Origin of the sequence: Streptomyces sp. NPDC008125 (assembly GCF_042957125.1) — a bacterium.
Lineage (GTDB): Bacteria > Actinomycetota > Actinomycetes > Streptomycetales > Streptomycetaceae > Streptomyces.
Window position 1 is genome coordinate 311,938 of sequence record NZ_JBIBHR010000007.1, and the last position, 55,725, is coordinate 367,662.

51 protein-coding genes (2 of these 51 cut by a window edge) are annotated in these 55,725 nt (G+C 72.4%); 27 read left to right on the forward strand and 24 right to left on the reverse strand.

Going from position 1 to position 55,725, the window contains the following annotated elements; genetic code table 11:
- A protein-coding gene (locus ACFZAX_RS14985; protein WP_390961936.1) for a DUF6204 family protein crosses the window boundary here: on the forward strand, positions 1–166 show its 3' end. 188 nt of this gene lie to the left of the window's left edge; only the last 166 of its 354 coding nucleotides appear in the window; the start codon falls outside the window, past its left edge; it ends in the stop codon at positions 164–166.
- Here ACFZAX_RS14985 and ACFZAX_RS14990 read toward each other — a convergent pair.
- Both ACFZAX_RS14990 and ACFZAX_RS14995 read right to left on the reverse strand, forming a co-directional pair.
- Positions 129–755: a hypothetical protein gene (locus tag ACFZAX_RS14990; RefSeq protein WP_390961827.1), complete on the reverse strand. Its 627-nt coding sequence runs from the start codon at positions 753–755 to the stop codon at positions 129–131. The two genes, ACFZAX_RS14985 and ACFZAX_RS14990, sit on opposite strands and share 38 nt — an antisense overlap.
- A gap of 45 nt (positions 756–800) precedes the next feature.
- Positions 801–1,373: an MFS transporter gene (locus ACFZAX_RS14995; RefSeq protein WP_390961829.1), complete on the reverse strand. Its 573-nt coding sequence runs from the start codon at positions 1,371–1,373 to the stop codon at positions 801–803.
- A 521-nt stretch (positions 1,374–1,894) separates the two neighbouring features.
- Between ACFZAX_RS14995 and ACFZAX_RS15000 the strand changes: the two genes are divergently transcribed.
- The 4 genes from ACFZAX_RS15000 (at position 1,895) to ACFZAX_RS15015 (ending at position 6,459) form a co-directional block, all read left to right on the forward strand.
- On the forward strand, positions 1,895–2,986 hold the full coding sequence (locus tag ACFZAX_RS15000) for a substrate-binding domain-containing protein (protein ID WP_390961830.1): 1,092 nt from the start codon (positions 1,895–1,897) through the stop codon (positions 2,984–2,986).
- 135 nt (positions 2,987–3,121) lie between these two features.
- The gene (locus ACFZAX_RS15005; RefSeq protein WP_390961831.1) at positions 3,122–3,916 is read left to right on the forward strand and encodes an ATP-binding cassette domain-containing protein; all 795 of its coding nucleotides are present in this window, start codon (positions 3,122–3,124) and stop codon (positions 3,914–3,916) included.
- A complete protein-coding gene (locus tag ACFZAX_RS15010; RefSeq protein ID WP_390961833.1) occupies positions 3,913–5,199 on the forward strand; it encodes a sugar ABC transporter permease in 1,287 nt (428 codons plus the stop codon). The genes ACFZAX_RS15005 and ACFZAX_RS15010 overlap by 4 nt, the downstream gene beginning before the upstream one ends.
- Positions 5,200–5,232: 33 nt before the next feature.
- Positions 5,233–6,459 (forward strand): ROK family protein, encoded by a 1,227-nt coding sequence (locus ACFZAX_RS15015; RefSeq protein WP_390961834.1) that lies wholly within the window; start codon positions 5,233–5,235, stop codon positions 6,457–6,459.
- Between the two features lie 6 nt (positions 6,460–6,465).
- Here ACFZAX_RS15015 and ACFZAX_RS15020 read toward each other — a convergent pair whose 3' ends face one another.
- Complete coding sequence (locus ACFZAX_RS15020) at positions 6,466–8,214, reverse strand: hypothetical protein (RefSeq protein WP_390961836.1); 1,749 nt, start codon at positions 8,212–8,214, stop codon at positions 6,466–6,468.
- Between the two features lie 237 nt (positions 8,215–8,451).
- On the opposite strand from ACFZAX_RS15020, the gene ACFZAX_RS15025 reads away from it, so the two are divergent.
- Both ACFZAX_RS15025 and ACFZAX_RS15030 read left to right on the forward strand, forming a co-directional pair.
- The gene (locus tag ACFZAX_RS15025; protein ID WP_390961838.1) at positions 8,452–9,021 is read left to right on the forward strand and encodes a DJ-1/PfpI/YhbO family deglycase/protease; all 570 of its coding nucleotides are present in this window, start codon (positions 8,452–8,454) and stop codon (positions 9,019–9,021) included.
- A gap of 23 nt (positions 9,022–9,044) precedes the next feature.
- Positions 9,045–9,716 (forward strand): HAD-IA family hydrolase, encoded by a 672-nt coding sequence (locus ACFZAX_RS15030; protein WP_390961839.1) that lies wholly within the window; start codon positions 9,045–9,047, stop codon positions 9,714–9,716.
- 46 nt (positions 9,717–9,762) lie between these two features.
- On the opposite strand, the gene ACFZAX_RS15035 is transcribed toward ACFZAX_RS15030, so the two are convergent.
- The 3 genes from ACFZAX_RS15035 to ACFZAX_RS15045 form a co-directional block, all read right to left on the reverse strand.
- Entirely contained in the window at positions 9,763–10,416 is a 654-nt protein-coding gene (locus ACFZAX_RS15035) for a GNAT family N-acetyltransferase (RefSeq protein ID WP_390961840.1), read from the reverse strand.
- A 91-nt stretch (positions 10,417–10,507) separates the two neighbouring features.
- Entirely contained in the window at positions 10,508–10,750 is a 243-nt protein-coding gene (locus tag ACFZAX_RS15040) for a LapA family protein (RefSeq protein WP_390961842.1), read from the reverse strand.
- Between the two features lie 134 nt (positions 10,751–10,884).
- Positions 10,885–12,735 (reverse strand): CocE/NonD family hydrolase, encoded by a 1,851-nt coding sequence (locus tag ACFZAX_RS15045; RefSeq protein ID WP_390961843.1) that lies wholly within the window; start codon positions 12,733–12,735, stop codon positions 10,885–10,887.
- A gap of 244 nt (positions 12,736–12,979) precedes the next feature.
- Here ACFZAX_RS15045 and ACFZAX_RS15050 point away from each other — a divergent pair, with 244 nt between their 5' ends.
- Positions 12,980–13,648, forward strand: a complete 669-nt coding sequence (locus tag ACFZAX_RS15050; RefSeq protein WP_390961844.1) for a Type 1 glutamine amidotransferase-like domain-containing protein — start codon at positions 12,980–12,982, stop codon at positions 13,646–13,648.
- Between the two features lie 73 nt (positions 13,649–13,721).
- On the opposite strand, the gene ACFZAX_RS15055 is transcribed toward ACFZAX_RS15050, so the two are convergent.
- The 5 genes from ACFZAX_RS15055 to ACFZAX_RS15075 all read right to left on the reverse strand — a co-directional run bounded on the left by ACFZAX_RS15055 (position 13,722) and on the right by ACFZAX_RS15075 (position 20,042).
- A complete protein-coding gene (locus tag ACFZAX_RS15055) occupies positions 13,722–14,699 on the reverse strand; it encodes an LD-carboxypeptidase (protein ID WP_390961845.1) in 978 nt (325 codons plus the stop codon).
- On the reverse strand, positions 14,696–16,738 hold the full coding sequence (locus ACFZAX_RS15060) for a prolyl oligopeptidase family serine peptidase (protein WP_390961847.1): 2,043 nt from the start codon (positions 16,736–16,738) through the stop codon (positions 14,696–14,698). The genes ACFZAX_RS15055 and ACFZAX_RS15060 overlap by 4 nt, the downstream gene beginning before the upstream one ends.
- A gap of 20 nt (positions 16,739–16,758) precedes the next feature.
- Positions 16,759–18,099 (reverse strand): M20/M25/M40 family metallo-hydrolase, encoded by a 1,341-nt coding sequence (locus tag ACFZAX_RS15065; RefSeq protein ID WP_390961848.1) that lies wholly within the window; start codon positions 18,097–18,099, stop codon positions 16,759–16,761.
- The gene (locus ACFZAX_RS15070) at positions 18,092–18,925 is read right to left on the reverse strand and encodes a M55 family metallopeptidase (protein WP_390961849.1); all 834 of its coding nucleotides are present in this window, start codon (positions 18,923–18,925) and stop codon (positions 18,092–18,094) included. The genes ACFZAX_RS15065 and ACFZAX_RS15070 overlap by 8 nt, the downstream gene beginning before the upstream one ends.
- A 253-nt stretch (positions 18,926–19,178) precedes the next feature.
- A complete protein-coding gene (locus ACFZAX_RS15075; protein ID WP_390961850.1) occupies positions 19,179–20,042 on the reverse strand; it encodes a metallophosphoesterase in 864 nt (287 codons plus the stop codon).
- A gap of 165 nt (positions 20,043–20,207) precedes the next feature.
- Between ACFZAX_RS15075 and ACFZAX_RS15080 the strand changes: the two genes are divergently transcribed.
- From ACFZAX_RS15080 to ACFZAX_RS15095, 4 genes are all read left to right on the forward strand, one after another.
- Entirely contained in the window at positions 20,208–21,209 is a 1,002-nt protein-coding gene (locus ACFZAX_RS15080) for a M64 family metallopeptidase (RefSeq protein WP_390961852.1), read from the forward strand.
- A 93-nt stretch (positions 21,210–21,302) separates the two neighbouring features.
- A complete protein-coding gene (locus tag ACFZAX_RS15085; protein WP_390961854.1) occupies positions 21,303–21,755 on the forward strand; it encodes a VOC family protein in 453 nt (150 codons plus the stop codon).
- 189 nt (positions 21,756–21,944) lie between these two features.
- Positions 21,945–23,027 (forward strand): CorA family divalent cation transporter, encoded by a 1,083-nt coding sequence (locus ACFZAX_RS15090; protein WP_390961856.1) that lies wholly within the window; start codon positions 21,945–21,947, stop codon positions 23,025–23,027.
- A gap of 140 nt (positions 23,028–23,167) precedes the next feature.
- Entirely contained in the window at positions 23,168–23,626 is a 459-nt protein-coding gene (locus tag ACFZAX_RS15095) for a hypothetical protein (RefSeq protein ID WP_390961857.1), read from the forward strand.
- A gap of 128 nt (positions 23,627–23,754) precedes the next feature.
- Here ACFZAX_RS15095 and ACFZAX_RS15100 read toward each other — a convergent pair whose 3' ends face one another.
- Positions 23,755–24,756, reverse strand: coding sequence for an aldo/keto reductase (locus ACFZAX_RS15100; protein ID WP_390961858.1), 1,002 nt, complete (start codon positions 24,754–24,756; stop codon positions 23,755–23,757).
- Positions 24,757–24,928: 172 nt separating this feature from the next.
- Here ACFZAX_RS15100 and ACFZAX_RS15105 point away from each other — a divergent pair, with 172 nt between their 5' ends.
- Complete coding sequence (locus ACFZAX_RS15105) at positions 24,929–25,855, forward strand: LysR substrate-binding domain-containing protein (RefSeq protein WP_390961859.1); 927 nt, start codon at positions 24,929–24,931, stop codon at positions 25,853–25,855.
- Between the two features lie 105 nt (positions 25,856–25,960).
- Here the strand turns inward: ACFZAX_RS15105 and ACFZAX_RS15110 are convergent, their stop codons facing one another.
- Both ACFZAX_RS15110 and ACFZAX_RS15115 read right to left on the reverse strand, forming a co-directional pair.
- Positions 25,961–28,516, reverse strand: coding sequence for a DHA2 family efflux MFS transporter permease subunit (locus tag ACFZAX_RS15110; protein WP_390961861.1), 2,556 nt, complete (start codon positions 28,514–28,516; stop codon positions 25,961–25,963).
- Positions 28,517–28,933: 417 nt separating this feature from the next.
- Positions 28,934–29,386, reverse strand: a complete 453-nt coding sequence (locus ACFZAX_RS15115; protein ID WP_390961863.1) for an SRPBCC family protein — start codon at positions 29,384–29,386, stop codon at positions 28,934–28,936.
- A gap of 221 nt (positions 29,387–29,607) precedes the next feature.
- On the opposite strand from ACFZAX_RS15115, the gene ACFZAX_RS15120 reads away from it, so the two are divergent.
- A complete protein-coding gene (locus ACFZAX_RS15120; protein ID WP_390961865.1) occupies positions 29,608–30,711 on the forward strand; it encodes an Rv2578c family radical SAM protein in 1,104 nt (367 codons plus the stop codon).
- 365 nt (positions 30,712–31,076) lie between these two features.
- Complete coding sequence (locus ACFZAX_RS15125) at positions 31,077–32,666, forward strand: alpha/beta fold hydrolase (RefSeq protein WP_390961866.1); 1,590 nt, start codon at positions 31,077–31,079, stop codon at positions 32,664–32,666.
- Between the two features lie 103 nt (positions 32,667–32,769).
- Here the strand turns inward: ACFZAX_RS15125 and ACFZAX_RS15130 are convergent, their stop codons facing one another.
- On the reverse strand, positions 32,770–33,381 hold the full coding sequence (locus tag ACFZAX_RS15130; RefSeq protein WP_390961937.1) for a HEAT repeat domain-containing protein: 612 nt from the start codon (positions 33,379–33,381) through the stop codon (positions 32,770–32,772).
- Between the two features lie 485 nt (positions 33,382–33,866).
- Here ACFZAX_RS15130 and ACFZAX_RS15135 point away from each other — a divergent pair, with 485 nt between their 5' ends.
- On the forward strand, positions 33,867–35,648 hold the full coding sequence (locus ACFZAX_RS15135; protein ID WP_390961868.1) for a 3-hydroxybutyryl-CoA dehydrogenase: 1,782 nt from the start codon (positions 33,867–33,869) through the stop codon (positions 35,646–35,648).
- 101 nt (positions 35,649–35,749) lie between these two features.
- A complete protein-coding gene (locus ACFZAX_RS15140) occupies positions 35,750–36,580 on the forward strand; it encodes a TetR family transcriptional regulator (protein ID WP_390961869.1) in 831 nt (276 codons plus the stop codon).
- 177 nt (positions 36,581–36,757) lie between these two features.
- Here the strand turns inward: ACFZAX_RS15140 and ACFZAX_RS15145 are convergent, their stop codons facing one another.
- Positions 36,758–37,558 (reverse strand): restriction endonuclease, encoded by an 801-nt coding sequence (locus ACFZAX_RS15145; RefSeq protein WP_390961871.1) that lies wholly within the window; start codon positions 37,556–37,558, stop codon positions 36,758–36,760.
- 166 nt (positions 37,559–37,724) lie between these two features.
- On the opposite strand from ACFZAX_RS15145, the gene ACFZAX_RS15150 reads away from it, so the two are divergent.
- The 8 genes from ACFZAX_RS15150 to pssA all read left to right on the forward strand — a co-directional run bounded on the left by ACFZAX_RS15150 (position 37,725) and on the right by pssA (position 46,690).
- Positions 37,725–38,519 (forward strand): GNAT family N-acetyltransferase, encoded by a 795-nt coding sequence (locus ACFZAX_RS15150; protein ID WP_390961873.1) that lies wholly within the window; start codon positions 37,725–37,727, stop codon positions 38,517–38,519.
- Between the two features lie 390 nt (positions 38,520–38,909).
- A complete protein-coding gene (ccrA, locus tag ACFZAX_RS15155) occupies positions 38,910–40,286 on the forward strand; it encodes a crotonyl-CoA carboxylase/reductase (RefSeq protein ID WP_390961874.1) in 1,377 nt (458 codons plus the stop codon).
- 9 nt (positions 40,287–40,295) lie between these two features.
- Positions 40,296–42,308: a methylmalonyl-CoA mutase family protein gene (locus ACFZAX_RS15160; RefSeq protein ID WP_390961875.1), complete on the forward strand. Its 2,013-nt coding sequence runs from the start codon at positions 40,296–40,298 to the stop codon at positions 42,306–42,308.
- Positions 42,305–43,276 carry an aldolase/citrate lyase family protein gene (locus ACFZAX_RS15165; RefSeq protein ID WP_390961876.1) on the forward strand — a complete coding sequence of 324 codons (972 nt, stop codon included), beginning with the start codon at positions 42,305–42,307 and terminating at the stop codon, positions 43,274–43,276. The genes ACFZAX_RS15160 and ACFZAX_RS15165 overlap by 4 nt, the downstream gene beginning before the upstream one ends.
- Before the next feature lie 2 nt (positions 43,277–43,278).
- A complete protein-coding gene (locus tag ACFZAX_RS15170) occupies positions 43,279–43,782 on the forward strand; it encodes a MaoC/PaaZ C-terminal domain-containing protein (protein WP_390961878.1) in 504 nt (167 codons plus the stop codon).
- Positions 43,783–43,806: 24 nt separating this feature from the next.
- Positions 43,807–45,012 carry an acyl-CoA dehydrogenase family protein gene (locus ACFZAX_RS15175; protein WP_390961879.1) on the forward strand — a complete coding sequence of 402 codons (1,206 nt, stop codon included), beginning with the start codon at positions 43,807–43,809 and terminating at the stop codon, positions 45,010–45,012.
- A 180-nt stretch (positions 45,013–45,192) separates the two neighbouring features.
- Complete coding sequence (locus tag ACFZAX_RS15180; protein WP_327179000.1) at positions 45,193–45,840, forward strand: phosphatidylserine decarboxylase; 648 nt, start codon at positions 45,193–45,195, stop codon at positions 45,838–45,840.
- Positions 45,827–46,690, forward strand: coding sequence for a CDP-diacylglycerol--serine O-phosphatidyltransferase (pssA, locus tag ACFZAX_RS15185; RefSeq protein WP_390961881.1), 864 nt, complete (start codon positions 45,827–45,829; stop codon positions 46,688–46,690). The genes ACFZAX_RS15180 and pssA overlap by 14 nt, the downstream gene beginning before the upstream one ends.
- 114 nt (positions 46,691–46,804) lie before the next feature.
- On the opposite strand, the gene ACFZAX_RS15190 is transcribed toward pssA, so the two are convergent.
- Both ACFZAX_RS15190 and ACFZAX_RS15195 read right to left on the reverse strand, forming a co-directional pair.
- The gene (locus tag ACFZAX_RS15190) at positions 46,805–47,263 is read right to left on the reverse strand and encodes an SRPBCC family protein (RefSeq protein ID WP_390961882.1); all 459 of its coding nucleotides are present in this window, start codon (positions 47,261–47,263) and stop codon (positions 46,805–46,807) included.
- A gap of 84 nt (positions 47,264–47,347) precedes the next feature.
- The gene (locus ACFZAX_RS15195) at positions 47,348–47,614 is read right to left on the reverse strand and encodes a UBP-type zinc finger domain-containing protein (RefSeq protein ID WP_390961883.1); all 267 of its coding nucleotides are present in this window, start codon (positions 47,612–47,614) and stop codon (positions 47,348–47,350) included.
- A 319-nt stretch (positions 47,615–47,933) separates the two neighbouring features.
- Between ACFZAX_RS15195 and ACFZAX_RS15200 the strand changes: the two genes are divergently transcribed.
- On the forward strand, positions 47,934–49,190 hold the full coding sequence (locus ACFZAX_RS15200; protein ID WP_390961884.1) for an MFS transporter: 1,257 nt from the start codon (positions 47,934–47,936) through the stop codon (positions 49,188–49,190).
- A gap of 108 nt (positions 49,191–49,298) precedes the next feature.
- On the opposite strand, the gene ACFZAX_RS15205 is transcribed toward ACFZAX_RS15200, so the two are convergent.
- The 5 genes from ACFZAX_RS15205 to ACFZAX_RS15225 are packed head-to-tail and all read right to left on the reverse strand — an operon-like array spanning position 49,299 to position 54,186.
- On the reverse strand, positions 49,299–50,549 hold the full coding sequence (locus tag ACFZAX_RS15205) for an ABC transporter substrate-binding protein (RefSeq protein WP_390961885.1): 1,251 nt from the start codon (positions 50,547–50,549) through the stop codon (positions 49,299–49,301).
- A complete protein-coding gene (locus tag ACFZAX_RS15210; RefSeq protein WP_390961887.1) occupies positions 50,546–51,697 on the reverse strand; it encodes a branched-chain amino acid ABC transporter permease in 1,152 nt (383 codons plus the stop codon). Before ACFZAX_RS15210 ends, ACFZAX_RS15205 begins: the two co-directional genes overlap by 4 nt.
- Positions 51,690–52,580, reverse strand: coding sequence for a branched-chain amino acid ABC transporter permease (locus ACFZAX_RS15215; protein WP_390961889.1), 891 nt, complete (start codon positions 52,578–52,580; stop codon positions 51,690–51,692). The genes ACFZAX_RS15210 and ACFZAX_RS15215 overlap by 8 nt, the downstream gene beginning before the upstream one ends.
- Entirely contained in the window at positions 52,577–53,392 is an 816-nt protein-coding gene (locus tag ACFZAX_RS15220; RefSeq protein ID WP_390961890.1) for an ATP-binding cassette domain-containing protein, read from the reverse strand. Before ACFZAX_RS15220 ends, ACFZAX_RS15215 begins: the two co-directional genes overlap by 4 nt.
- A complete protein-coding gene (locus tag ACFZAX_RS15225; protein WP_390961891.1) occupies positions 53,389–54,186 on the reverse strand; it encodes an ATP-binding cassette domain-containing protein in 798 nt (265 codons plus the stop codon). Before ACFZAX_RS15225 ends, ACFZAX_RS15220 begins: the two co-directional genes overlap by 4 nt.
- 348 nt (positions 54,187–54,534) lie before the next feature.
- Here ACFZAX_RS15225 and ACFZAX_RS15230 point away from each other — a divergent pair, with 348 nt between their 5' ends.
- Positions 54,535–55,314, forward strand: coding sequence for a helix-turn-helix domain-containing protein (locus tag ACFZAX_RS15230; protein WP_390961892.1), 780 nt, complete (start codon positions 54,535–54,537; stop codon positions 55,312–55,314).
- Between the two features lie 11 nt (positions 55,315–55,325).
- Here ACFZAX_RS15230 and ACFZAX_RS15235 read toward each other — a convergent pair whose 3' ends face one another.
- Positions 55,326–55,725, reverse strand: the end of a protein-coding gene (locus tag ACFZAX_RS15235) for a glycerate kinase (protein WP_390961938.1). 716 nt of this gene lie beyond the right edge of the window; the window shows 400 of its 1,116 coding nt (coding positions 717–1,116); its start codon lies off the right edge, out of view; it ends in the stop codon at positions 55,326–55,328.

Here is a 55,725-nt window from a genome sequence, read left to right on the forward strand (position 1 = left end):
GGACGCCGAGGACGGCGAGGAGATGGCGTCCGCGCTTGCCGAGGAGCGCGCGGAGACCGCGCTCGCGGCCCAGGGCTTCGGTTACGGACCGCTGCGCTCCACCGCGACGGACATGGACACCATGAAGGTCAACTACAAGGGCCGCCGGAGTCCCGGGGCCGCCTGACACAGGCGAGACGGCTGAGGGGCTCCTCGGCGAGGAGCAGCACGAGCCCGGCGGCGGCGACGCACAGGCCGAGGACGGCGACGCCGTGCGGGCCGTGGGCGCCCAGGACGCTCCCGCCGAAGAAGGATCCGGCGGCGATGCCCGCCTGGAACGCGGCGGAACCGGTCGCGGAGGCGACGTCCACGTTGCCCGGTGCGATGTGCAGGATCCGGCTGGCGAGCGCGGTGAGCATGGCGGACAGGGCCGGCAGGAGCAGCGTCACCGCCGCGACCGAGGCGGCGGGACGGGTTCCGGCCACCACGAGGAGCGCCAGGGCGGCGGTCACCACGGCCACTGATCCGGTCATGGTGGCGCGGGTGCTGCGGGCGGACAGCATCCCGGACAGGCTGGTGCCGATCACCCCTCCCACCGCGAACACCCCGCCGACGGAGTGCGGGGAGATCCCCGCGACGTCGGTGAGGAAGACGGTGACGTACGTGTAGAAGGTGAAGAACCCGCCGATGACCACGGCGGTCACCACCACGAGGAGCAGGAACCGGAAGCGGTCGGGCGCCGGGGCGGTCGCGGCCGGGTTCCTCTCGACCGGCATCGAGGGCAGCATGCCCGCCACGACGATCCCGGCGATCAGCCCCGGTCAGCTCATCAGCACGAACGGCACGCGCCAGTCGGTCTGCTGTCCGAGCCAGGTTCCGGCGGGCGCGCCCAGCACCTGGGCGAGCGACGACCCGCCGAAGAGCGTGGCCACCACCTCGGCCCGCACCCGCACGGGGAACATGCCGGCGGCGGCCGAGGCGACCACCGACCACATCACCGCGTGGGTCAGCGCGATCAGCACGCGCGCCCCCAGCAGGACGCCGTATCCGGGCGCCGTACCGCAGAGCAGCGTCGCTCCCGTGAAGAGGGCCAGCAGGCGCCGGCGGGGAATCCGCCGGGTCATCGCGGTCAACGGGACGGCGGTCGCCATCACGACGAGGCCGTATCCGGTCACCAGGAAGCCCACGGACGACAGCGACACCCCGAGGCCCTGCGCGATCTGCGGCAGCAGCCCCACCGGCAGGGCCTCGACCGTGGCGAAGGCGAAGAGTGCGAGCGACAGCCCGGCCACCGCGACGAGCGCCCGCCCTCGGGACACCTGCGCCGGCCCCTCCGCTTCCGCCTGCACCGGAGCCTCCGTTTCCGCCTGCGGCGAGCCCGTGTCCGTGGTCACGACCGGGCGCTCCTTCACCCGGCTCCGCCTCCCCCTCCGGGCCACCCGCGCCACGGTCCCCGGGGCGAGCGGGTACGCGAACGGATGAGGGCCTCTCGTCCGGAACATGCTGGGCTCGCAGCAGAAGACCACCCGAAAGTCGCCATGTCAACGTCGAAACTTTCGAATGCCGTACGCCCCCATGGCAGTTCCGCACGGAGACCGCCGACTCACGCGACACACCCGTCCGGCATCAGGGCACTCTCGCCGACGCCCGGTCAGCTCGAAGCCGACACGCTTGCGCGGGGCGGGAGTTGAGAGTGGGCATGGTGTTACCGACCGATCGCCGGGGCGTGATGCGATCGTAACCGGGCCGTGCGGGCGAGGGGCTGGTGGCGGGTCGACCGGTCCGCGTATGTTGCCGCCCACAACATTCAACGCCCGCGTACGCAGCACGTGTTCGCAGCGTTGCCGGTAATCCGTCACTGCCGACCCGTGCGACCGGCGCCGGACGGCCGTACCCCCAGAAAGGGGCCCTTCCGATGCGCAAGGGACTTGTCCTCGTCGGCACCTCCATGGTGCTCATGACATCGCTCGCCGCCTGTGGCAGCTCCTCCGGTGACGACGGAGCCGGCGACGGTACCAAGAAGCCGAAGATCGGTGTGATCCTTCCGGACAGCAAGTCGTCGGCCCGCTGGGAGGACGCGGACCGCCCGTTGCTGACCGCGGCCTTCAAGGCCGCGGGCGTGGACTACGACATCCAGAACGCTGAGGGCGACAAGCAGGCCTTCCAGACCATCGCCGACCAGATGATCACCAAGGGTGTCAACGTCCTGGTGATCGTGAACCTGGACAGCGGCACCGGCAAGGCCGTCCTCGCCAAGGCCAAGTCGCAGGGCGTGGCCACGATCGACTACGACCGGCTGACCCTCGGCGGCTCCGCCCAGTACTACGTGAGCTTCGACAACACGGCCGTCGGCAAGCTCCAGGGCGAGGGCCTCGGCAAGTGCCTGACCGATCTGAAGGCCGAGAAGCCGGTCGTCGCCGAGCTGAACGGCTCCCCCACCGACAACAACGCCACGCTGTTCGCCCAGGGTTACAACAGCGTCCTCGACCCGAAGTACGCCTCCGGCGAGTACGGCAAGGGACCCAACCAGTCGGTTCCGGACTGGGACAACGCCCAGGCCGGCACGGTCTTCGAGCAGATGCTGACCAGCGAGCCCAAGATCGGTGGAGTGCTGGCCGCCAACGACGGCCTCGGCAACGCCGCCATCGCGGTCCTGCGCAAGAACCACCGCAACGGCCAGGTACCCGTCACCGGCCAGGACGCCACCGTCCAGGGCCTGCAGAACATCCTGGCCGGGGACCAGTGCATGACGGTCTACAAGGCCGTGAAGAAGGAGGCGGACGCCACCGCCCGGCTCGCGGTGAGCCTGGCCAAGGGCGAGAAGGGCAAGACCAACGCCACCGTCAACGACCCGGAGGGCAAGCGCGACGTCGCCGCGGTCCTGGAGACCCCGACGGCCATCTACCGGGACAACGTCAAGGACGTCGTGGCCGACGGATACGTGACCAAGGCCGATCTGTGCACCGGCAAGTACGCCGCTCTGTGCGCCAAGTACGGCATCCAGTAGACCATCCCGGCCCGGCAGCCCCGGCCGGGCGTTCCGGCAGACCGTGCCGGGGCGTCCCGGCGTGACCGCGCGGCCCCGGACCGGACTCTCCGGCCGGGGCCCGCGGCGCAACGACCCGTAAGGAGCCGTCCACCCATGACAGCGACCCCGATCCTCGAACTGCGGGGGATCGACAAGAGCTTCGGCGCGGTGCAGGTACTGCACGAGGTGCACTTCGCCGCCTACCCGGGGGAGGTGACCGCCCTGGTCGGCGACAACGGCGCAGGCAAGTCCACCCTGGTGAAGTGCGTCGGCGGGATCCATCCGATCGACTCGGGCGAGTACCTCTTCGACGGCGAGCCGGTCCACGTGCACAGCCCGCGCGACGCCGCCCTGCTCGGCGTGGAGATCGTGTACCAGGACCTCGCGCTCTGCGACAACCTCGACATCGTCCAGAACATGTTCCTCGGCCGTGAGAAGCACCGGGGCATCGTGCTCGACGGCTGGACGATGGAGGAGATGGCCGCCAGGACGCTGAAGAGTCTCTCCGTCCGTACCGTGAAGTCGGTCCGCCAGAAGGTCTCCAGTCTCTCCGGCGGCCAGCGGCAGACCGTGGCCATCGCCAAGGCGGTGCTGTGGAACAGCAAGGTCGTCGTCCTCGACGAGCCGACCGCCGCGCTCGGCGTCGCGCAGACCGCGCAGGTCCTGGAGCTCGTCCGCAGGCTCGCCGACAACGGACTCGGCGTCGTGCTGATCTCGCACAACATGAACGACGTCTTCGCGGTGTCCGACCGGATCGCCGCCCTCCACCTGGGCCGGATGGCCGCCCAGGTCAAGACCTCGGACGTGACGCACGCCCAGGTCGTGGAACTGATCACCGCGGGCCGCAGCGGGGACCTGGGCCTCGCCGACACCAACGGAGCCACCGACACCACCGGAGCCACCACATGACCGCCCTCGCGCCCGAGAAGCCGGAAGAGCACGGAGAGCCCGGAGCGCCCGGAGCGCCCGAAGCCGACGGCCGCCCCGGGGCGGCCGGTGTCGGCGCTCTCGCCCGCGCCTACGCCGAGCGGGTGCGCGGCGGCGAACTGGGCGTACTCCCCGCCGTCCTCGGCCTCGTCGTCCTCTGCGCGTTCTTCGCGATCCTGCGCCCGGTCTTCCTGACCGAGCTCAACTTCGCCAACCTGCTGACCCAGGGCGCGGGCAGCATCGCCATCGCCATGGGCCTGGTCTTCCTCCTTCTCCTCGGCGAGATCGACCTCTCCGCCGGGTACGCCAGCGGCGTCTGCGCCGCCGTGCTGGCGATCCTCCTCACCGACCACGGCTGGCCCTGGTACGGAGCGGTGGCCGCCGCGATGCTGACCGGGGTGGCGATCGGCCTGCTTCTCGGCACCCTGGTGGCGAAGATCGGGATTCCGTCCTTCGTCGTCACCCTGGCCGCGTTCCTGGGCTTCCAGGGCATCGTGCTGATCCTCCTGAAGGAGGGCACCAACATCTCGATCGAGGACAGGACGATCCTCGCCATAGCCAACAACAACCTGAGCCCCGCGCTCGGCTGGGTTCTGCTCGCGGTCTGCGTCGCCGCCTACGCCGCCGTCCAGTTCCGTGCGAACAGCAACCGCAGAGCGCGCGGACTGGCCGGCGCACCGCCCGCCCTGCTCGCCCTGCGCCTCTCCACGGCCACCGTGCTCGGCGGCCTGGCGGTGTACCTGCTCAACCAGGAACGGAGCCGCAACGTCATCGTCGACTCGCTCAAGGGCGTGCCCATCGTGGTGCCGGTCATCGGCGCCCTGCTGGTCATCGGCACCTTCGTCCTCCAGCGCACCTCCTTCGGCCTGCACATCTACGCGGTGGGCGGCAGCGCCGAGGGTGCCCGCAGGGCAGGCATCAACGTGGCCTTCATCCGCGTCGCCGCATTCGTCATCTGCTCGGCCATGGCGGCCGTCGGTGGCATCATCGCCGCCTCGCGCGGCAACTCGGTGGACCCGAACACCGGCGGCAGCAACGTGCTGCTGCTCGCCGTGGGCAGCGCGGTCATCGGCGGCACCAGTCTCTTCGGCGGTCGCGGACGCGTCATCGACGCCGTGCTGGGCGGCATGGTGGTCGCCGTGATCCAGAACGGAATGGGCCTCATGGGGTACAGCTCGGGCGTCAAGTACGCTGTCACGGGTTCGGTACTGCTGGTCGCCGCGGGTGTGGACGCTCTGTCCCGCCGCCGGGCCGCGCAACGATGAGGCTCACCGCCGCACAACGATGAGGTTCACCCTATGAAAGCCGGTCCTTCCCAGGAGGAAATACGCCGGCACAACCTCAGCACGGTGCTGCGCCACGTGCACATCGGCGGCCCCGCCTCCCGGACCGTCCTCGCCGAACGCATGGGAGTCAACCGCAGCACCGTGCTGGGCCTGGTCAGTGAGCTCACCGCCGCGGGCCTCGTACGCGAGGAACTCCCCCGCGACACCGGCCGGGCGGGACGGCCCTCGCTGGTCGTACGGCCCGAGCCCGCCCGCGCGTACGTCCTGGCCTTCGACATCGGTGTCGCCCGTCTGACGGCCGCCCGCATCGGCCTGGGCGGCTTCTTCCTCGACCGGCGTGAGATTCCCTGGCCCGGGGCGGGCCCCCGGCGCCCCGGCGAGGTCGCGGACGCGCTCACGGCGTCGGCCCGGCAGATGCTGAACGCGACTCCGCCCGGCAGCCACTGCGTCGGCGTGGGGGTGGCGGTGCGCGGCATCGTCCGCCACCCCGACGGACTGGTCCGTTTCGCTCCCAACCTCGGCTGGACGGAAGAGGACTTCGGCGCCCAGCTCGCCGACCGCCTCGGCCTCTCCGTCCCGGTCACCATCGGCAACGAGGCCAACGTCGCGGCGCTGGCCGAGCACTTGCGCGGCGCCGGCGCCGGCTGCCGGAACCTCGTCTATCTGCACGGTGACATCGGTATCGGGGCCGGAATCATCGTCGACGGACGGCTGTTGCGCGGCGACGAGGGGTACGGCGGCGAGGTCGGCCACATGATCGTGAATCCGCGCGGCGGCAGGCGTTGCGGCTGCGGGGCGACCGGCTGCCTCGAAGCCGAAGCCGGCGCCCGGGCCCTGCTGGCGGCCTCCCGGCGTGACGGCCGTACCTCCGGCTACGACTCCGTACGCGCCGTCGTGGACGCAGCCGACCGGGGGGACGTCGCCGCCGCGGCGGCGCTGCGCGACGTCGGCGACTGGCTCGGTATCGGGGTCGCCAACCTGGTCAACCTCTTCAACCCGGGAACGGTGGTCTTCGGTGGGGTGCTGCGGGACGTCTTCCTCGGGTCGGCCGCGCAGGTGCGCAGCCGCATCAACACCACCGCCCTCAGGGCCTCCCGCGAGAACCTCCGGCTGCGGGTCTGCGAGCTCGGCGACAGCACCGTGCTGATCGGCGCGGCGGAACTCGCCTTCTCCGAAAGTCTGGACAACCCCCTGGAGGTCCTGGCCCGGCTCGACGGGCAGCAGGCGTTCGTCGACTGAGAGGTGTCAGCGTCGGGCGCACACGCGGAGTCCGGCCTCCGAGAAGGCGGTCGGACCCGTGCAGTCGTAGAGGGCGTCGACGGCCTCCCGTACGGCAGGGGCGACCCGCTTCAACGGGAACCAGGCGGGATCGACGATCGCGTACCGGACGGCGGGGTCGTCCAGGCAGTCCAGGTTCTCGTCGAAGCTGGTGAGTTCCGCGACGTCGGCGTCGTACAGGGTGCGCTGGAGGAAGGCCGGCGAGGGATAGCGGCAGCGGGTGGGGTTGCCCAGGAAGTACGCGATGTCCCCGAAGGCGAGGTAGACGACGGGGGTGTCGGGGCCGACGCGGGCACGGAGTCCGTCGAGCCGGTGCGTGAGGGCCCGCGCGGCCTCCTTGCGGGACTTCGCCGTGTAGTCCGAGTGACGGGTGTCGAAGGAGTACGGCGTCGTCGGCCAGGCGGGGATCGCCGTGGCGAGGGCCAGCGCCACCACCGCGGCGGCGGCCGTGCCACGGCGGGGGCGGGTACCGGCCGGGCGGTGGGCCGCGGTGAGGGCGGCGACCAGGGCGAGGAGCACCACGACCGCCAGGACGGCACAGGTCATGGTGGCGTGCGTCGTGCGCCAGGCGAGCGGCTGCCCGGCGACCAGCGGGACCACGGCGCCCAGTGCTGCCGTGGCACCCACCGGTCCGGCCGGGGTCCGGCCGGACCGGGTGAGTTGCCGGGTGACCGCCAGCGCCCAGAGGGCGGCTCCCAGCACGGGCAGCTGGGAGAAGTGGTAGAGGAACCACTGGCCCTGCACCACGACGGTCCCCACCACCACGACCAGGCCGCACACGGTCAGCGCGGGCCAGTTCCAGCGGCCCCGGGACGTGGTGGAGGTGCGGACCAGGAGCGTGAGGGTGACCGGCAGCAGGGCCACCACCGGGACCAGTACGGACTCGTTGACCAGGGATGTCCAGAGCTCGTGCACCTGCTCGGCACCGAAGCCGGTGCGGAACACGCTGTTGGGGTTGAGCGAGGAGAACTCGTGGAGCCAGCGCCATTCGCGGGGCTCCACCCGGACCGCGAGGGCGAGCCCGGCGGGCGCGGCCAGGGCCGCGGCTGCCGCGCTCAGAACGGCGCGCCGGCGGTCCAGGACCGCGACGACCACCAGGGCGAGCAGCGCGGTCGAGGCGGTCGTGTACTTCATCAGCACGGCGAGTGCGAGCAGGACACCGGAGAGCGATACGGCCAGGGCGGTACGGCGCCCCGCGAGCGCGGCTCCGACAGCGGCGGTCGACACCAGCACCGCCACCCACTCGGGCTGCAGGAAGTCCCAGGCCGGGGCGCACACGAGCGCGGCCCCCACCGCGACCGCCACCGCTCCGGCCTCGCGCCGGGGCAGCTTGCGCAGCAGGCCCGCCCGCAGCCACCAGGCCGCCCCCACGGAGAGGGCGATGAGGACGAGCCGTGTCAGCGCCTCCCGTACCGCGACCGGACCGGCGGTCAGGGCGTCCAGCCCGGCGATGGTCCACCGGTAGGCCAGCGGCCGGTGGACGAAGATCTCCGACGCGGCGAGGCCGGCCCGGTGAGTGGCGCGGATGCCGCCGAGTGAGTAGCGGACATCGTGATTGAGGCCGCTCCAGCACATGAGCGCGATCACGCCGAGACCGCCCGTCGCCGCCGCGATCGACCGCGCCGGCCGCTGACGGTGCGGGGCGGAGGATTCGCCCTGGCCGGCGACGCGTTCGTGCGGGCGGTGCGGGGTGCGCGGGGTGCTGTCGGCGGTCATGAGCGCAGACATTAACCGCGCCGCAGGGCCGCTTCCGGACGCGGTCACGCGAATTCATCGCGGCAGGCGCCTTGTTCATGTCCCGTTCCCGCCGGGTTCAGCCGGAGTGGAGAAGAGGCGCCCCGCCCGCCGCGACGCGGGTACGTGTGGTCCGTGCGAGGCTGGAGAGACGTACGGGTACGGGCGGAGCCGCTCGCCTCGGGCAGCTCCGTGCAGACGACACGGAAAGGCACAGACATGGCTGACACCTCCCTCGCCGGCCGACGGGTCCTGGCGATCGTGACCAACTACGGCGTCGAACAGGACGAGCTGGTCGTCCCGGTCGGGCAGCTGCGGGACAGCGGCGCGGACGTGCGGGTGGCGGCCGTCTCCCCGGACGAGATCCACACCCTGGTCGGCGACAAGGACCCGGGCGAGGCGGTGCGGCCGGACCTGACGCTGGCGGACGTCGATCCGACGGACTACGACCTGCTGCTCGTCCCCGGCGGAACGCTGAACGCGGACACCCTGCGGCTCCAGGATCCGGCGCTGGAGATCCTCCGGTCGTTCACCCGGACCGGCCGGCCCGTCGCGGCGATCTGTCACGGCCCGTGGCTGCTGGTGGAGGCCGGTGCGGTCGACGGCCGCACGCTGACCTCGTACCCCTCACTGCGCACGGACATCCGGAACGCCGGCGGGACCTGGGTGGACGAGCCGGTGATCGCCGACACCGCCGGTGACTGGACCCTGATCACCTCCCGCACCCCGGACGACCTCGGGCCCTTCGTTCGCGAGGCGAAGGCGGCGCTGGCCGCCGGTAAAGGCTGAACGCGAGTGCCGGGGAGCGACCGATGACGCACACCGCGATCTTCGACGTGGACGGAACCCTCGTCGACACGAACCATCTGCACGTGACCGCGTGGTGGGAGGCCTTCCGCCAGGCCGGACACCGCGTCGCCATGCACGACATCCACCGGTCGGTGGGCCTGGGCGGGAACGATCTGATCGCCGGGCTCCTGGGCGACGATCGCCGCGAGGAGGAGGACGACCGCATCAGCGCCGCGCACACGACGCTGTACGCGACCTTCTTCGAGCGGCTGCCGGCCTTCGACCGGGCGGCCGACCTGCTGCGGGAGATATCCGGGCGCGGCTGGCAGGTCGTGCTGGCGACCTCGGCCACCGGCGCAGAACTCGACGCGCTGCGCCGCGCGCTGGACGCCGACGACGTCGTCCGGGCCACCGCGTCCGCCGGTGACACCGCCGAGGGCAAGCCCGCCCCGGATCCGGTGGTGCACGCGATGGAGCTGGTGGGCGGCACACCGGAGACTTCCGTCTTCGTCGGCGACACCGTCTGGGACATGAAGGCCGCCGCACGGGCGGGGGTCACCGCGGTCGGGGTGCTGAGCGGCGGCATCCCGCGCGAGGACCTCGTGGAGTCCGGCGCCGCCGGGGTGTACAGCGATGTCGCGGACCTGCTGGACCGTCTCGGCCGGAGCCCCTTCGCCGTCCCGGACGCCGGCTGAGGCACGGCCGCCGGTGTCCGGGGGTGCTCCCGCGCGACGCGCCCCCTCAGCCCTGCTTCAGCGGCAGCATCTCGGCGGTGATCGCCCAGCGCTCGTGGTCGCGCCACGCTCCGTCGATGTGGAGGAAGTCCGGCGAGAGCCCTTCGAGCCGGAAGCCGGCCCGCCGCACCAGCGCGATCGAAGCCGCGTTGCCGGGCTGCACATTGGCTTCCAGCCGGTGCAGCCCGAGCGGCCCGAAGGCGTACCGGAGAACGAGGCCGAGGGCTTCGGACATCAGCCCCCGCCCGGCGGCGTGCGCGAAGGCTCCGTATCCGAGGGCCCCGCAGCGGAAGGCTCCGCCGACGATGTTGTTGATGCTGACGAATCCGGCGATCGCCCCGCCCGCCGCGCGTTCACCGACGAGGAAGCCCTCGCGGTCGGGGCTCGCCCGCAGCCGTCCCGCGTAGGCCGCGTACGCCTCCTCCTCGGTGGGCGGGAAGAGCCAGGGTCGGTGCAGGGCGCGGCTCTCGCGTGCGCGTGCGGTGAACTCGGCGGCATCCTCAGGGGTGAAGCGGCGCAGCGAGGTCAGCGGCCCCTGCGGGAGGCCCGCGCCGGGGGGCCCGGCGGACGGGGCGTGCGCGTGGGGCCCGGGACCAGGGCCCCACTGGGCGGCGGCCCGGGCGTGCGGGGCGGCGGCGGAATGATCGTCCGATACGTGCATCGGCCCACGGTAGGGCGGCCCGGACGGAAGCGGAAGCTCCCACCGGCCCCGGCGCCCCCGCCCGCCGGCCCCGCTCACCCTCGCCCGGGCGTCACTTGTTCCGACGCCGGAACACGTATCCCCCGCAGACCAGCCCGGCGAGGAAGACCCCCAGCAGGGCGAGCCAGAGCGGCATGGTGACCGTGGGGACGATGACGCGGATGGTGACGTCCCCGGTGTTCACGCAGATGAAGACGATCGCCAGCACGGCGACGACGGCCACGACGATACGGCCGGGGGTGAACCGGCCGTTACTGGCACCTCTGCCGTCGCTGGACACGTTCTTGGGGCTCATGGGTCCGGCCTTTCCCTGTTCGCCGGAGCAGCCCCGCACGGGTCGGGCCGAACGCGACCGCCCTCCGGCGACCAGCTTGCGCCCGTCGGGCGTCCGGCGGGCGGTGGTGTGCGTCCGTCCGGGTGACGCGCTGCTCAGCCGGACGGGACCACCGGAAGCTCCAGCACCCCGGTGTCCTGCGGTGAGGAGGAGACGGTGACGGGCTTGGCCCCCCGGTTGCCGTAGTACGCGGTGTCACTGCCCGCGATCACCAGGCGGAGCCGGTGTCCGGCGGCGAACCGGTGGACGATGCCCGGCAGCCGTACGGTGAAGGGCCTGGTCACGTCGGGCACGCGCACCGGGGCGACCAGCCGGTGGACGAGCTCGACGGACCCGTCGGGGGCGAGGTCGTACACCTTGACGAAGAGTACGAGCCGGTCGGCGGCGTCCCCGCTGTTCTGGACGCGCTCCGCCTTCGGGGAGGACACCCGCAGCCGGGCGCGGGGAGCGCCCACGACGTCGAGGTCGGCGGTGAGCGGGGCGGAGGTCCAGCCGAGGTGGGTGCCGACGGTGTCGTACGGGGCGATGTCGGGGAGTCCGGTGAGCCCGGAGAGAGAGGTCTCCGAATGGCTGGTGGGCAGAGGCCGGTTGGTGTACGAACGGCTGCCGGTGACCACGTCCGCGCGGCGGTCGGTCAGGGTGCCGTCGCCGGAGAGGTACAGGGTGCGCGAAGGCGTGGGCGGCGCGTCGGCGGTGCCGTATCCGCTCGTCCAGTCGCGGTAGTAGGCGAAGGCGGGCCCGGTGTCGGCGGCCTGGTGGCGGAGGTGGCGGTCGAACCAGGCGAGGATGCGCCGGCCCACGTAGCTGGTCTCCAGATTGCCCTGTGCCAGGTCGAGTTCACCGGGGGTGGCGCCTCCCCCGCTGTGCCCCCAGGCCTGCCAGATCATCTTGGTGGGGGTGCCGTGCGCCCGGAGGGTGTCGTAGGTGTCGGTGGCCTCGTTCAGGTTGAACAGGGTGTCCGCCTGGCCCTGCACCAGGAGGGTGGGCGCCTCGACCCGGTCGAGGTAGGAGACCGGGGAGACGCCGCGCGTGTAGGCGAGCACGGCGCCGGCTTCGGCGGCCGGGTAGCGGCCGGAGTTGAGGAAGCTGATGGTGTCGCATGCCCGGGGGGTGAAGTGCAGACAGTCCAGGGTGCCGAAGCGGGACGGGTCGAGGCTGGGGGCGAGGAGCGGCTGTCCCTCCCCCATCAGGTAGAAACCGCTGGTCCACTGCCATTTGAAGACGCCCGGGGTACGGGAGGCCGTGGCGCCTCCCGTGACGGAGCCTCCCGTGACGGCGCTTCCCCCGGCGCCGCTTCCCGTGGCACCGCTTCCCGTGGCGTCGTCGGGCGTCACGTTGTTCGGTGCGAGCGAGTAGCCGAGGTCGTTCCAGGTGATGAGGGGGACGAGCGCGTCGACGCGGTGGTCGACGGAAGCGGTGGCCAGTTGGACCGCCCCGCCGTACGAACCCCCGATCATGCCGACGCGCGGATCGCCCGCCCCGTCGAGGGTGACGAAGTCGGCCCGGGTGCCGTCGTCCGCCGCCCGGGTGCCCGCGAGGAAGTCCACCAGTCCGGAGGCGGCCTTCCCGTCGGCCTCCGGGGCGTCGAGGGTGATCAGGCAGCCGGACCGGCCGAAGCCGAGGCCGGAGTAGACGAGGCCCGCGTACCCCCGGGCGGCGAAGGCGCGGCCGAGGGCGTCGGTGGAGCCGTCCGACTTGCTGCCCGCGAAGCCGTTGGTCGCCAGGACCGCCGGAACGGGGTGCGCGGTGTCGGCTCCGCGCGGGCGGTAGAGGTCCGCGTCGACGGTGCAGTCGCGGTCGCCCGCGCGCACGGTGAACTTCAGCGCGGTGACGGTGTACGGCTCGTCCGCCGCGCGGGCGGGGACGGCCAGGACGAGCGGGGCGGTCAACGCCGCTCCGGCGAGGGCCGCGAGCGGTTTCCCGAACCTGGCGACGACACCTGACACCGCGGACCTCCACACCCAGGGCACCGGGACCACCGGCCGACCGACGCCTGCACAGACCACCGGAACGTCGAAACGCGCGGGAAAGAGCGAGTTCAGCGGCCCGCCGATGACAGAACGTACTCATGCTGTGACACGGAGTGCGTCGGTGTCAACGCCATGGCCGCCATTTCCCCCGGGGGTGTCGCGGGCCGGAGAGCAGAAACGCCGTTGCGCACGCGCCCGTCGGTCGTGGTTCACTCGCGCGATGAATCTTCTGCTGACGGCGAGCGGCCTGCGCAACGAGTCCCTGCGGGACGCACTGCGGGACATGCTGGGAAAGCCCTTCGGGTCGGCGAACGTCGTGTACGTGCCCACGGCCTCGGTCGCCGAGCCCGGGGACCACGGGTGGCTCCTCGCGGACATGAACCGGCTGCACGGCCTCGGCTGGCGCGAGTTCGACGTCCTGGAACTGAACGGCCTGCCCCGGCAGATGGTGCTCGACCGGCTGCTCCGTGCCGACGTCGTCCATGTCGGTGGCGGCAACCAGTACCACCTCGCGCGCAGCATCACGGGCAACGGCCTGGCCGACGGCTTCCTGGAGGCGCTGGAGAGCCGCGTCTACGTGGGGATGAGCGCCGGATCGATGATCTTCAGCCAGAACCTCACCACGCACTCCGCCGAGGTCATCGGGGACGCGGCGGATCTCCACGCACTCGGTGCGACGGCCGTGGAGCCTCCGTTCGGCCTCTTCGACTGGTATCTCAAGCCCCACCTGCATTCGCCGGATTTCCCCGAGCGGGACGACGCCTGGGCCGGTCGCATCGCCGCGCGGGCCGACTTCCCGGTCTGGTTCATCGACGACGACACGGCCGTTCGCGTCAGGGACGACACGGTGGACGTCGTCTCCGAAGGCCGGTGGCGCTTCTGTCCCTGACGGGACGCCCGGCAGACGGGGGCGGGCCCGACCGGCGTCCCGCCGCACGACCGCGTCCGGATGCGACGTTCCGTCAGACCAGCGCGGGCACCTCCACCGTGAGGGTCGCCCTGCCGCCGTCCGAGGGGGCGTCGAGTACGGCGGGAAGCCCGAGCGGGACGGTGAGGGTGGTCGGGCCGTGGCCGAATCCCAGCTCCTCGACGACGGGCACCCCGAGGGTGCCGAGCCGGTCGGCGAGCACCGCGCGGACCCGGTCGTACGGTCCGCAGCTCTCCCAGGAGCCGCAGACCACCCCGGCGACGCCTTCCAGGGCGCCGGAGCGCAGCAGCCGGGTGAGGATGCCGTCGATGCGGTACGGGTCCTCGGTGACGTCCTCGATGAGGAGAAGGCCGCCCCGGGCCGAGGTCCGGGCGCCGGGGGTGCCGAGGTCGGCCGCGAGCAGGCTGACGCAACCGCCGTAGGTCACGCCCCTGGCCCGCCCGGGGACCAGGGAGGCCGAAGTCGCCAGGCCCAGGGTGCGTACCGACTCGGGTTCGAAGAGGGTGGCGCGCAGTCCGTCCTGGGTGGGCGCGTCCTTGAGGAAGGTCTCGGCGCCGACCATGGGGCCGAGCAGCGTGGAGAACCCGGCGCGCAGGGCGAACGCCTCGTGGAGCACGGTGATGTCGCTGTAGCCGACGAACGGCTTGGGGCCGGCCCTGCGGATGGCGGTCCAGTCGATCAGGTCGACCATGCGGTGCGCGCCGTAGCCGCCCCGGGCGCAGAGGACCGCGTCGACGGACGGGTCGCACCAGGCGTCCTGGAGGTCCTGGGCGCGGTGTTCGTCCGTCCCGGCGAGGTAGCCCAGTTCGGGGTGGACATCGCGGGCGTGCGGGGTGACGAAGGGATCGAGGTCCCAGCCGCGCAGCAGATCGAGCCCGGCGTCGAGCCGTTCGGCGGGTACGGGCCCGCTGGGCGAGACCACGGCAACCCGGGCGCCGGGCCTCAGCCGGGCGGGGCGGGCGAGCGGCACGGGACCGGTACCGGCCCCGGCGACGACGTGGGCCGCGCTCATCGCTTCAGCTCCAGGGCCGGGACGTCGACTCCGTCGATGCCGAAGGTCTGTGCGTACAGGGAGAGTTCGGCCTCCAGCGCGCGGATCAGGGTGGACTCCAGCCGGAAGCCGTGGCTCTCCCCCGCGAAGGTGAGGTAGGCGTGCGGGACGCCGCGCCCCTCGATCGCGGCGAGGAACCGCTCGCACTGCGCGGGCGGGCAGATCACGTCGTCCAGCCCCTGGAGCAGCAGGAACGGGGTGCGGAGCCGGTCCGCGTGGGTGAGGGGCGACCGGTCGCGGTAGCGGTCGGGCACCTCGGCGAGCGGGCCGACGAGTGACTCCAGGTACTGCGACTCGAAGTCGTGGGTCTCGCCGACCGCCCAGCCGGTGAGGTCGAGGATGGGGTAGCTGATGGCCCCGCAGGCGTAGAGGTCGGTGCTGGTGAGGGAGGCGGCGGTGGTCCAGCCGCCGGCGCTGCCGCCCCGGATCGCCAGCCGGGCGCGGTCGGCGGAGCCCTCGGCCGCCAGGGCCTCGGCGACGGCGGCGCAGTCCTCGACGTCCACGACGCCCCACTGTTCGCGGAGCCGTTCGCGGTAGGTGCGCCCGTAGCCGGTCGATCCGCCGTAGTTGACCTCGACGACGCCGATGCCGCGCGAGGTGAAGTAGGCGATCTCCAGGTCGAGGGCGAGCGGGACGCGGCTGGTGGGGCCGCCGTGCGCCCAGACGACGTACGGCGGGCGTTCGCCCTCGGGGCCGGTGTGCCCGGGGTTGCGGGGCGGGTACACCAGGGCGTGGATGTCCCGGCCGTCCGGCCCGGCGAAGGTGCGCTCCTCCGGCCGGGGGTAGTACGCCGGGTCGACGGCGTCGGTGTGCGGTGCGCCGATGGTCCGGGTGCGGCCGGTCGAGGTGTCCAGTTCGACGACCTCGTGGCCGGTGTACGGGCTCGCGGCCACGCCGACGACGCGGTCGCCGCGGACGGCCAGGGTCTCGGTCCAGGCGGTCCAGGGGCCGGCCACGTCGACGAGTTCGCCGGTCTCCGGGTCGAGCACGCCGAGCCGGGTGGTGCCCTTGCCGTGGATGACGGCGATCAGTCCGTTGTCGAGCTGCCGGAACCAGCGCAGGCCGATCTTCCAGAGCGGTCCGCCGAACTCCTCTCCCCGGCCGGGGCAGAGGGCGCCGGCCGGTACGGCCCCGCCCGCGACGGCGTCGGGCCGGATGCGCTGGAGCTGCCACCAGTCGCCGGTGTCGGAGACGAAGAGCAGGGAGCCGTCCCGGTCCCACTCCACCTGGCAGACCGATTCGTCGAGGCCGCCGGCGAGCGGCCGGATTCCGGTGAAGGTTCCCTCACCGGTGACCTCGGCGAGCATCACGACCGTGCCGTCCCACGGCATGCGCGGGTGGTCCCAGGCGATCCAGGCGGCCCGGCGGCCGTCGTGCGAGAGCCGGGGACCGGTGACGAACCGGTGGCGGTCGTCGGAGAGTTCGCGTACGGCGGTGCGGTCGTCGGCGGCGGAGCCGTCCAGCGGTACGGCGGCGACCACCCGGCGGACATCCGAGGCGCCCTCGCCGGTGAACTCCTCCAGGACGCACCAGACCTCGTCCCGGTCCGGGTGGATCTGCGGGTCCACCCAGCGCAGCCCGCCGCCGGTGGCGGAGACCGGCGTGAGCGGCCAGGGGGCGTCGGGGCCGTCGGGGGCGTAGGCGTAGAGCCGCTGGTCGGCGAAGTGGACGAAGACGACGAGCGGGCCTCCCGAGGCGCGGGCGACTCCGGCCCACGGCTGTCCGCCGTACTCGATGACCCGGCTGCGGGCGTTCCACGGTGCGGGCAGCACGGTGCTGATCGTGCCCTCGGCGCTCCGGCGCACCAGGGCGCGCCGGCCGCCTTCGGCGGGGCGCGGCTCGGTCCACCAGACCTCCTCCCCGACGGTGCCGACGTACTCGGGGCGGCCGTCGTGCGAGGCGGCGAGCGCCGCGTCGACGGGGGTGGGCCAGGTGCCGTACGGGGCCGGGAGCGGAACGGTGGTGGTGGGCTGGGCCGTGCTGGGCCGGGTGGACGCCATGGGTGATTCCCCCGTCGTGGTCAGGCGCTGCGCAGGTAGTGGTCGAGGACGCGGACCCCGTAGTGCAGGGCGTCCACGGGAACGCGTTCGTCGACGCCGTGGAAGAGCGCCTGGTAGTCGAATCCGACCGGCAGCTTGAGCGGTGAGAAGCCGTAGCCGGTGATGCCGAGGCGGGAGAACTGCTTGGCGTCCGAACCGCCCGACATGGAGTACGGGACGGCGTGGGCGCCGGGGTCGAAGAGTTCGACGGCGGCGCGCAGCTTGGCGAAGGTGGGCGAGTCCACGGGTGCGGTGAGCGGCACCTCGCGGTGGATGAACTCCCAGTCGACGCCCGGCCCGGTGAGCAGGTCCATCGTGGTGTGGAACTCGTCCTCGCCGCCCGGGACCACGCGTCCGTCGATGACGGCGGTGGCGTGGCCGGGGATGACGTTGACCTTGTATCCGGCGTCCAGCCGGGTCGGGTTGCTGCTGTTGCGGACGGTCGGCGCGAACAGGGCGGCGGCCGGGCCGAGCTTGCCGAGGAGTTCGTCGACGTCGAAGCCGGGGGCGTCGAGGTCGACGGTGAGGCCGTGCAGGGCGGCGATCTCGGTGAGCCCGGCGCGCACGGTCGGGGTGAGGCGGACGGGCCAGGTGTACTCGCCGATCCGGGTGACGGCGGCGGCCAGCCGGGTCACCGCGTTGTCGCGGTTGACCTTGGAGCCGTGGCCGGCCCTGCCGTGGGCGGTGAGCTTCAGCCAGCCCGTACCGCGCTCGCCCGCGGCGATCGGGTAGAGGGAGAGGCCGTCGCCGGCGTGGAAGGTGAAGGCGCCGGACTCGCTGATGCCCTCGGTGCAGCCTTCGAAGAGGCCGGCGTGCCGGTCGGTGAGGAAGCCGGAGCCGTCGGCGGCGCTGGCCTCCTCGTCGGCGGTGTAGGCGATGACGATGTCGCGGCGGGGGCGGACGCCCGCGCGGGCCCAGCCCCGGACGACCGCCAGGATCATCGCGTCCATGTTCTTCATGTCGACGGCGCCGCGGCCCCAGACGACACCGTCGCGCACGTCGCCGGAGAAGGGGTGCACGGTCCAGTCGGCGGCCTCGGCGGGGACGACGTCGAGATGGCCGTGGACGAGGAGGGCGTCGGCCGACGGGTCGGTGCCCCCGATGCGCGCCACCACGTTGGTCCGGCCCGGGGTGCGCTCCAGCAGGGCCGGTTCCAGGCCGATGTCCGCGAGGCGCTCGGCGACGTACTCGGCGGCCGGGCGTTCCCGGCAGGTGCCGTCGCCGCTGTTGGTGGTGTCGATCCGGATGAGCTCCGAGGTGAACGTCACCGATTCGTCGAGGGCCTGCTGGTCCACGGACGTCGGGGCGGGCGACTCAGCCATACTGTTCCTCCACTGCGGCCGACACGATCGTCGTGACCGCCTTGAACGTGCGGATCCCCTCGTACATCGTCGCGCTGGTGTACGCGACGCGCCGTTCGCCGGTCTGGGCCACGCCGGGGACGACGGTGGCGGCGGAAGCCAGGTGCTCGGCGTCGAACTCCAGCTCCACGGCATAGGTTTCCCCGGTCACGGGGGCGTACCGGACGGCGAGCGGCGCGGCCTCGGCCGCCGCCGCGCGGATGTCCGCGGCGGTACGGGCGGGGGTGCGGCAGACCGCCGCGTACCGGGAGACGTAGTCCTTGACGGCGACCTTGCGGGCACCGGGGGCGTACCCCTGCGCGTCCACGCAGGTCAGGTCGTCGCCGGTGACGAGCACGACCGGGACGCCGTACTCGGCGGCGACGTGCGCGTTGAGCAGTCCCTCGCTCGCGCGTACGCCGTTCAGCCAGACGCCGGTGATCGAGTTCGCCAGGTAGGTGTGGGCGAGGACGCCCTCGGTGCCGGCGCCGGTGTGGTAGCCGACGAAGGCGACGGCGTCGACGTCCCCGTGCTGGATTCCCTCGACCATGGAGAGGGTCTTGTGCCGGCCGGTGATCATCTGGACGCGGTCGTCGAGCTGCTCCAGGAGCAGGTTGCGCATGCTCCAGTGGGCTTCGTTGACGAGGACCTCGTCGGCGCCCCCGTCGAAGAAACCGAGGGCCGCGGCGTTCACGTCCGAGGTGAACATCGGGCGGCAGCGCTCCCACTGGGGAGCGCCCGGCAGGACGTCGCCGGGCCAGGTCACACCGGTGGCGCCCTCCATGTCGGCGCTGATGAGGATCTTCATGCGGCCATACGGTACGCGCCCGGCTCCGCGCCGACCACGGCATTGAGGGGAGCATCACGTGGCGCCGGGCGGGACACCGCCTGCGCTCGCACGCCGCCCGCCGCAGGAAGCCGCCCGGCGCCGGGGCCGTCGGAGTGCCGCCGACCGCGCGCAGCCGCTCGGCGAGGCCCAGCAGCCCCTGTCCGCTGCCCGCGCGAGGCCCAGAGGGCTCCCGGCCGGCCGGATCGCGTGCCGCGTCACCGTCCTCCCTCCGTCACCGCCCTCCCCGCACCGCCGGGACGACCGGGCGGATGCGCCGGGGCGGCACGGTGCGGGGGTGTCCGGGGCGCTTCCACTCGCGCGGGTAGCCGACGGAGACCTCCTCGAAGGGGACTCCGTCGTAGACGGTGGACCGGGGGATGTGCAGGTGCCCGTAGACCATCGCGGCGACGGGGAAGCGGCGGTGCCAGTCGGCGGTCCGTTCGGTGCCGCACCACAGGGCGAACTCGGGGTAGCGCAGGACGTCCATGGGGGTGCGGACGAGCGGATAGTGGTTGACCAGGACGAGGGGCATCTCCGGGTCGAGCGCGCCGAGCCGCTCCTCGGTCAGGCGCACCCGTGCCTCGCACCAGGCGTGGCGGCTCTCGTACGGGTCCGGGTGGAGCAGGTACTCGTCGGTGCAGACCACGCCCGCCTCGTGGGCGGCGGCCAGCGCCTCCTCACGGCTGAGCCCGGGGTGGGTGCGGAAGGTGTAGTCGTACAGCAGGAAGAGCGGGGCGACGGTCACGGGGCCCCGCGGCCCCTGCCAGACCGGGTAGGGGTCCTCCGGCGTGACGATCCCGAGGCTCCGGCAGAGTTCCACGAGGTGGTCGTAGCGCTCGGCCCCGCGCAGCCGCAGGGGGTCCTTCGGCGGCGTCCAGAGCTCGTGGTTTCCGGGTACCCAGACGACTTTGGCGAAGTTCGAGGCGAGGACGCCGAGGGCCCAGGCGATGTCCTCGGACATCTCGCCGACGTCCCCGGCGACCAGGAGCCAGTCGTTCTCCGTCTCCGGCCGGAGACCGGCGACGATCCGGCGGTTCTCCTCGTGGACCACGTGAAGGTCGCTGATGGCCAGGAGGTTGCCGGGAATCTGCGGCACGTCGCTTCCTCTCGTCGGCCTCCGGGTGCGGAGGCGGTGCGTGCCGGTGCCGTGCACCGGCGGACGGGTCCCCAGGGTTGCCCGTTCGGATCAGGCCGGAGTCGCGGGGCCGTGCCGCCCTCGAAGGCTGGCACGTCCGGCCGCCGGACCCAACCCCTGTCCGGCGTGTCGCGGGGTTCGAACGCCGCACGGGGCGACGCGGACGTGCGGAGCGGCCGGGCGACCGGCCTTCGCGGGCGTACGGAGCGAGTCGGGCGACCGGCCTTCGCGGGCGTACGGGGCGACTCGGGCGACCCCTCGGCGGACGTCGTGAAGAACACCGCGCTCGGCTCGTACTTCTGGTGCTCCGGCACCGAGCGGCTCATCTGCGCGGACCCCGCCAAGGTCAGGACGTACGCCGCCAAGGCCCCCGCGGCCGATCTCGTCGTCGTGGTCTCCAACTCGACGAAGTACGGCGGCGCGGGCTACTCGGGGCTCGGCTCCTCCTACGGCTTCGCCGGGGTCTCCACCCTCTCGTCCGACAACAGCCGGTCCAGCCTGATCGCCGCGCACGAGATGGGCCACTCCATCGGCCTGCTCGCCGACGAGTACACGTACGACACCTACGGCACGTACACCGGAGCGGAGCCCGTCGAGCCCAACTCCACCGTCCGCACCGCCGCGCAGCTGACGTCCGCGCAGGCCAAGTGGTACCGGTGGCTCGGCGAGAACGACCCCTCGGGCGGCACCGTGGGTACGTACACGGGCAGTTCGTACCATCCGCTGGGCGTCCACCGGCCCACCGCCGACTCCCTGATGCGGTCGCTCTCCACCACCCAGTTCAACTTGCCGGGCCGGGAGGCCATGATCAGCGGCTTCTACCGGTACGCCTCCTCGCTCACCACGGCCACCACCGCCACCACGGTGAGTCGCGGTCAGACGGTCACCGTGAGCGTCACCTCCCTGGCGGCGGGCCTCTCCCGGCTCGACCTGCGGTGGTACGTCGACGGCACCGAGGCCACCCAGGCGCACGGCTCGACGAGCGTGGTGCCGCAGCAACTCGGCGTCACCGCGGACGGGCAACCGCACACCCTCCAGGCGCGCGTCACCGACTCCACGGCCGCGCTGCGCGACCCGGCGGCCAAGACCGCCGCGACCGACACGCTGACCTGGTCGGTTGCCCCCTGATGTCCGGGGCGGTGCCGCCACCCGAACGGAAGCGGCACCGCCCGGAGGTTCGCGCGGACGGCGCCGAACCTGGGGATGCGGGAGAGTGGAGACATGGCACTGCACTGGAAGCTCGTCATCGACAGCAGGGACGCGCCGGTTCTCGCCGACTTCTGGGCCGCCGCGCTGGGCTACGAGGTGGAGGACCCGAGCCCGCTCGTCGCACGGCTGCTGGCCGCCGGACAGCTCCCGGAGGAAGCCGTCACCGAGCACGACGGCCGCAGGACCTTCCGCGGCTACGCGGCGATCCGCCACCCCGACGACCCGTTCGACGAGACCAGCGGCGTGGGGGCCGGGCGGCGGCTGCTCTTCCAGGACGTTCCCGAGGAGAAGTCCGGCAAGAACCGTCTGCACGTCGACATCCACAGCGAACCCGGCGGCCTCGACCGGCTGGTCGAGCGGCTGAAGGACCTCGGCGCCACCCCGGTCCGCGAGGTCGACAACGGACCGGCCGGACACTGGTGGATCATGCGGGACCCTGAGGGCAACGAGTTCTGCGCGGCGTAGGCCCTGACCGGCCCCGCCCCACGCGCCCCCTCGCCCCACGCGCCCCCTCGCCCCACGCGCCCCCTCGCCCCTCGCCCCTCGCCCCTCGCCCCTCGCCCCTCGCCCCGGACCACGGTCGGCCTGGGAGAACGCACCGGTCGAGTGGCAAACTGGCCGCGCGTATTCCATGCCGAGGGGGCCGCTGTGCCGATGATCCGTTCCATCCGCCGGGCGATGAGCCGGGCGGTCCGCCGCAAGGTCGACCTGAGCCACCCGGCCCGCTCCCCGCTCGGCAGTTCCGTCGTGAACTGCGTCTCGTACGAGGACGGCGTCCGGCAGCCCCTGACCGGTTCGCCGGAGGAGGCCCTGCGCCGGGTCCGCCGCTCCGGTCGCGGCTTCGTCTGGCTCGGCCTGCACGAGCCGGGGCCGGAGGAACTCGCGCGCGTGGCAGCGCTGTTCGACCTGCACCCGGTGGCCGTGGAGAGCGCACTGCGCGGCGGCCAGCACCCGAAGGCGGAGCCGTACGGGAAGGGGCTGTTCGCGGTCTTCCGGACCTGCGGCTACGTCGACCACGAGCATTTCACCGCCACCAGCGACGTGGTGGACACCGGTGAGCTGATGGTCTTCACCGGGGACGACTTCGTGATCACGGTGCGGCACGGAAGCCACGGTTCGCTCGGTCCCCTGCGCGAGGCCCTGGAGGCCGACCCGGACCGGCTGCGGCAGGGGCCGGCCGCCGTGCTGCACGCCGTGGCGGACCGGATGGTCGACGCGTACCTGGATGTCGCCGACGCCGTCCAGCACGACATCGACGCGGTGGAGACCGCCGTGTTCAGCATGGACGCCGGGCGTGGCGAGGCGGGCCGGATCTATCAACTCAAGCGCGAACTGCTGGAGTTCAAGCGGGCCGTCGCCCCGCTCGACCGCCCTCTGCAGGCGCTCGCGACCCGCCCCATGCCGACCGTACCGCCGGAGATACAGCCGTACTTCCGCGATGTCGCGGGTCATCTGACCCGGCTGAACGAGCAGATGGCGTCCTTCGACTCCCTGCTCGACTCGGTACTCCAGGCCCATCTCGCCCAGGTGACGGTCGGTCAGAACGAGGACATGCGCAAGATCACGGCGTGGGCCGCGATAGTCGCCGTACCGACGATGGTGTGCGGGATGTACGGCATGAACTTCTCGCACATGCCGGAGCTGCGGTGGACCTACGGATATCCGTTCGCGCTGGGGCTGATGGCTCTGGCGTGCCTCGTGATCCACCGGGGCTTCCGGCGCAACGGCTGGCTCTGACCGGGGGCACCGGGGCCGGAGGCACAGGACCGGGGGCACGGGGCCGGAGGCACGGGACCGGGGGCACGGGGCCGGTGGCGTTGGGCGGCGTCCCCTGCGTCGTTCCCGCCCGCGACGCGGAAGAAGAGGTGGACGGCCAGGTGAACAGGGACCTGCGGCGAGCGGCCGTGGAGGCCCTCGGCGCACTCGGGCGGAGCGACGACTGGCGCGACCGGGCGGACGCCGGCGCCTGCCTGGCGGGATTCGCCGAGATGCCGGAGGCCGTCGGTCCGCTGCTGGAGCTCGTGCTGGACCGGGGCGACACCTTCGTCACCCGGCACACCGCGCAAGGTCTGCTCCGACGGCGGGACCGGGCGGGGCTGTCGGTCGTCGCGTCCGCGCTGGCGGTGGCCGGCCCGAACCAGGGCGACTGGATCCACACCGCGGTCGTCGACGTGTTCGGCGTCTTGGCCACGGACCATGCCGAGGCGCTACGACTCTGCGAGGAGCTGGTGCGGGAAGCCGACGAACGCACCGCCCTGGGGGCGCGTCACCTGCGCGAGGCCCTGGCGGAGATCGATCCCGCACTCCGCCCCGTGCGGCACGGGGAGGCGTCCTGAGAGCCTCGGGCCTTCCGTACGGACGGGCCCGGCTCGCCCCGGATCGCCGATGCAGGCGCATCATCGCGAAGCGGGGCAAGTCGGGCTCGACCGTCAGACCTTCGGGCTTCCGGTCCGTCCGACACGGCTCAAGCGGCGTCGGCGCCCGTGAGGATGGACTCGATGAGGGCGAGCTCGTCCGCGTCGAAGTCCAGGTTGCGGCCGGCCTCCACACTGTTCTCCAGCTGGGCGACGCTGCTGGCTCCCACCAGCGCCGAGGTGACGCGCCCGCCGCGCAGCACCCAGGAGAGCGCCAGCTGGGCCAGTGACTGGCCCCGCTCCTTGGCCACCGCGTCGAGGGCGCGCAGCTTCTCGACCAGCGCGGGGGTGACGGCGTCCGGGGTCAGGAACGGGCTGGAGCCCGCCGCCCGGGAGCCCTCCGGGATGCCGTCGAGGTAACGGTCGGACAGCATGCCCTGGGCGAGCGGCGAGTACGCGATGGAACCGGCGCCGACCTCGTCCAGCGTGTCCAGGAGGCCGTCCTCGACCCAGCGGTCCAGCATCGAGTAGCGGGGCTGGTGGATGAGGAGCGGGGTGCCCAGGCTCTTGAGGATGGCCGCGGCCTCGCGGGTCTGCTCCGGCGAGTAGTTGGAGATGCCGGCGTAGAGCGCCCGGCCGGAGCGGACGGCGGTGTCGAGCGCACCCATCGTCTCCTCCATCGGGGTGTCCGGGTCGGGCCGGTGGGAGTAGAAGATGTCGACGTACTCCAGGCCGAGGCGCCCGAGGCTCTGGTCGAGCGAGGAGAGCAGGTACTTGCGGGAGCCCCACTCCCCGTACGGCCCCGGGCCCATCAGGTAGCCGGCCTTGGTGGAGATGACCAGCTCGTCGCGGAGCCCCACGAAGTCGGTGGCCAGCGAGCGGCCGAGGGCGGTCTCGGCGGAGCCGGGCGGCGGGCCGTAGTTGTTGGCCAGGTCGAAGTGGGTGACGCCGAGGTCGAACGCCCGGCGCAGGATGGCGGCCTGGGTGTCCGGCGTCCGGTCGCCACCGAAGTTGTGCCACAGGCCGAGGGAGAGCGCGGGCAGCAGCAGGCCGCTGCGTCCGGTGCGCCGGTAGGGCATGGCGGAGTAGCGGTCGGCGGACGGAAGGTACATACGAAAGGCTCCGCGAGGTTCGGTTCTCGGACGAGGCACTCCGGTCCGGGGTGCCAGGGGGCTCGCTCCGCGTCGGGTGTCCGCGGGGGAGGTCCGCCCCCAGGCTGACGGAGAAAGATCCAGCAGTCCAACGGAAAGTACCTCTGGGATTCATCACCTAAAGTGATGAATCATGGAATTGCGTCAGCTGGAGCACTTCGTCACCGTCGCGGAGGAGCAGCACTTCACCCGGGCCGCCGAGCGGCTCGCCGTCTCCCAGTCGGGTCTGTCGGCGTCCGTGCGGGCGCTGGAGCAGGAGTTGCGGACACCGCTGTTCAGCAGGACGACCCGGTCGGTGCGGCTCACGGAGGCGGGACGGGCGCTGCTGGTGGAGGCGGTACGGACGCTCGCCGGGGCACGCGCGGCCCGGGACGCGGTGGACGCCGTACGGGGGCTGCTGCGCGGCACGCTGACGGTGGGGGTCGAGCAGTGCGTGGCCGGGGTCAGTCCGGCACGGCTGCTGGCGGCGTTCCACCGGGAGCATCCGCACATGGAGATCCGGCTCCGCCAGGAGGGCACGATGAGCCTGCTGGACGGGGTGGCGGACGGTCGCCTGGACCTGGCGTTCGCGGCGACGGTGAGCCGGGTGGAGTGGCGCGGGGAGCTGATTCCGCTGGCGACCGAGGAGATGGTGGTGCTGTGCGCCGCCGGACACCGGTTCGCCGGGCTGCCCGAGGTCGAGTGGGGCGCGCTGCCCGAGGAGTCGTTCATCGACTTCCACCCGGACTGGGGCCCCCGGCGGGCCGCCGACGCGGCCTTCGCCTCGGCGGGGGTGCGCCGGACGGTGGCCCTTGAGGTGAACGACGTGCACAGCCTGCTGGAGCTGGTCCAGGAGGGGCTGGGCATCGCGGTCGTCCCGCGCCATTTCGCGCGCAAGCCGGAGGCCGCCCGGCTGGTCGCCCTGGACCTGGTGGTGCCGGAGGCGTCCGGTCCCGGGTCCGGGGCGCGGCCGGTGCGGTACGAGAGCGTGGTGGTCCTCCCGCCGCAACGGGCGACGAGCCCGGGGGCGCGGGCGTTGGTCTCGCTGGTGACGTCGGCGCCGGAGCGGGGCGAGGAGTAGCCGGCCGCTCGCCCCGGGAGGGTCCGCGCCCGGCGGCCCCGCCCGCACCCCGCCGCCCGGCGGCCCCGCCCGCACCCCGCCGGCCGACGGCTCCGTCGGCGCCCCTCAGTCCTCGTGGCCGAGTTGGAGGTCGCGCTCGGTGCGTCCGCCGCCGGCGACCTGGAGCACGGTGGCCACCGGCGGGTAGCCGGCCGCGATCACGGTGTACTCGCCGGAGGAGAGGTCCACGAAGCGGAACGCGCCGTCCGGGCCGGTGGTGAGGGTGGCGACCACGTTGCCGGCGGCGTCGAGGAGGGTGACCCGGGCGTCCTCGACGAGCCGCCCGCCGGAGGCGCGTACGACTCCGCGCAGCACCGCGCCGCCGGCCAGTTCGATGTCCTGGCGGGTCTCGCGGGCGGCCTGCACACTCACCGGCAGGGCGGCGGGCCGGAAGGCGGCGGCGCCGGCGGCGAGGGTGTACTCGCCCGCGACCAGTTCCGCGATGGTGTAGCCGCCGTCGTGGCCGGTCCTGGTGGAGGCGACGACCTCGCCGCGTACGTCGGTGAGGGTGACGGCCGCCTCCCGGACGGGGGCGCCGTCCGGGGTGAGGACCCGGCCGGTGAGGCGTCCGGCGCCGCCGAGCACGATGTCGAGGGAGACGGGCCGCTCTCCGACGGTGACGCTGACGGCCTGCGGCTGGTGCCCTCCGGCCGCGGCGATCAGGACGTAACTGCCCGAGCCGGGCACGCTCAGCGCGTACCGCCCGTCGCCGTCGCTGGCACCCCGGCCCACCTGGTGCCCCTGGACGTCGATGAGGGTGAGCGCGGCGCGGGGCACCGTGGTCCCGTCCTGGTGCTGGACACAGCCGCGTACCGGCACCCCGGCGACGTGGGCGACCACGACGGGCGCGGTCGCGGGTACGGGAACGGTGACGGTGACGGCGGCCGGGGCGCCACCGGCGTCGGGGACGGTGCGGGCGGCGGGGACCGCGGTGGGCTCGGCGGCGGCTTCGGGGCTGTGGTGGGACACCAGCGGTTTCTCCTTGAGGAAGAAGGCGAGGACGAGACCGGTCAGCAGGACCGGCACCAGGTAGAGGAAGATCCGCGGCATCGCGTCCACGTACGCCTGGATGTACGCGTCGCGCAGCGCCGGGTCCAGCGTGCGGATCAGCTGCGGGGTGACGGATTTCGCGTCGGGCAGCCCGGCGCCCGAGGGCAGACGGACCGCCAGGGCGTCCGCGAGGCGTCCGGCGAAGAGCGTCCCGAAGATCGCCGCTCCGACGCTGCCGCCGATCTGCCGGAAGTAGTTGTTGGCGCTGGTGGCGGTGCCGAGGTCGGTGGGGCGTACGGAGTTCTGCACCGCGAGCACCAGCACCGGCATGACGAGGCCGATCCCGATGCCGAGCACGGCCTGGGCGAGGCTGTACTCCAGTCGGGAGGTGCCGAGTTCGAGCCGGGAGAGCAGCCACATGCCGACCGCCGAGAGGGCGCTGCCGACGATCGGGTGGACCCGGTAGCGGCCCGAGCGGGAGATCATCTGCCCGGAGACGACGGAGGCGCCCACGATGCCGCCCATCATCGGCAGCATGAGCAGCCCCGATTCGGTGGCGCTCACACCGTCGACCATCTGGAGGTAGGTCGGCAGGTAGCTCGCCGCACCGAACAGCGCCACGCCGATGACGGCGCCGACCAGTCCGCTCACGTTGAAGACGGAGTCGCGGAAGAGCCGCAACGGAATGATCGGTTCTGCTGCTCGGGCCTCGACGGCGACGAAGAGCACGGCGGTGACGACCGCCCCGACGGCGAGCAGCACGATGGTCCGCGATCCCCAGGCGTACTCGGTGCCGCCCCAGCTGGTCAGCAGCACCAGGCAGGTGGAGGCGACGGCGAGCAGCGCGGCGCCCAGCACGTCGAGCCTCGGGCGGACCTTGGGCCGGGGCAGTTTGAGGACGACGGCGATGACGGCGAGGGTCGCCAGTCCGAACGGCACGTTGATGTAGAAGCACCAGCGCCAGGTGACGTGGTCGGTGAAGAACCCTCCGAGGAGCGGCCCCGCCACGGACGCCAGCCCGAAGACCGCGCCGATGAGCCCCATGTAGCGGCCCCGCTGCCGGGGCGGCACGATGTCCGCGATGATCGCCTGGACGCCGATCATCAGTCCGCCGCCGCCGATGCCCTGGAGGGCGCGGAAGGCGATCAGCTGGTCCATGGTGCGCGACCAGCCCGCCAGGGCGGAGCCGATGACGAACACGATGATCGCGAACTGGAAGACGCCCTTGCGTCCGAAGAGGTCGCCGAGCTTGCCGTAGAGCGGCAGCACGATCGTGGACGCCAGCAGATAGGCGGTGACCGCCCAGGACATCTTGTCGAGCCCGTGCAGTTCGCCGACGATCTTCGGCAGCGCGGTGGCGACGATCATCTGGTCGAGGGCGGCGAGCAGCAGGGTGAGCATCAGCCCGAGGAAGACCGTACGGACCTGACGGGCGTTCACCTCGCCCTCGGCCACCGCCGGCTCAGCCGCAGCCGGCGTCTCCGGTGCCCGCCGTCCGGGCGGCCCGGCCTGGACGGGCAACTCCTCGGTCGGGGTGTCGTCCGGCGGGTACACGGGCGGGCGCCCCGCCCGGTCCTCCCGGTCCCCCGACCCGTCCGGCCCGCCTTCGACCAGCGTGCTGCCACCCACCACGGAACGCTCCCCTCGTCGCACTGCGCCGCACATTTCTCGCATCAGGCGGGAAGGCGGGGCAAACGGCTTCGAGGGGCGTGTACGCCGTGCGCGGAGGCGTATCCGCCGGTGGGAGCGGGGTGGGGCGCGCAACAGGTTGCCCTGGAAAACCACTCGTTCCGGTGAGGCGGCCGACGCGCCGAGTGCCGGGCGGCGTACGGGGAACGGGACCGGCGCGCGGACGGCAGCGGGCGGCGTACGGGGGCCGGCGCGCGGACGGTGACGGGCGGCGTACGGGGGCCGGCGCGCGGGGGCCGCCGTACGGGAAACCTCGCACGGGAAACGTCGCACGGGGAACGCCGCGCGGGGTAAGCCGTACGGGGAACCGGGACCGGCGCGCGGACGGTGGCGGGCGGGCCCACCGTCCGGCGACGGGTCCTACTTCGCGGTCTTCTCGACCTCGGTGGCGAGGTTCTGGAGCAGCTCGTCGTAGATGCGGGCGAGCCCCTTGGGGGCGAAGGTCCGCTCGAAGAACCCTCCGATGCCGCCGGCGCCGTTCCAGACGGTGGAGACGACGGCCTTGGAGCGGCCCTCCCCGGCGGGGGTGACGATCCAGGTGGTGACCATCGAGGAGTTGCGGTCCTTCTCGACCAGCTGGCCGTCGGTCGGCTCGGTCACCTCCAGGAGGCAGTCGCGCACCCGCTTGCTGGTGGCCTGGAGCTTCCAGTGGACGAGGGTGCCTTCACCGTCGCCGCCCTCGCGGACCTCGTACTCGCTGAAGTGTCCGGGCAGCACCTTGCCCCGCACCTCCTTGTAGTCGGCCAGCGCGTCGAACACCGTCTCCGCGTCCGCCGCGATGGTCCGCTCCGTCGTGGCTTCGACCTGCGCCATGGCTGTTCCTCCAGCAGTCGGTTGATGAAAGACCCTGACTGAGCCAACCACCCCGGGAGGGTCCGCTCAAAATCGGGCCGGTGAACCTCCGGCCACACCATGCCCTCCCCCGCCGGCCACGAGTCGGCCCGAAGTCCTCCGGACGCTCGCCGGAAGGGCGCTCCGCACGATCAAGGGAACATATGTTCTATTGTCGGATTCGAGCCACCGAGGAGGTGCCGATGCGCTGGGACCACCTGGCCGAGAACACCCCGAACGCCACGGATGCCGGAGACACCACCGGCCAGGACGCCGGACGGGCGGCCGGGAACGGGCCGCGCGCCGCCGCCCTCTTCGCCGCCGACGCGGTCACCAGCCGCACCTTCGACACTCCTGAGTTCCGAGGGATGACCTTCCACGAAATCCGCGCCCGCTCGCTCGTGAACAGGGTGCCCGGGGCCTCCCGGATGCCGTTCGAGTGGACACTCAACCCCTACCGGGGCTGCAGTCACGCGTGCGTGTACTGCTTCGCCCGCAAGACGCACAGCTATCTGGACCTGGACACCGGGGCCGGTTTCGACTCGCAGATCGTCGTCAAGATCAACGCGGTGGAGCTGCTCCGGCGCGAACTGGCCTCGCCGCGCTGGCGCGGGGACCACCTCGCGATGGGCACCAACGTGGACTGCTACCAGCGCGCGGAGGGTCGGTACGGCCTGATGCCGGGCATCATCGGCGCCCTGCGCGACCACGCCAACCCCTTCTCGATCCTGACCAAGGGCACCCTGATCCTGCGTGACCTGGAGCTGCTGCGGCAGGCCGCCGAGGTGACCGAGGTCGGTGTCTCCGTCTCGGTGGGGTTCGTCGACCGTGAGCTGTGGCGCACGGTGGAACCCGGCACCCCGGCTCCCCGGCGCCGGCTGGACGCCGTTCGCACCCTGACGGAGGCGGGCATCGGGTGCGCTGTCCTCATGGCCCCGGTCATCCCGTTCCTCGGCGACAGCCCCGACCAGCTGCGGGCCACGGTCCGGGCCATCGCCGAGGCGGGCGCCACCTCGGTGACCCCGCTCGTGCTCCACCTGCGGCCGGGCGCCCGGGAGTGGTTCATGGCGTGGCTGGGCCGCCACCACCCGCACCTCGTCGCGCGGTACGAGCGGATGTACGCGGGCGGTTCGTACGCCCCGCACTGGTACCAGCGGCAGATCACCCGGCAGGTGCACGAGGTGGCAGCCGAGTTCGGCATCGGGCCGCCCACCCGGGGTGCCGCCCGGCGGATCACCCCGCCCGCACCGCGGGCCGGCGGCACGACCGGGACGGCTCCGGGCCCCACCCAGCTCACGCTTCTCTGAGACGGGTCCGCCGGCGCCTCCCGTCCGGATCGTGCGGGGCCGGGCCGTCTTCGAAGTGCCGTCTGCCGGACGACGCCTGGTCCGGCCCGGCCTCCGGCCGGACGATGCCACTTCGAAGACACGCCCCGGCGGGCCCCTCGGCGTGGTGTGACGCCGACCGCCGCCCGCGGGGAGCGGCTCAGGGCGACGGCTCACCCTCCGACGGCAACGGCCCGGCAGCGTCCCGACCGCCTCACGCTGACGCCGACCGGCCGCCCGTACGGGTCAACTCCGGCTCCGCCGTGTCCCTCCCCCGTCGATCGCGGGGAGCATCCGGCCGAGGCTGCGCCCTGAAGCAGCCGCGATCCCCAGCCCAGGGAGGCCGTATGACGAACCGTGCAAAGATCCTGGTCGCCGCTGGTGCGGTGGTCGCCGGTCTGGTGACCGGCGTGCCCGCGCCGGCGACAGCCGACACCGGCGCCGCGCCCGCGCCGCTGAAGTGGACCTCGTGCGCCACGGACGCCCGGCCGACGCTCCAGTGCGCCACGGTCCGGGCTCCACTCGACCACGACCGCCCGGACGGCCGGCAGGTCACGCTCGCACTGACCCGTGTCCCGCACACCGCGAAGGCCTTCCAGGGGCCGCTGCTGGTCAACCCGGGCGGACCCGGCGGCAGCGGGCTGAACCTGGCCGGATTCGTGGCCACCGCCCTGCCCGCGAAGGTCGCCGCCCAGTACGACGTGATCGGCTTCGACCCGCGCGGTGTCGGGAGGAGCACCCCCAGACTCGACTGCGTGCCGGGGTACTTCAGGCCGGTGCGCCCCGCGTCGGTCCCCGCCTCCCCGGCCGCCGAGCGGAAGGGCCGCGACCGGGCCGCCTCGTTCGCCGCATCCTGCGGAAGCAAGTACGGCGACCTGCTGCCGTACATGGACACCGTGAGCGCCGCCCATGACCTGGACACGATCCGCGAAGCCCTCGGGGCGCGGCGGATCAACTACTTCGGCTACTCCTACGGCACCTACCTCGGCGCGGTCTACGCCCAGCTCCACCCGGACCGGGTGCGGCGGTTCGTGCTCGACTCCGTGGTGGACCCCGAGGGCGTCTGGTACGCGGACAACATCGCCCAGGACTACGCGTTCGACGCCCGCCACAAGGCTTTCGCCGCGTGGGTCGCGAAGAACGACGCGACGTACCGCCTCGGTACGGACCCCGACGCGGTCGAGGCCGCCTGGTACCGGATGCGGGCGGCGGTCGCCGAGAAGCCGGCCGGCGGCAAGGTCGGGCCCGGGGAGCTGGAGGACACCTTCCTGCCCGGGGGCTACTACAACGGATACTGGCCGGCCCTCGCCGAGGCGTTCGCCTCGTACGTGAACGACGCCGACGGGACGGCGCTGCTCGCCGCCTGGGAACGGTTCGGCGAGACCGGCGACGACAGCAACGGCTACTCCGTCTACACGGCGGTCCAGTGCCGCGACGCCGCCTGGCCCCGGGCCTGGAGCACCTGGCGCGACGACGCGCGGGGAGTGGCCGCGCAGGCGCCGTTCATCACCTGGAACAACGCCTGGTACAACGCGCCGTGCGCGAGCTGGCCGGTGGAGCCGCTCAGTCCCGTCCGGATCTCCAACGACGCGGTGCCGCCGATGCTGCTCTTCCAGGCGACCGAGGACGCGGCCACCCCGTACGCGGGGGGCCTGAGCATGCACCGCAGGATCAAGGGCTCCCGCCTGGTGGTGGAGGAGGGCGGCGGGAACCACGGCGTCACCCTGAGCGGCAACACCTGCCTCGACACCCATCTCTCGGAGTACCTCTCGACCGGCGCCGTACCGGCCGGGACCGGCGACGCGGACGCGGTCTGCACGGCCCGCCCGGACCCGGAGCCGCTGCCCGCCGGGAAGGCGCCGCGCGCGGCGGACAGCGGAGCCGTCCCGGGCTCCGGCGGCGGGACCCTGCACGGGCTGCTCGGCTTCCGGGGCTGACCGGCGCGGGCCCGCCCGCGTCCGCGCGCGGGGCGGGCGCGGGGCGGGCGCGGGGCGGGCTCCCAGGAGGGCCGCCGACCGGCGCGGGAGGCGTACGGGCAGCTCAGGGCGGGGCCGTACGGTCCCCGGTCACCGGCAGCCGGCCGAGGGCGTGGGCGGCGGCGCCGGAGAGACCGGGGTGCGGCAGCGCCGACTCCAGGACGGGCCGGGCCCGGTCGTCGCCGAGCTGCCCGAGCCCCTCGACGCACGCCAGCGCCACCCGCCAGTGCGGCTTCTCGGGTGCGAGCAGCCCCTCCAGGGTGGCGATCAGCGCGGGAACCGACTCCGGGGCGCGCAAGGCGGTCAGCAGGCGCACGGGGTGGAGGGCGTACGCGGAGCGCAGGGAGTTGGTGGCGAGCGCGGCGGCCGCGCGGGGCGTGCGCGGGTCGCGCAGCTCGGCGAGGGCGTGCGCGGCGGTGGCGCAGCGCTCGGGGTCGCGGTGGTTGAGCAGCAGCACGAGGGCCTCGAAGGCCCGGCGGTCCCCGGCGCACCCGAGCCGGAAGGCGGCGACTTCCCGGGCCCAGAGGGGGCGGCCGGGTTCGACGAGCACCCGGGCGAGCTCCTCGCGATCGGCGGTGGCGGCGAGTCGCGCGCACTCCGCCTCCCCCGCCGCGCCCGCTTCGAGCCGCAGCCGGTCCGTGAACGACTCCGCGAGCGAGTCCTTGAGCGGATCCATGGGTGCATCCGTGCGCCCGGTGGGCACCTCCGTGCGCGATCCCGGCTCCTCGTTCATGACGCTCAGCGTATCTTCGGACACGTTCCGTGCGGAAGGTGTCCACGGTCGCGCACACGGCCGGCTGTGAGCCAGGGCACAAGGGTTCCGGGCTGGCGCGCTCATTACCCGCCAGTTACTCTCATGTGAGCGGGGCACTCCCCCGCAGGCTCCGGTGGCCTGGTGACGCAGCCATCCGGAGTGCACGTCGGTTCGGCGGTCTTCGCGAGACGCGAAAACCGCCGCGTGACGCGACCCGGGACAGGGTCCGTCCCCCTTCTCCGGGCCGGGACGCGTATCGCGCGACCCGGCCCCGCAGGCCTCGTCCACGTCGTACGTACGCCTCGTTCACGTCGTGCGCCTCGACACGCCTTCCGCACGCGCGCGTTCCTCCGCCCCTCGTGCGCGCCGTGCTCCCTCACAGTCGTCACTCACCCTGGAGTCCCGTGATGGACACCCCGTTCACCACCATCGCCGTCGTCGGCCTCGGCACCATGGGCACCGGCATCGCCGAGGTCCTGGCCCGCGCGGGCCGCGAGGTCGTCGGCATCGACATCGACCCGGCGGCGGCCCGCCGTGCGGTTGCCTCGCTGGAGGCCTCCACCGCCCGCGCCGTGCGCCGGGAGCGTCTCACCGAGCGGGAGCGCGGGGATGTCCTCGCCCGTTTCCGCACCTTCTCCGACCTGTCGGCCGCCGCCGACGCCGAACTCGTCATCGAGGTGGTGCCGGAGTCGTACGAGATCAAGCAGCAGGTGATCCGGGAGCTGGACGCGGTCGTCGCGCCGGGCACGATCCTGGCGACCGGTACCAACGCCCTGTCGGTGACCCGGCTGGCCGCCGAGTCGCTGCGGCCGGAGCGCGTGCTCGGACTGCACTTCTTCAACCCGGCTCCGGCGATGAAACTCGTGGAGGTGGTCTCCTCGGTGCTGACCGCCCCGCCCGCCGTGGAGGCGGTGACCGGACTGGCGCGGGAGCTGGGCAAGGAGCCGGTCGCGGTCGGCGACCGCCCGGGGTTCGTGGCGGACGGCCTGCTCTTCGGCTACCTCAACCAGGCCGCCGCCATGTACGAGGCGAAGTACGCCTCCCGCGAGGACATCGACGCCGCGATGCGGCTCGGCTGCGGGCTCCCGATGGGGCCGCTGGCGCTGCTCGACCTGATCGGCATCGACACCGCCCGCACGGTGCTGGAGGCCATGTACGCGGCCTCGCACGACCGGCTGCACGCGCCCGCCCCGGTCCTCGGCCAGCTCAGCGAGGCCGGACTGACCGGCCGCAAAGCGGGCCGCGGGTTCTACTCGTACGCGGCGCCGGGCAGCCAGGACGTGGTCCCGGACGCGCTCACTCCGCACGAGGGCGCGGCCGGCGTCCCCGGGCGCACGGTCACCGCGGTCGGCGTCGCGGGCTCGGGCACGATGGCCTCGGGCATCGCCGAGGTCTTCGCGAAGGCCGGGTACACGGTGGTACTCGCCGCCCGGTCCCAGGAGAAGGCGGACACCGCCAAGGGCCGGATCGCGGGGTCCCTGGAGCGCTCGGTCACCAAGGGGCGGCTGACCGCCGAGGCCCGGGACGAGGCCCTCGCGCGGATCACCCCGGCCGGTTCGCTGGACGCGTTCGCCGAGGTGGATCTCGCCGTGGAGGCGGTCGCCGAGGACCTGCTGGTCAAGCAGCAGCTCTTCGCGACCCTGGACAAGGTCTGCAAGCCGGGCGCGGTGCTCGCGACCACCACCTCCTCGCTGCCGGTCGTGTCCGTCGCGCGGGCCACGTCGCGGCCCCAGGACGTGGTGGGGATGCACTTCTTCAACCCGGCGCCCGCGATGAAGCTGGTCGAGGTGGTCCGCACGGTGCTGACCGCCGACGACGTGCACACCACCGTGCGGGAGGTGTGCGCGAAGGTGCGCAAGCACCCGGTGGACTGCGGCGACCGGGCCGGATTCATCGTCAACGCGCTGCTCTTCCCGTACCTCAACAACGCGATCAAGATGGTCGAGGAGCACTACGCGACGCTGGACGACATCGACGCCGCGATGAAGCTCGGCGGCGGCTATCCGATGGGCCCGTTCGAGCTGCTGGACGTGGTCGGGCTGGACGTCTCCCTCGCCATCGAGAAGGTGCTCCACCAGGAGTTCCGCGATCCGGGGCTGGCCCCGGCGCCGCTGCTGGAGCACCTGGTCGCGGCGGGATGCCTGGGCCGTAAGACCGGGCGCGGCTTCCGCGAGCACACGCGGCGCTGACCCCGCCTCCCGAGGTGGTGTCCGGCCGGCCGTGCACGACCTCGATCGGCCGGACACCACCTCGGGAGCGCTCCCCCGCACCCATGGAGTACGTTCACACCATGTCCCAGCCCGCCAGGTCACCCCGTGCCACCGCCGCCTCCGACGCCCCGGAGAGCACGGCAGTCACCCGTGCCGCCGCGCAACGGCTCAAGATGCGCCGCGAGTTGGCCGCCGCGGCGATGGAGCTCTTCGCGACGAAGGGGTACGAGGGCACCACCGTCGACGAGATCGCGGGCGCCGCGGGCGTGGCCCGGCGGACCTTCTTCCGGCACTTCCGGTCGAAGGAGGAGGCGATCTTCCCGGACCACGACGACACCCTGGTGCGGGCCGAGGCGGTCCTGCACGCGGCCCCCTCCCACGAGCACCCGCTCGACACGGTGTGCCGGGGCATCAAAGAGGTCATGAAGATGTACGCGGCCAAGCCGGCCGTCTCCGTGGCCCGCTACAAGCTCACGCGCGAGGTGCCGGCGCTCCGCGAGGCCGAGATCGCCTCGGTGGCCCGCTACGAGCGGCTGTTCACGCGCTATCTGCTGGGCCACTTCGACGAGCGCGACAGCCACGTCGGCAACGACGACCCGCTGCTGGCCGAGGTCGCCGCGTCGGCCGTGGTGACCGCCCACAACCATGTGCTGCGACGCTGGCTGCGGGCGGACGGCAAGGGCGACGTGGAGAACCAGCTCGACCACGCCTTCGCCATCGTCCGGGAGACCTTCGGCACCGGCACGGGGATCGGCGCGGACCGGATCGTCGGCACCGAGCCGGCGAAGTCCGCGGCGCCGCCCGCCGCTTCGGTGACCGCGGACGGCGAGGTGCTGGTCGCGGTGGCGCGGACGGACGCCCCGCTGGACGAGGTCATGCGGACGATCCAGCAGGCGCTGAAGGAACGCTGAGTCGCGGGCCGGGCCCGCGACCTGCTCGCCGCCCGCCGTAGCTCAGGGGAGCGGCCACCCGGCGCAGCTCAGGGGAGCGGCCACCCGGCGCAGCTCAGGGGAGCGGCCACCCGGCGCAGCTCAGGGGAGCGGCCACCCGGCGCAGCTCAGGGGAGCAGCCATCCGGCAGCCCTGCCCTCAGGCGGGCTCGGGCAGTCCGGGCCCGCCGACCACCGCCGGCGACTCCCACGGCGGCGGCAGCGCCCCCTCGCTCCAGCCCGCCAGCGCGTCCGCGTCGACGCAGACGATGCCGCAGGCGGCCGCGTACTCGATGGCGGGCGCGGTGAACTCACCGGTGGTCACCACGATCGCCGCGTCGGCCCCGTGGACCGCGTAGCAGGTGCCGCCGAACCGCTGGAGATCCTGCGAGCCGACCTTGTTGGCGGGGCCGTAGCGCTTGCACTGGACGACGAGGCGACGGCCGTCCGGCGCGGTGGCGAGCACGTCGGCGCCGAGGTCCCCGGCGCCGCCCACCCGTTCGACGTCCCGGCAGCCGTCGCGCCGGCAGAGGTCCGCCACGGCCTCCTCGAAGGCGTACGGGTCGAGGGCGGCGAAGTCCACCGCAGCCGGCTCGTACGCGGGCTCGGGGACAGGCACGAACACCGGCTCGGCCCGCTCCGCCACGGCCACCGCCTCGTCGATCTCCGCCAGCGCGGTGTCCACCAGCTCCTCCGCCGCCTCGGTCACGGCAGCCGCGAGCCGGGCGGCGCGCCTGCGCCGACGGCGTCGGCGCAGCAGGGCGACCGCGCCCGCGAGGACGAGCAGGGCGAGCACGCCCCGGGCGACGGGATGGCCGCCGACGCTCTGCCAGGCGCCGCGGAGCAGCATCCCGCCGACCCCGAGCAGGAGCGCGGCGAGGGCGAACCCCACCGCCGTACGCCGGAGGCTGAAGTCCCCGCGGCAGCGCATCCGTGTGCGCCCGCGTATCGCTGTCGGCATCCCGTCCGCCACCCCTCGTCCCGTTCCTGTGCCCTGCGTCCTGCGCGTCGCGTGTCCCGCCGGCGCAAGATCATCTCCTTCCGGCGTCTGCCCGGGACGGAGTGATCGACGCGGGCGCGGCCGAAATTCGCTGGTCGGGGCCGTCGCCGTGTGATCGGGTACGCCGATGACTACGCCTGAACGACTTCTTGCCCTGTTCGATCACGAGATGCGGGAGAACGCCCGTCCCGACGGCCCCGGCGCGCGGGTGGAGCGGGACGGTCCGGTGGTCCGCCAGAGCGGCGGCGACGACTCCTGGAGCGCTGTCGTGTGGTCCTCGCCGACGCTCGACGAGGACGGCGCCGACGCGGCCGTCGCGGCGCAGGTCGCGTACTGCCTGGCACGCGGTGTCACCTCCTTCGAGTGGAAGCTCTACGACTACGACCGGCCCGCCAGTCTGGGCGACCGGCTGCGGGCGGCGGGGTTCGTCCCCGAGCCGCCCGAGACGCTGATGGTGGCGGCGGTGGCGGACCTGCCGGCCGACGCCGGGCCGCCCGCCGGGGTCGAGCTGCGCGAGGTCCACGACGAGGCGGGGGTGCGGCTGATGGCCGAAGCGCACGAGGCGGCGTTCGGCACGGACTCCTCGTGGCTGCGCGACCGGCTGCTGGCCCGGCTGGCGGCGGCGCCGGAGGAGTTCTTCGGGCTGGTGGCCGTGGCGGACGGGGTGCCGGTGAGTTCGGCGCGACTGGAGCTGTACCCGGGGACCTCCTTCGCGGGGCTCTGGGGCGGGGGGACGCACCCGGCGTGGCGGGGGCGCGGCATCTACCGGGCCCTGGTGGCGCACCGGGTCCGTACGGCCGCCGCGCGCGGGGTCGGGTACCTCCAGGTCGACGCGTCCGCGGACTCGGCGCCGATCCTGGCGCGGCTGGGCTTCACGGCGCTCGCCACCACGACGCCGTACGTGTACCGCATCGCGCCGTAGCCCTTCTCCTGCGGGACAGACCCCACCAGAACACCCATCGTGTTGCTCATGCGTGCCGACCGGATGACAGCTGAGAGAAATTTCTGGCACTCGGTGCCTTGTCAGCTGTCACGCAGTGCCATACGTTGAAGGCGTCCGGGCGGCCGGCGTACCGGATCTCACGTACGCCGGCTGTCCCCGAGGGCCGACCGTGCCCGCGCGCCCGGACGCCTGCGTCACAGGCACCCTTCCGCTCCACCGAGCACCGAGCACCACCCGCCGAACCGACGGCACACCTCCAGACCGCACCGTTTCCCTGTCCGCAGGGACCACCGAAGCGTTCCTCACCAGCGTTCCCCTGGCTCTCGGCCCGTTCGAGCAGGGGAGACACCATCCGCCGGAGGCATCACCGTGAAGGACATCCTGGACGCGATCCAGTCGCAGGCAAGCACCGCAGCCGACTTCGCGGCGCTGCCCCTCCCCGAGTCGTACCGCGCGGTGACCGTGCACAAGGACGAAGCGGGAATCTTCGAGGGGCGGGCCACCCGCGACAAGGATCCGCGCGAATCACTCCACCTCGACGAGGTCCCGGTGCCCGAACTCGGCCCAGGAGAAGCCCTGGTCGCCGTCATGGCCAGCTCGGTGAACTACAACTCCGTCTGGACCTCGATCTTCGAGCCGGTCTCCACCTTCGGCTTTTTGGAGCGGTACGGCCGGCTCAGCGAGCTGACCAAGCGCCACGACCTGCCGTACCACGTCATCGGCTCCGACCTGGCGGGCGTCGTGCTGCGCACCGGGCCCGGCGTGAACGCCTGGCACCCGGGCGACGAGGTCGTCGCGCACTGCCTCTCCGTCGAACTGGAGTCGTCCGACGGCCACAACGACACGATGCTCGACCCCGAGCAGCGCATCTGGGGCTTCGAGACCAACTTCGGCGGGCTCGCCGAGATCGCCCTCGTGAAGTCCAACCAGCTGATGCCCAAACCCGCCCACCTCAGCTGGGAGGAGGCGGCGGCCCCCGGCCTCGTCAACTCGACCGCGTACCGCCAGCTCGTCTCGCGCAACGGCGCGGGCATGAAGCAGGGCGACAACGTCCTGATCTGGGGCGCCAGCGGCGGTCTCGGTTCGTACGCCACCCAGTTCGCGCTGGCCGGCGGCGCCAACCCGATCTGCGTGGTCTCCAACGACCAGAAGGCGGAGATCTGCCGCCGGATGGGCGCCGGGGCGATCATCGACCGCAGCGCCGAGGGGTACAGGTTCTGGAAGGACGAGAGCCACCAGGACCCCCGTGAGTGGAAGCGGTTCGGCAAGCGGATCCGCGAGCTGACCGGCGGCGAGGACGTCGACATCGTCTTCGAGCACCCCGGCCGCGAGACCTTCGGCGCCTCCGTCTACGTGACCCGCAAGGGCGGCACCATCGTCACCTGTGCCTCCACCTCCGGGTACACCCACGAGTACGACAACCGTTACCTGTGGATGTCGCTCAAGAAGATCGTCGGCTCGCACTTCGCCAACTACCGCGAGGCGTGGGAGGCGAACCGGCTGGTGGCGAAGGGGAAGATCCACCCGACGCTCTCCCGCGTGTACTCGCTGGAGGAGACCGGCCAGGCCGCCCACGACGTCCACCGCAACGTCCACCAGGGCAAGGTCGGCGTCCTCGCGCTGGCCCCGCGCGAGGGCCTGGGCGTGCGTGACGAGGAACTGCGCGCGAAGCACATCGACGCCATCAACCTGTTCCGCGACACCCCCGCGGAACAGGCCGCCACCCCTTCCCGCGAGAACGTCTGAGGTCTCCCGATGACCGAACGTCACAAGGACCGTCCCTGGCTCATGCGGACGTACGCGGGCCATTCGACGGCCGAGGCGTCCAACGAGCTCTACCGGCGCAACCTCGCCAAGGGCCAGACCGGTCTCTCCGTCGCCTTCGACCTGCCCACCCAGACGGGTTACGACCCCGACCACGTCCTCGCCCGCGGCGAGGTCGGGCGGGTCGGGGTGCCGGTCTCCCATCTCGGCGACATGCGCCGGCTGTTCCAGGACATCCCGCTGGAGCAGATGAACACCTCGATGACGATCAACGCCACCGCGATGTGGCTGCTGGCGCTCTACCAGGTCGTCGCCGAGGAGCAGGGCGCCGACCCGGGCAGGCTCCAGGGCACCACGCAGAACGACATCGTCAAGGAGTACCTCTCGCGCGGGACGCACGTCTTCCCGCCGGGGCCCTCCCTGCGGCTGACCACCGACATGATCACGTACACGGTCGACCGCGTCCCCAAGTGGAACCCGATCAACATCTGCAGCTATCACCTCCAGGAGGCCGGGGCCACGCCCGTCCAGGAGATCGCGTACGCCATGTCCACGGCCGTCGCGGTGCTGGACGCGGTGCGCGACTCGGGGCAGGTGCCCGAGGAGAAGTTCGGCGCGGTGGTCGGGCGCATCTCCTTCTTCGTGAACGCGGGCGTCCGCTTCGTCGAGGAGATGTGCAAGATGCGCGCCTTCGGCCGGATCTGGGACCGGATCACCCGCGAGCGGTACGGCGTCACCGACCCCAAGCAGCGGCGGTTCCGCTACGGCGTCCAGGTCAACTCCCTCGGCCTCACCGAGGCGCAGCCGGAGAACAACGTCCAGCGCATCGTGCTGGAGATGCTGGCCGTCACCCTCTCCAAGGACGCCCGCGCCCGCGCGGTGCAGCTCCCCGCGTGGAACGAGGCGCTGGGGCTGCCGCGCCCCTGGGACCAGCAGTGGTCGCTCCGCATCCAGCAGGTCCTCGCGCACGAGAGCGATCTGCTGGAGTACGAGGACATCTTCGACGGCTCGCGGGTGATCGGGGCGAAGGTCGACTCCCTGGTGGAGCAGGCGCTCGACGAGATCGACCGGATCGAGCAGATGGGCGGCGCGATGGCGGCCGTCGAGTCCGGCTATCTCAAGTCCGAGCTGGTCGCCTCGCACGCCGCGCGGCGGGCCCGGATCGAGAGCGGCGAGGAGAAGGTCATCGGCGTCAACGTCCACGAGGCGACCGAGCCCAGCCCGCTCACCGCCGACCTGGACGGCGCCATCATGACGGTGGACCCGGAGAACGAGGCCCGGGTGGTGGCCGCCCTGCACGCCTGGCGGGACGGACGCGACGAGGCGCGCGCCTCCGAGTCGCTGGCGGCGCTGAAGAAGGCCGCCGCCGGTACGGAGAACCTGATGGCGGCGACCGTCGAATGCGCCCGTGCCGGGGTGACCACCGGGGAGTGGTCCTGGGCGCTGCGGGACGTGTTCGGCGAGTTCCGGGCCCCGACCGGGGTCTCCTCGGCGCCGGTGGCGGTGACCGCCGAGCCGGGAACCCCGCTGGCGGCGGTCCGCACGAAGGTGGCCCGTACCGCCGAGGACCTCGGCTGCGGGCGGCTGCGGCTGCTGGTCGGCAAGCCCGGTCTCGACGGGCACTCCAACGGCGCCGAGCAGATCGCCGTACGCGCGCGCGACGCCGGCTTCGAGGTGGTCTACCAGGGCATCAGGCTGACGCCCGAACAGATCGTCTCCGCCGCGCTGGCCGAGGACGTGCACTGCGTGGGCCTGTCGATCCTCTCCGGCTCGCACGCCGAGCTCGTCCCCGACGTGCTCCACCGGCTGCGCGAGGCCGGCGCGGACGACGTCCCGGTGATCGCCGGCGGGATCATCCCGCCCGCCGACGCCGACGCTCTCGTCCGGGCCGGGGTCGCCGCCGTCTTCACCCCGAAGGACTTCGGTATCACGGAGATCATCGGCCGTATCGTCGACGAGATCCGCAAGGCCAACAAGCTCGATCCTCTGGAGGTCCCCGCATGACCACGCCCACGCCCGTGAACCGGCTGCGTCCCCGCCGCTCGTGTCTGGCCGTGCCCGGTTCCAACCCGCGCTTCCTGGAGAAGGCCCAGGGCCTCCCGGCCGATCAGGTCTTCCTGGACCTGGAGGACGCCTGCGCGCCGCTCGCCAAGGAAGGGGCGCGGCACACCATCGTCGACGCGCTCAACCAGGGCGACTGGACCGGCAAGACTAGGGTGGTGCGGGTCAACGACTGGACCACGCACTGGACGTACCGGGACGTCATCACGGTCGTCGAGGGCGCCGGGCCGAACCTCGACTGCATCATGCTGCCGAAGGTCCAGGACGCCGAGCAGGTCGTCGCGCTGGATCTGCTGCTCACCCAGATCGAGAAGACGATGGGCTTCGAGGTCGGCCGGATCGGCATCGAGGCGCAGATCGAGAACGCCAAGGGCCTGGTCAACATCGACACCATCGCGGCGGCCTCGCCCCGGTTGGAGACACTGATCTTCGGCCCGGCCGACTTCATGGCGTCCATCAACATGAAGACCCTGGTCGTCGGGCAGCAGCCGCCCGGCTACGGCGCCGACGCGTACCACTACATCCTGATGCGCATCCTGATGGCGGCCCGTACGCACGACCTCCAGGCGATCGACGGACCGTTTCTGCAGATCCGTGACGTGGAGGCCTACCGAGAGGTGGCCGGCCGCGCCGCGGCGCTGGGCTTCGACGGCAAGTGGGTGCTGCACCCGGGCCAGGTCGACGCGGCCAACGAGGTCTTCTCGCCGTCGCAGGAGGACTACGACCACGCCGAGCTGATCCTCGACGCCTACGACTGGTGCACCTCGGAGGAGGGCGGCAAGAAGGGTTCGGCGATGCTCGGCGACGAGATGATCGACGAGGCCAGCCGCAAGATGGCGCTGGTCATCGCCGGCAAGGGCCGGGCGGCAGGGATGCGGCGCACCTCGAAGTTCGAAGCCCCGGAGGCCTGACCATGCAGTTCGGACGCACCTTCGAGGAGTTCGAGGTCGGCGCGGTCTACAAGCACTGGCCGGGAAAGACGGTCACCGAGTACGACGACCACCTCTTCTGCCTGCTGACCATGAACCACCACCCGCTGCACCTGGACAGCAACTACGCAGAGAACACGACGGACTTCGGCAAGAACGTGGTGGTCGGGAACTACGTCTACTCTCTGCTGCTCGGCATGTCGGTGCCGGACGTCTCGGGCAAGGCCATCGCCAACCTGGAGGTGGAGTCGCTGCGGCACATCGCGCCCACCTTCCACGGCGACACGATCTACGGCGAGACCACGGTGCTCGACAAGACCCCGTCGAAGTCGAAGAGCGACCGGGGCATCGTGTACGTCGAGACCCGGGGCTTCAAGCAGGACGGGACCGTCGTCTGCGTCTTCCGGCGCAAGGTGATGGTTCCCACGCAGGAGTACATCGAGGCGCGCGGTGGCGAACAGCCCGGCCGCCCGTCCCCCGTCAACTAGAGCGAAGTCACAGGAGAAGCCGTCATGAGCCGACTCGCCCGGACCGCCGGTCTGACCGACGTCCAAGAGGAAATCCTCTCCACCGTGAGGGACTTCGTCGACAAGGAGATCATCCCGGTCGCGACCGCGCTGGAGCACCGCGACGAATACCCGACGGAGATCGTCGAAGGACTCAAGGAACTGGGCCTGTTCGGGCTGATGATCCCGGAGGAGTACGGCGGGCTGGGCGAGTCGCTGCTCACGTACGCGCTCTGCGTGGAGGAGATCGCGCGCGGCTGGATGAGTGTGTCGGGGATCATCAACACGCACTTCATCGTGGCGTACATGCTCAAGCAGCACGGCACGCGGGAGCAGAGGGACACCTTCCTGCCGCGCATGGCGCTGGGCGAGGTGCGGGGGGCCTTCTCGATGTCGGAGCCGGCTCTGGGCTCGGACGTGTCCGCGATCACGTCCAAGGGCGTGCGCGAGGGCGACGAGTACGTCCTGAACGGCCAGAAGATGTGGCTCACCAACGGGGGGACGTCGACCCTGGTGGCGGTCCTGTGCCGGAGTGACGAAGGACACCCCGAAGGGACGCCGCCGCACAAGTCGATGACGACCTTCCTGGTGGAGAAGGAGGCCGGCTTCGGGGAGGTCAGGCCCGGCCTCACCATCCCCGGGAAGATCGACAAGATGGGTTACAAGGGGGTCGACACCACGGAACTCATCATGGACGGACTACGCATTCCGGCCAATCGGGTCCTCGGTGGCACGACCGGCCGAGGGTTTTACCAAATGATGGACGGAGTCGAGGTGGGACGGGTGAACGTAGCGGCGCGTGGCTGCGGCGTCGCTCAACGTGCATTCGAATTGGGCGTTTCGTACGCTCAGCAGCGTCAAACTTTCGGAAAGCCGATCGCCCAGCACCAGGCCATCCAGTTCAAATTGGCCGAAATGGCCACCAAGGTCGAAGCGGCGCATGCGATGATGGTAAACGCGGCCCGCAAAAAGGACTCCGGGGAACGTAACGACCTGGAGGCAGGGATGGCGAAGTACCTCGCCTCCGAATACTGCAAGGAAGTCGTCGAGGACGCCTTCCGCATCCACGGCGGCTACGGCTTCTCCAAGGAGTACGAGATCGAGCGCCTCTACCGCGAGGCACCGATGCTGCTGATCGGTGAGGGTACCGCCGAGATCCAGAAAATGATCATTGGCCGCCGACTCCTGGAGGAGTACCGCCTGCAGGGTTGATCGTCCCTTTCGGGGCGGTTTGGCCGCGAAGAAGATCACATCCAGTGACCCTGGGGCGGGGTCTCGGAGCCGTCCGACTCGGCTGCTGGCTTGCCCAGTTGTGGCCACCAACCGATAGCATCGACGGAAAGCCGCCGTCCCCCGTTGCCAGCGCGGCATCATCCGCTACGAAGGTCATTCATGCCCGACAGCCTTACCTCCGCACACCGCGGCGGGGTCCGCATCGCTCGCGGAGCATCGCCGTGGCTCCTCCCGACCGTCGCCACCGCGGCTCTCAGCCTGACCCGGGCGCGCAAGTCCGGCCGCTGGGCCGCCGTGGCCGTGCCCACCACCGCGCTCGCGGCGGGCATGCTGTGGTTCTTCCGCGACCCCGAGCGCGAGATCGCTCAGGGCCGGGTCATCTCCCCGGCCGACGGTGTGGTGCAGAGCATCATGCCGTGGAAGGACGGGCGCACCCGCGTTGCGATCTTCATGAGCCCGCTCAACGTCCACGTCAACCGCGCTCCGCTGGCCGGTACCGTGACGTCGGTCGAGCACGTCCCGGGCGGGTTCGTCCCGGCGTTCAACAAGGAGAGCGAGAACAACGAGCGCGTCGTCTGGCACTTCGACACCGAGCTCGGCGACATCGAGATGATCCAGATCGCCGGCGCGGTGGCGCGTCGCATCGTGCCCTACATCCCCCAGGGCACGAAGGTCGAGCAGGGCGAGCGCATCGGTCTGATCCGTTTCGGTTCGCGCGTCGACATCTACCTGCCGGAAGGCGTCGAGGTCGCGGTCGAGGTCGGCCAGGCCACCACCGCGGGGGTGACTCGAATTGACCGTGGTTGATCCGGACACCCAGGCCGACTGGGTGCCCGAGGCCGCCGACGAGGGTGACGGAGACGGCACCCAGGACATGCCCCTCTCACTGCGGCTGTCGATAGCGGACACCCTCACGCTCGGCAACGCCACCTGCGGGTTCATGGCGGTGTACTTCACCACCACGGGCATTCTGATTCCGCATCTCACGGGCAGTGACGAGTCGGGTATGGCGCGTCACTCCGCGGCCACCGCGGTGATCCTGATGCTGATGGCGGCCGTCTTCGACCTCTTCGACGGTCTGGTGGCCCGCAAGCTGCGGTCGTCGCCGATGGGCGCGGAACTGGACAACCTCTCCGACCTCATCAGCTTCGGTCTCGCGCCGGCGTACTTCGTCCTGGTCTACGGGATGGTCGCGGACGACGCGCACCAGCGGGTCTCGGCGCTCGCGGCGATCGTGGTGTTGCTGGCGGTGGTGCTGCGGCTTGCGCGGTTCTCCTGCGTGACCTTGAAGGACGGCATGTTCCAGGGCATGCCGAGCCCCTTCGGAGCGCTCACGGTCGTCTCGATCGTGCTCCTGGAGCTGCCCTTCGTGCCGACCCTCCTCGCGATCGTCGGGGTGGCGTGGCTGATGGTCAGCCGGGTCGAGTACCCGAAACCGCGGGGCGTGCTCGCGGTGGCGATGCTCGGCTGGATCGTGGCCGCGATGGGGCTCCTCGTCGCCTGGGCGTTCGACGCTCCGGGCGGTCAGCTGCTCCTCCAGACCGGCTGCGCGCTCCAGGTCGTGCTGGGCGCGGTGATCCCGCTCTTCGCGACCGCGCGGCGCGTGAACACCTTCCGCGGCAACCGGCGGGAGGCGCGCGCGGCGCAGCTGCCGTAGCCGTCGCCGCGCACGGAACGCCGAGAGGCCCGGATGCCCTGAGCATCCGGGCCTCTCGCACGTCCGGGCACGCTTCTGCCCCCGCTCCGGGGCGGTGCTGTCGGCTCGGCGGGCTCAGCGGCTCGGGACGGCGGCTTCCACGGCCTTCTTGATACGGAGTCCGAAGGCGGGGGCGTCCTTGCGCGCCGCCCTGGCCGCGAAGCCGACCAGGAGCTTGCCGATGCCGTGGCCTTCGAGGACGTTGTGGATCCGGACCCGGGTCCCGCCGTTCCCGGTGGCCTCCAGGTCGTACCCGCCCTCCGCCGCGGCGACGACGTTCTTCGACTTCTCCTGCCAGCGGACCCGGGTCGGAGCCACCAGTTCCGTGATGGCGAACTCCCGCTGGGTGGTCATTCCGGCGTCCTTGACCGTCGAGCGGAACGTGGTGCCGACGACCGTGGGGCCGGCCGGTGTCTTCTCGATCTTCTGCACCCGCGGGCTGAAGTCCCGGTCGTTCCCGCCGTCGGCGAGATAGGCGAAGACGTCGTCGATCGGACGGTCGATCTCGACGACCGCCTCGAATTGCGTGGCCATGGGTTCCTCCTCGGGGAATGCGCCCAGTCTTCGGCGCTCGCTCCCCCGGCGCACCCGGAACACCCGCCTCCGGGTGCCCCGGGGTCAGCCGAGCGCCTCGTGGCGGAAGCACCAGCGCCACTCCTCGCCCGGCTCGTGGGAGCGCATGACGGGGTGCCCGGAGGTCTCGTAGTGGGCGGTCGCGTGCCGCAGCGGCGAGCTGTCGCAGCAGGCCACCCGGCCGCACGTCAGACAGAGCCGCAGGTGCACCCAGTCGTCCCGGCCGACGGCCAGGCAGTCGGCGCAGGCGTCGGCGGGAGGGGCGGGGGCCGGGTCGGTGCCGGCGCGGTCCAGATCGTCGCAGAGAGCCATGTGGCGAGCGTACGACCGGGTCCGCCGGGCGGCAGGCCGGCGATGTGTGTGTGGGCGCGCCCGTGGGCGGGGCGGCTTCCGTCGGCGACCATGGACCACCGCCGTCGGATCCAGGACTTCCTGGTCCGAGTACGTCGGGCTGCCGGTCGCCGGACGCAGGCGGCGCGTGAGTGGTGCCGCCGGTCGCAGCACCTGTGACGGGCCGGACGGCCGGCGGGCGTCCGGCCGCTCGGGGCGGGCACCGTCCGAGGTGGGCCTGCCACCGGCCCCCGTCGACGCGTCCTGCCGGACTGCCGCACATGCTGGTTCTCTTATGAACATGGTCAATCAACCCCCTGCCGCCGACGCGATACGCGCGTCCGCGCCGACGTCGTCCGCGGCGACGCCGTCCGTGACGGCTCCCCTCCACCGCGGTATGACCCGCGGCCTCACCCTGCTGTTCGCGGTCTCCGCCGGTGCCGCGGTCGGCAACCTGTACTGGGCGCAGCCCCTGCTCGACACGATCGGGCGTTCCCTGCACATCGGCTCCGGCTCGGCCGGGCTGCTGGTCACCCTCACGCAGATCGGCTACGCCCTCGGGGCGTTCCTGGTGGTGCCGCTCGGTGACCGGCTCGACCGTCGCCGTCTCATCCCCGGGATCATGCTCGCGTCGGCCGTCGCGCTGGCGGGCTGCGCGGCGGCGCCGGGCTTCGTGGTGCTGCTGGTGACGCTCGCTCTGGTGGGGCTGACCACGGTGGCCGGTCAACTGCTGGTGCCGCTGGCGGGCGACCTGGCGGGCGACGACCAGCGCGGCCGGGTGGTCGGCACGGTCGTCTCCGGAATCCTCTCCGGGATCCTCGTGTCGCGGACGGTCAGCGGGCTGGTGGCCGACGCGTTCGGCTGGCGCGCGATCTACGTGGTGGCGGCGGTGCTGACGGTCGTACTCGCCGCCGTACTGGCGCGGGTCCTGCCGGCGGTCCCGCCCAAGGCGTCCATGGGCTACCCGGCGCTCCTGAAGTCGGTGCTCGGCGCGGTGGGCCGGCACCGGTCGGTGCGGATCACCCTCGTCCTGGGTGCCCTCTGCATGATGGTGTTCACCATGTTCTGGACCTCACTGACCTTCCTCCTCAGCGCCGCCCCGTTCGGCTACTCGGTGACCCGGATCGGGCTGGTCGGTCTGGTGGGTCTCGCGGGTGCGCTCGCCGCCCAGCGGGCCGGCCGGCTGCACGACCGGGGGTGGTCGGTACGCGGTACGGGTGCGGCTCTGCTGCTGGCGCTGGCCGCGATCGTGCTGGCCGGGTTCGGCGGCCGTTCGATCGTCGTCGTGCTGATCGCGGTCCTGCTGCTGGACATCGGCATCCAGGCGAGCAACGTCCTCGGCCAGACCCGGCTGATGGGTGTGGAGCCGCAGAGCCGCAGCAGGCTGAACACCGCCTTCGTCACCTGCAACTTCCTCGGCGGCACCATCGGCTCAGCGCTGGCGTCCGTGCTCTGGCAGAGCGGAGGGTGGGCCGGGGTGATGACCGGCGCGGGTGTTCTCCTCGCCGTCGCGCTGACCGTGTGGGCCTGCGCCCGGCGGACGCTGTCGGCGGTCTGAGCCGGGCGGGAAGCGTGGGCCCCAGCCGCGTACGTACGGCGCCGGCGGACCCGACGGTTCGGGTCCGCCGGCGCCGTAGGCACAGCGGTGGCTCCGTGCGGCGTACGGCTACTTCACGGTGTACGACTCGGCCGCCGGGGAGACCGCCGCCGGGCGGACCACCTTGAGGCCGCCCGGGACCTTCGCGTCGGGCTTCATGATGACGCTCTGCCGGGAGGAGGGCGCCTTCGGGTCGGTGAAGTCGTGGGACACTCCGAACTCGCCGCCGAAGCCCTTGATGGTGAGCAGCGCCTTGTCGACTCCCTCGCGGGTGAGGTCCTTGGCGTCGCACGCCTTCTTCAGCGCCTCGCCGTAAACGGAGGCGGCGATCCACCCGGCGACGACGCCGTTGTCGAGGCCACCCTTCGGGTACTCGGCCGCGTACTCCTCGGCCAGCTTCGACGGTCCGGCGCCCGGGTCTCCGATGGGCAGGGCGGGGGCGGCGACGTAGTAGTCGGCCAGCAGCGCGGGGCCGGCCGGGGTCGCGAGCAGCTGCGGGGCGAAGGCGGAGTTGTTGCCGACGACCGGGACCTTGAACCCCGTCGCCGCGGCGACTCCGACGAGCGAGGCTGCCTGACGGGGGCCCGCGCTGACGATGATCGCCTTGACCCCGGCCTGCTTGAGCGCGGAGACCTGCGCGGTCATGTCGTTGTCGGTGGGCTTGATCTTCTGCTCGACGACCGTGAGGCCGGCCTGCTCGGCCGCGTACTTCGCCCCGGCGAGGGCGTTCTCGCCGTAGTCGCCCTCGAAGTACACCTGGCCGATCTTGTCGCCCTTGGCGATGCGCTTCTCGGTGAGCAGGTAGTCGATCAGGTTGATCGTCTCGATGTCGTACGTGGCGCCGATGACGCGGACGTACGGGGAGCCGAGGAGGTTGGCCGACCATGCCTGCGGCAGCACCACCCCGTGGTCCTGGCCGTCGATGCGCTGCTCGACGGCGGCGACGAACGGGGAGCCGATGAACTGGGTGAAGCCGAGTACCTCGGGTTCGAGTTCGGTGTAGGCGGCGATGGCCTTCTGCGGGTCGTAGCCGTGGTCGCGGACGGTGAGCTCGATCTTCCGGTCGCAGATGCCGCCGGCGGCGTTGGTCTGCTTCACCCAGAGCTGCTGGGCCTGGGTGATGCTCGTGCCGAGCGAGGCGTACACCCCGGTCATGTCGGTCAGCGAGCCGAGGGTGATGGCCGAGTCGGTGACGCCCTGGCCGGTTTTGATGCCGCCCTTGTCCGTCTCCGTGTCCTTCCCTTCGGTGGCTTTTCCGCTGCACCCCGCGAGGGTAAGGGCGAGAGCCGCGACGACGGCTCCGAGAACACGCTTTCTCATTTCTTCTCCCCTGACTTCTTCAAACGCGTAAGGCCACCGGGCATGAACAGGACCACCGCGACGACCGCGGCGCCGTAGAGGTAGCGGGACGCCTCACCGGGTGCGATTCCGCCCGTGCCGGGGGCGGAGACCAGCGGGAGGGACTCGCTGTAGTGGGTGAGCACCTGCGGGAGCAGGGAGACGAAGGCGGCGCCGACCACGGCCCCGGCGACGGTGCCGAGACCGCCGATGACGATCATGGCGAGGTATTCGAGCGAGAGGGCCATGCCGAAGTACTCGGGGACGGTCCGCTGGAAGACCAGGGCGAGCAGGACGCCCGCGAGGCCCGCGTACATGGACGAGAGGACGAACACCCCGGCGCGGTACCGGGCCACCGGAACACCCATCACCCCGGCGGCGATCCGGTGGTCCCGGATGGCGTTGAGCGCCCGGCCCGGCCTGCCGCGCAGCACGCCGCGGGCGAACACCCCGCTGACCACGAGAGCGGCGAGGGCCACGTACCAGAGCTTCTCGGAGGACCCGAACGGCACTGCGGCCACGACGAGTTCGGAATCGTCGAAGGTAAGCCCGAAGACCGACAGCGGGGGGACGGCACGGCCGTTGAAGCCGCCGGTGAGCGGGCCCGCGTTGAACAGCACGTGCTGGCCGATGAAGATGAGCGCCAGGGTGGCGATGCCGAGGTAGGCGCCGCGCAGCCGCGCCGCGATCGGGCTGAAGATCCCGCCTGCCAGCCCGGCCAGCGCCACGGCGAGGACCGCGGCGAGCCAGGTCGGCAGGCCGAGTCCGGTGAGCCGGTGGCCGTTCTCGCTGCTCGGCTCGCCCGCGAGGACGCAGTAGCCGTACGCGCCGACGGCCAGGAAGAAGCCGTGTCCCATGGAGAGTTGTCCGGTCGCTCCGGTCAGCAGGTTGATCCCGATGGCGCCGATCGCGGCGGCCATGGCGAACAGTCCGGCCTGGAGCCAGAAGCGGTCCAGGTAGAACGGCAGCACCAGCATCAGGACCGAGCCGGCGAGCCAAAGGTACGGGCGCGGGCCGCGGAGGCGTTCGCCGTGCGTACGGGCCGGGGGGACCCGGGGGTCCGGGGCGGACGCCCTGGTGGGCGGGGTGGGTGCCCGGTCGGGCACGGTGTCGGGCGTGGTCTCAGACACGGGCCGGCTCCTTCGTGCCGAAGAGTCCGGCGGGCCTGATCAGCAGCACGATCAGCATCACCAGGTAGGGCGCGAGGTCGCCGATTCCCCGTCCGAGGAACGAGAGATCGCTCTGGTAGCCCGTGGCGAAGGACTCGGTGACGCCGACGAGGAGTCCGCCGGCGAGGGCCCCGGTGGTCGAGTCGAGGCCGCCGAGGATCGCCGCGGGGAACGCCTTGAGCGCGGCGAGCGAGGTGGCCCGTTCGAGTCCGGGGGTGGGGAACACGGTGAGGAAGAGGGCGGCGACGGCGGCGAGCGCCCCGGCCACCGCCCAGGCGGAGAGCGAGACCCGGCCCAGCCGGATGCCCATCAGGGCGGCGGTCTGCGGATTCTCGGCGGCGGCGCGCATCGAGACGCCCCAGGAGGTGAAGCGGAAGGCGAGCAGGAACACGGTGATGAGCAGCGCGGCGGCGACGAAGGCGGCGATCCTCGTCTGGGCGAGGGTCACCCCGCCGACGGTGACGACGCCGCTCCCCCAGGGGTCGCCCAGCGGCAGCACGTCGGTGCCCATGCGCCGGGTGAGTTCGGTGGTGAGGAGGATGTCGACGCCGATGGTGACGATGGCCAGCACGCTGTGGTCGCCGCCCCGGTAGCGGCGCATGACGAGGAACTCGACGGCGGCGCCGACGACCGCCGCGCCCGCGATACCGGCTGCGAGCGCGGGCCAGAAGCCGATGTCGTCGTGGAGCACCGCGGTCACGTATCCGCCGGCGAGCAGCAGCGAGGCGTGGGCGAAGTTGACGACCTCGGTGGCCTTGAAGATGACGACGAAACCGAGGGCGATGAGGGCGTAGACCGAGCCGATGGAGAGGCCGCCCAGAAGGAGTTCGACGAAGGTGGTCATTCCTGCTCTTCTCCCAGGTAGGCGCGGACGACCGCGGGGTCGTTCTGGACCTCGGCGGGGGTGCCGTCGGCGATCCTGCGTCCGAAGTCGAGGACGGTCACGGCGTCCGCGAGCCGCATCACCACGCCCATGTCGTGTTCGACGAGTACGACGGAGATGCCGAGGCTGTCGCGGACTCCGGCCACCACGGCCGCGGTCCGGCGGCGTTCGTCGGCGGTCATGCCGGCGACGGGTTCGTCCAGGAGCAGTACCTCGGGCTCCATGCAGAGCGCCCGGCCGAGTTCGACCAGCTTCTGCGCTCCGTACGGCAGGGCGCCGGCGGGCCGGTCCAGCTCGGCTTCGAGGCCGATGAACGCGGCGATCTCGTGGACCCGTTCGAGGTGGCGCCGCTCCTCCCGGGCGGCGGACGGCAGCCGGAGCCCGGCCGCGACGAATCCGGAGCGCATCAGCCGGTGCCGTCCGAGCAGCAGGCTCTCGGCGACGGTGGCGCGCGGCGGGAGCGCGAGGTTCTGGAAGGTGCGCGCCACGCCGAGGGCGGCGATCCGGTGGGCCGGCAGCCCGGTGAGTTCGGTGGTGCCGAGGTGCACGGTGCCGGAGGTGGCCCGGTAGACGCCGGAGAGCACGTTGAACGTGGTTGATTTTCCAGCGCCGTTGGGTCCGATGACGGCGTGCACGCTGCCGGGTTCGACGGTGAAGGAGACCGCGTCGAGGGCCGTGAGCCCGGCGAACCTGACGGTCACGTCGCGGACGGTGAGCGGGGCGGGCGGGGTGGTGCCCGGTGGTGCGGCGGCGGGGGTGGATGCGGTGGTCACGCCGACCACCTGCGCAGGGTGCGGTTGGCACCGGCCGCCGCGTCCGCGTCCTCGGCCGCCGTCTCGTCGACGACGCCGAGGTAGCGGCGGCGCACCTCGTCGGAGGCGGCGAGTTCGGCGGCCGGTCCGCCGAGGGCGACCTCACCGACGTCGAGGACGTACGCGGTGGAGGCGAGGCGCAGGGCGATGGCCGCGTTCTGTTCGACGAGCAGCACGGAGGTGCCGCCCGCGTTGATCTCCTGGACGGTCTCGGCGATCTTCGCCGCCATCAGGGGGGCGAGGCCGAGAGACGGCTCGTCGAGCAGCAGCAGGCGGGGACGGGCCATCAGCGCGCGTCCCATCGCCAGCATCTGCTGTTCGCCGCCGGACAGCAGTCCGGCCCGCTGGTGCGCGCGCTGGGCGAGCACCGGGAACAGTTCGTGGACGCGGGCGAGGTTGCCCGCCGCCTCCTTGCGTCCTCCGCGGGCTCCGAGGGCGCCGGCGCGCAGATTGTCGGCCACCGTCATCCGGGCGAACACCTGCCGTCCTTCGGGTACGTGGACCACTCCGGCGGCGACCACCTGTGCGGGCCGCAGCCCCTCCAGGGGGCGGCCGTCGAAGTGGACGGTGCCGGTGCCGCTTCCGCGGTGGAAGCCGAGGGTCCGCGAGACGGCCCGCAGCAGCGTGGTCTTCCCTGCGCCGTTGCCGCCGAGCACGGCGGTGATCGTGCCGGCCGGCACGTCGACCGAGACGTCCCGCAGGGCCCGTACCGGGCCGTAGCCCACGGACAGCGAGCGGATCTCCAGCGTTGCCATGCGTCCTCCTCCTTCCGCCTGCTCGTCGTGGTGTCACCGGGCCGTCCTGCGGCCCGGTTCTTTCCGGGTCCGGCCGGGTCCGTCGTGACCGGGGCCGCGCGTGGATCCGTGGTGGATCGGTGCGCCGCGCGTCCGGCAGGCGTGGCGGGCAGCCCCTGGGTTCCACAGACCAGCACCGGCCCCGCCGCGCGTCCACGGCGTACGGCGGACTCGATGCGGGCGACCAGTGAGGACGGCGCCGGGTTGTGCGCGCGCACAGAGAGGGCGCCCTCCTGTCGGCGGAAGGCGGGGCCGGTGTCATCCTCGCCACGACGCGCGGGCTCCCGGCTCGCGGGAAGGGACGAGCGGATGGCGCGGCGCGAGGACGAGCCGGCCCGGGCACTGCTCGGCGCGTTGCTGGCGGGGCCCGTGACACCGGAGTTCGCCGGGCGGGCGGTGGGCGCCCTGGACCTGTCGGCGCACGGGAGGTACGCGGTCGTGGCCTTGCCCGCGGCCGGAAGCCGTGGCCCACGAGGTGGATTCGACGGGCGGGGTACGGGCCAGGGGGGCGACCTGCTCCGGTGGCTCTGGCATCCCGGACCCGAGCGGGACTTCGCCGTCGTGGCCCTCGGTGAGCGGGAACCCGCTTTCCTGGCAGCCCTGTTGAACGGTCTGCGCGTGGGCCGGGCCGGGGTCGGACCGGCCGTCGAGGGGTGGGCCGGGCTGCCCGCGGGCCGACGGCTGGCCGAGGTGGCCCTGCTGTCCTGCCCGCCGGACGGGACGGAGGCCGTAACGCTGGAACGGCGCGTGCCCGCAGCGTTGTTGGCGAGTCAGCCGGAGCTGGCGGGCCTGCTGGTCACGGGCACGCTGGGCTCATTGCTGGCGCTTCCCGACGTGGAACGCGAGGTGCTGGTGGGGACGTTGGACGCGTGGCTGGAGTGCGGCGGGTCGGCGGAGCGGGCGGCGGCCCGGCTGCACTGCCATCGCAATACGGTGCTCAACCGGCTGCGGCGGCTGGAGCGGCTGACCGCGAGGTCGTTGTCGCGGCCGCGTGAACTGGTCGAACTGACTCTGGCGCTGGACGCGTTCCGGCTGGCTCCGCCGGGCGGGCCCGGTGCGGGCGTGCGGCGCCGCACCGGGACCCGGTGACAGTCCGTCGGTCAGCCGAGGTGATCGCGCGCGATGGACTCCGCCGCCCGCTCCAGCAGGGGTCCGGCCTGGGCCATGGAGACGGCGGGGTCGGGCTCGAAGTCCGCCAGGGCGTAGGCGCGCGCGATACCCGCCTTCTCCAAGTCGTCCATGGTCAGGGCCAGTCGGCCGCACACCGCGACGACCTCCACACCGGCGGCGCGGGCCGCCGCCGCGACACCGGCCGGAGCCTTGCCGTGCAGGGTCTGCTCGTCGAGCGATCCCTCGCCGGTGACGACGAGCGTGGCGCGGGCGAGCGCGGGGGCGAACCCCAGCACGTCGAGCATCACCTCGATACCGGGGCGGAACCGGGCCCCCAGCCCGACCAGCGCGCCGTAACCGATGCCCCCGGCCGCACCGGCACCGGGCAAC

Coding starts and splice junctions, on each gene's coding strand:
- ACFZAX_RS15030 (WP_390961839.1), top strand. CDS start 9,045: ATGACGCACACCGCGATCTTCGACGTGGACGGAACCCTCGTCGACACG.
- ACFZAX_RS15125 (WP_390961866.1), top strand. CDS start 31,077: ATGACGAACCGTGCAAAGATCCTGGTCGCCGCTGGTGCGGTGGTCGCC.
- ACFZAX_RS15050 (WP_390961844.1), top strand. CDS start 12,980: ATGAATCTTCTGCTGACGGCGAGCGGCCTGCGCAACGAGTCCCTGCGG.
- ACFZAX_RS15000 (WP_390961830.1), top strand. CDS start 1,895: ATGCGCAAGGGACTTGTCCTCGTCGGCACCTCCATGGTGCTCATGACA.
- ACFZAX_RS15165 (WP_390961876.1), top strand. CDS start 42,305: ATGACCACGCCCACGCCCGTGAACCGGCTGCGTCCCCGCCGCTCGTGT.
- ACFZAX_RS15090 (WP_390961856.1), top strand. CDS start 21,945: ATGATCCGTTCCATCCGCCGGGCGATGAGCCGGGCGGTCCGCCGCAAG.
- ACFZAX_RS15005 (WP_390961831.1), top strand. CDS start 3,122: ATGACAGCGACCCCGATCCTCGAACTGCGGGGGATCGACAAGAGCTTC.
- ACFZAX_RS15145 (WP_390961871.1), bottom strand. CDS start 37,558: ATGCCGACAGCGATACGCGGGCGCACACGGATGCGCTGCCGCGGGGAC.
- ACFZAX_RS15020 (WP_390961836.1), bottom strand. CDS start 8,214: ATGACCGCCGACAGCACCCCGCGCACCCCGCACCGCCCGCACGAACGC.
- ACFZAX_RS15065 (WP_390961848.1), bottom strand. CDS start 18,099: ATGGCTGAGTCGCCCGCCCCGACGTCCGTGGACCAGCAGGCCCTCGAC.
- ACFZAX_RS15175 (WP_390961879.1), top strand. CDS start 43,807: ATGAGCCGACTCGCCCGGACCGCCGGTCTGACCGACGTCCAAGAGGAA.
- ACFZAX_RS15060 (WP_390961847.1), bottom strand. CDS start 16,738: ATGGCGTCCACCCGGCCCAGCACGGCCCAGCCCACCACCACCGTTCCG.
- ACFZAX_RS14990 (WP_390961827.1), bottom strand. CDS start 755: ATGCCGGTCGAGAGGAACCCGGCCGCGACCGCCCCGGCGCCCGACCGC.
- ACFZAX_RS15225 (WP_390961891.1), bottom strand. CDS start 54,186: ATGGCAACGCTGGAGATCCGCTCGCTGTCCGTGGGCTACGGCCCGGTA.
- ACFZAX_RS15130 (WP_390961937.1), bottom strand. CDS start 33,381: ATGGATCCGCTCAAGGACTCGCTCGCGGAGTCGTTCACGGACCGGCTG.
- ACFZAX_RS15085 (WP_390961854.1), top strand. CDS start 21,303: ATGGCACTGCACTGGAAGCTCGTCATCGACAGCAGGGACGCGCCGGTT.
- ACFZAX_RS15120 (WP_390961865.1), top strand. CDS start 29,608: ATGCGCTGGGACCACCTGGCCGAGAACACCCCGAACGCCACGGATGCC.
- ACFZAX_RS15010 (WP_390961833.1), top strand. CDS start 3,913: ATGACCGCCCTCGCGCCCGAGAAGCCGGAAGAGCACGGAGAGCCCGGA.
- ACFZAX_RS15230 (WP_390961892.1), top strand. CDS start 54,535: ATGGCGCGGCGCGAGGACGAGCCGGCCCGGGCACTGCTCGGCGCGTTG.
- ACFZAX_RS15190 (WP_390961882.1), bottom strand. CDS start 47,263: ATGGCCACGCAATTCGAGGCGGTCGTCGAGATCGACCGTCCGATCGAC.
- ACFZAX_RS15100 (WP_390961858.1), bottom strand. CDS start 24,756: ATGTACCTTCCGTCCGCCGACCGCTACTCCGCCATGCCCTACCGGCGC.
- ACFZAX_RS15205 (WP_390961885.1), bottom strand. CDS start 50,549: ATGAGAAAGCGTGTTCTCGGAGCCGTCGTCGCGGCTCTCGCCCTTACC.
- ACFZAX_RS15025 (WP_390961838.1), top strand. CDS start 8,452: ATGGCTGACACCTCCCTCGCCGGCCGACGGGTCCTGGCGATCGTGACC.
- ACFZAX_RS15200 (WP_390961884.1), top strand. CDS start 47,934: ATGGTCAATCAACCCCCTGCCGCCGACGCGATACGCGCGTCCGCGCCG.
- ACFZAX_RS15195 (WP_390961883.1), bottom strand. CDS start 47,614: ATGGCTCTCTGCGACGATCTGGACCGCGCCGGCACCGACCCGGCCCCC.
- ACFZAX_RS15160 (WP_390961875.1), top strand. CDS start 40,296: ATGACCGAACGTCACAAGGACCGTCCCTGGCTCATGCGGACGTACGCG.
- ACFZAX_RS15140 (WP_390961869.1), top strand. CDS start 35,750: ATGTCCCAGCCCGCCAGGTCACCCCGTGCCACCGCCGCCTCCGACGCC.
- ACFZAX_RS15150 (WP_390961873.1), top strand. CDS start 37,725: ATGACTACGCCTGAACGACTTCTTGCCCTGTTCGATCACGAGATGCGG.
- ACFZAX_RS15135 (WP_390961868.1), top strand. CDS start 33,867: ATGGACACCCCGTTCACCACCATCGCCGTCGTCGGCCTCGGCACCATG.
- ACFZAX_RS15105 (WP_390961859.1), top strand. CDS start 24,929: ATGGAATTGCGTCAGCTGGAGCACTTCGTCACCGTCGCGGAGGAGCAG.
- ACFZAX_RS15040 (WP_390961842.1), bottom strand. CDS start 10,750: ATGAGCCCCAAGAACGTGTCCAGCGACGGCAGAGGTGCCAGTAACGGC.
- ACFZAX_RS15035 (WP_390961840.1), bottom strand. CDS start 10,416: ATGCACGTATCGGACGATCATTCCGCCGCCGCCCCGCACGCCCGGGCC.
- ACFZAX_RS15015 (WP_390961834.1), top strand. CDS start 5,233: ATGAAAGCCGGTCCTTCCCAGGAGGAAATACGCCGGCACAACCTCAGC.
- ACFZAX_RS15115 (WP_390961863.1), bottom strand. CDS start 29,386: ATGGCGCAGGTCGAAGCCACGACGGAGCGGACCATCGCGGCGGACGCG.
- ACFZAX_RS15070 (WP_390961849.1), bottom strand. CDS start 18,925: ATGAAGATCCTCATCAGCGCCGACATGGAGGGCGCCACCGGTGTGACC.
- ACFZAX_RS15180 (WP_327179000.1), top strand. CDS start 45,193: ATGCCCGACAGCCTTACCTCCGCACACCGCGGCGGGGTCCGCATCGCT.
- ACFZAX_RS15170 (WP_390961878.1), top strand. CDS start 43,279: ATGCAGTTCGGACGCACCTTCGAGGAGTTCGAGGTCGGCGCGGTCTAC.
- ACFZAX_RS15055 (WP_390961845.1), bottom strand. CDS start 14,699: ATGAGCGCGGCCCACGTCGTCGCCGGGGCCGGTACCGGTCCCGTGCCG.
- ACFZAX_RS15215 (WP_390961889.1), bottom strand. CDS start 52,580: ATGACCACCTTCGTCGAACTCCTTCTGGGCGGCCTCTCCATCGGCTCG.